The following is a 55,858-nucleotide window of genomic DNA, read 5'->3' on the forward strand; positions in this document are numbered from 1 at the left end:
CTCCTCAACCCCGTCCCTCCGCCCCATCACCTCAGCGGCCGCGCCTTCGCCGGCGTCAGCGCCCACCCCACCGCGCGCCGTGCTCCCGCCGTCTTTCGCCTCGCGCGCCGCACCACCACCGGCGCCCAGCACCTCGCCGCCGAGGTTGCCCGCCCTGCTCCGCGTCCCACCGCCCACGTCCTGTTCCGCACCGCTCGCGGCCTCCCCACCACGAGCCGCCGCGCCCGGCCCCCCGCCGGCCGGCCCTCCTCTTCCTAAGCTCCCGCCGTCGCCGGCAGCGGCCCCGGCTGCCTCAGGGGGCGCCTTGCCCGGTGGTGACTGACCGCGGTCGCCCGCACCGGCGGAGCCGGGCTCCCGCTCGGGAAGGGGCCATGCAGGGGGCGGGGCGGCGGGGCCGTGCTGGCAGGCGAGGGCGGCGGCAGAACCCGGGACGGGATGAGGGTGGGGGTCCGGGTCAGCTTCCAGGTCAGGATCCAGGGCGAGGTCCGGGCCGGCTTCTGGGTCAGCGTCCAGGGCGAGGTCCGGGTCGGGAAGGTCGAGTGGGGGGACGCGCCAGATCAGCTCGCTGGCGATGCGCAGCGGCTCCCGGCTGGTGGCGAGCACGCTCAGGCGCGGGCAGGCGGCCACCAGCCCCGCCGTCACCTCGGCGCAGGCGTCCACCAGGTGCTCGCAGTTGTCGAGCAGCAGCAGACACCGCAGATCGCGCAGCCGGGCCGTCACGGTGTCGAGCAGCGGCCGCCCGGTCTCGGCCCGCACACCCAGCACGCGGGCGATCTCGGGGACGACCAGCTCACCCCGCCCGAGCCGGGCCAGCTCGACCAGCCAGACGCCGTCCGGGTACGCGCCCGTCAACCCCGCCGCGACCCGCAGCGCCAGCCGCGTCTTGCCGATGCCCCCCACCCCGCACAGGGTGACGACCCGCGTCCGCCCGAACAGCCCGCGCAGGTCGTCGAGGTCACGCTCACGCCCGACGAACCGGTTGGGCTCTGCCGGCAGGTTGTGCCTGGGGGGCTCTGGCATGCGGTCACCCTGTGTCGCGGAAGGATCACACTCTCCCACAGCAGTGTCGCACTTTCACAGGCCGAGTGAGCTCACGATCGCGCGTTCGTCCACGACCCGCAGCAGCGGATCGCCGAGCAGCCGCCTGGCCATGTCGTACGGCGCCACGACCACCGTCGCCCGCCGTTCCTCGGCGAGCACGCGGCACCCGACGAAGCTGGGGTCGTGGGCGACCACGACGTGGGCCCCCGCCATCATGGCCAGATCGATGACCCGCAGGCCGCGGAAGGGCTCGCTGACCGCGCTGACGACGACGTCGTCCTTGTCGATGACGAGCCGGGTGGCGAGCCGCCGCAGATCGCCCGCGAGCTGCAGGTGGTCGAGCACCCGCCCTCCGTCGAACGCGATGGCCGGCCCCGCCAGCGGCCCGAACTCGACGGCCCCTGCGGTCAGCAGGTCGCCGAACGGCCGGGCGCCCGGCGCGCGCTGGAAGGAGAAGACCTGCTCGACCTGTACGGCGGACGGGTCGTGGAAGCCCTGGGTGATCATCATGCGGGCCTTGCCTGCGTTGCCGAGCACGGTGACGCCGCCGGCCCAGGCCACGGCGTGGACGGCGACCGGCAGCGTGGCACCGAGCGGCACGTCGACGAGCACGTGGTCGCCGGTCCGCAGGCCGTGGTGACGCAACCCGGCCGCGGCCCGCGTCACCCGCCGCACGAACCCCGCGTACGACAGCACCTCGCCGGTCCTGACGTCGCTCACCGCCGGATCGTCGCCCTTGATCGGCGCCGACGCCGTCACCAGCTCTGTCCACGTCATGCCCGCCAATTTAGGGAGCGGGCCCGCGCTTGCCATGCGTACAAATGTGCAGCCGGGTATGTAGGTGCGTCCCCGGAGGGACGGGCGACCGAACCTGCCCACAGAAGGGAATCAACTAGAATTGGTGGGTCGCGAGTTCGCGCGGCCGCCCCCACGACAAAGAGCGAGAAGTCATCATGCCTCTGAACAGCCGCGACGACCTGCGGAACATCGCGATCATCGCGCACGTCGACCACGGCAAGACCACACTGGTCGACGCGATGCTCTGGCAGTCCGGGGCCTTCCGCGCCAACCAGGACGTCGACGACCGCGTCATGGACTCCAACGACCTCGAGCGCGAGAAGGGCATCACCATTCTCGCGAAGAACACCGCCGTGCAGCACGGCGGCATGACCATCAACATCATCGACACCCCCGGCCACGCCGACTTCGGCGGCGAGGTCGAGCGCGGCCTGTCGATGGTGGACGGCGTGGTGCTGCTGGTCGACGCCTCCGAGGGGCCGCTGCCGCAGACCCGCTTCGTGCTGCGCAAGGCGCTGGGCGCGAAGATGCCGGTCATCCTCTGCATCAACAAGGTCGACCGTCCCGACGCCCGCATCAGGGAGGTCGTGGACGAGGTCTACGAGCTGTTCATGGACCTCGACGCCACCGAGGAGCAGATCGACTTCCCGATCGTCTACGCCTCGGCGAAGGCCGGCCGGGCCTCCATGAACCGTCCCGACGACGGCGGCATGCCCGACTCCGAAGACCTGGAGCCGTTGTTCGACATCATCAAGTCGACGATCCCGGCGCCCACCTACGACCCGAGCGCCCCGCTGCAGGCCCACGTCACCAACCTCGACGCCTCCTCCTACCTCGGCCGTATCGCGCTCTGCCGCGTCCACCAGGGCCAGATCCGCAAGGGCCAGCAGGTGGCCTGGTGCCGCACCGACGGCTCGATCCAGCGTGTCAAGATCACCGAGCTGATGATGACGGAGGCGCTGGAGCGTAAGCCGGCCGAGGAGGCGGGCCCCGGCGACATCATCGCCATCGCCGGCATCCCCGACATCATGATCGGTGAGACGCTGGCCGACCCCGAGGACCCGCGCCCGCTGCCGCTGATCACGGTCGACGAGCCGGCCATCTCGATGACGATCGGCACCAACACCTCGCCGCTGGTCGGCAAGGCCAAGGGCACGAAGGTCACCGCCCGCATGGTGAAGGACCGCCTGGAGAAGGAGCTCGTCGGCAACGTGTCGCTGCGCGTGCTGCCGACCGACCGGCCCGACGCCTGGGAGGTGCAGGGCCGCGGCGAGCTGGCGCTGGCCATCCTGGTCGAGCAGATGCGCCGCGAGGGCTACGAGCTGACCGTCGGCAAGCCGCAGGTGGTCACCAAGGAGATCGACGGCAAGGTGCACGAGCCGGTCGAGCGGCTGACGGTCGACTGCCCCGAGGAATACCTCGGCGCGATCACCCAGCTCCTGGCGGTGCGCAAGGGCCGCATGGAGCACATGACCAACCACGGCACCGGCTGGATCCGGATGGAGTTCGTGGTGCCGGCGCGTGGCCTGATCGGCTTCCGCACCGAGTTCCTCACCGAGACCCGCGGCACCGGCCTGGTGCACCACGTGTTCGACTCGTACGAGCCGTGGTTCGGCGAGCTGCGCACCCGCGCGAGCGGTTCGCTGGTGGCCGACCGCTCCGGCCCGGTGACGGCGTTCGCGATGCTCAACCTGCAGGAGCGCGGCGCGCTGTTCGTCTCCCCCGGCACCGACGTCTACGAAGGCATGATCGTCGGGGAGAACTCCCGCTCCGACGACATGGACGTCAACATCACCAAGGAGAAGAAGCTCACCAACATGCGCTCCTCCACCTCGGAGGAGACCGAGAAGGTGATCCCGCCGCGCGTGCTGTCGCTGGAGCAGGCGCTCGAGTTCATCCGCGAGGACGAGTGCGTGGAGATCACCCCCGACGCGGTGCGCATCCGCAAGGTCGTGCTCGACGCCTCCTCCCGCGCCCGCGCCGCGGCCCGCGCCAAGCGCGCCTGACACCCGCGCACAGCGGGCCTGAGCCGCACGTCAGCGGGCCTGTCGCTCGCGCGCAGCGCTCAGTGCCCGCGCGCAGGGCTGAGTGCCCGCACAACGGGCCCGACGCTCATCGGCGGGGCAGTTCGCTGCCCCGCATGTGGGCGCAGAGCCAGTCGACCAGCGGCGCGAAGTCGCGCCACGCCGCCGCCACCCGCTCCCGCGCCCCGGCCGTGGACACCCAGGGCTCGGGGTCGAAGCGGATGCCCGCGTACAGCGACTTGTGGCGCAGCAGCCCGATGCGGGGATGGTCGTCGTCGAAGCCACGCGGCCGGGTCTTCAGCCGCGCGCCCTCCACGGCGTAGCCGGCCGCCGTGAGGGCGTCGGCGAGGGCCGCGAGCGGCTTCCCCGACAGGTCCTCGTCCACGGCCGCCCGGTAGCGGGCGACCTGGTCGGACGCCTGCGTGTAGCAGCCGCCTGCGACGTACAGGCCCGCCGCGCTGATCTCCACGTAGAGCCCGATGCCGGGCAGGCGTTCGACGAACGCCCCTTGATGCGTCTTGTACGGCGACTTGTCCTTGGCGAACCGCACGTCCCGGTGCGGCCGGAACAGGTGGGCCGGCCCGAACTCGGCGGCCAGCTCGTCGGTGAGCGCGAGCATGGGCGCCCGCACGGCCTCCTCGTAACCGCGTCTGTGCTCGGCGAAGTAGGTCTTGGAGTTGTCGGCCTCAAGTCCCTCGTAGAACAGGAACGCCTCGTCGGGAAAACCGGTGAAACCCATGCCGCCAGAGTGCCACGTCGCACCGACAGGGCGGCAATCCGATCACCGGCGCTCGGTGTACTCCCTGCCGGGCACGGGCGGGCGGCCGTACAGCTCGGAGACCGTGACGAAGGTGAACCCCCTGCGGGCGAGCGTGTCCAGCAGGTGGGGCACGGCCCGGACGGTCGTGGGGTGGATGTCGTGCATGAGGACGATCGAGCCGGCCTTGGCCCGCCCCGCCCGCCGGGCCACGATCTCGGAGACGCGGTCGCGCCAGTCGAGGGTGTCGAGGTTCCACAGGATCTGCGCCAGGCCCTCGCGGCGGGCCTCCCTGGCCACGTGCGCGTCGGTGGCCCCGTACGGCGGCCGCATGAGCCGCATCCGCACCCCGGTGAGCCGCCGCACCAGCTCCCCGGTGCGCCGCAGCTCGCGCCGTACCCCATCGTCGGACAGCCCGGTCAGCGCCGGATGGCTCCAGGAGTGGTTGCCGATCTCGTGGCCCTCGCGCACGATGCGCCGGGCGAGATGCGGGCCGTGGTCGGCGGCCACCATCTGGCCGAGCACGAAGAAGGTGGCCAGGACGCCGCGCCGCCTGAGCATGTCCAGCAGCCGGCCGGTGTGCTCGCCCGGCCCGTCGTCGAAGGTGAGGGCCACGCACTTGATCCGCCCGCAGTCGTACGAGCGGGTGCGCGGCCAGCCGGGCTGGATGGCCGCCAGCCGCTTGGCGAGCCGCTCGGGATCGACGTGGGCCGCCCGCATCGGCACGATCGCGGGCGGCCTGGCCGCGCGCCGGTGCGCCGCCGACTGGGTGACGCAGGCCACCAGGGCGAGCAGGGCCAGCGGCAAGGCCCATACACGCATGATTCCCCCCGAGGCGCCACAGGCGGGGGGCTCACATCATGGATAGTCCCGGGCCGGCGTCCCCCGCAGCTCCCTGGCCAGGTCGTCCCACCAGAGTGGGATATCGGCCTGCAATTCCTGGTAGCGGCGCGCCACGCGTATGGCACATCCGACCGGATCCGTACCCAGATGCCGACGTTTCACCAGTCCTTCCTGCCATCGGTAAAAACCATCTCTATAGCGCACGACCAGTCCGATCCACACGGGGATGGTCTCGTCGTCGCCCAGTTCGTACGCGCTGACGACGCCCCGGCCATGAAGCTCGGCGTGCAGCTTCTCCGTCGCCGCTCGGGCCTCACTCATACGCCACCTCCTACCTGCGGCTGTCCAGGACACGGGGTAATCATGAAACTCCGGCGGGTGATCCGCAGGCCGTTCGACGTTATTGGTCATGCGTCTCGCGCGGCTCGGCGACGACCATGACGATCCGCAGCTCGGCGGTGCCCTGATTGGCGTAGCGGTGGGGGCGGTCGGCGGTGAACAGCACGGCGTCGTCCTTGCCGACGACGTGGCTCTTGCCGTACACGGTGAGGGTCAGCTCGCCCTCCAGGACGGTCACCATCTCGCGGGTGCCGGGCGGGTGGGCGTCGCCGTCGTGGTGGTCGCCGGGGGCGATGCGCCAGTCCCACAGCTCCAGGATCATCGGCGAGTCGGCGCCGACGAGCAGCCGGGCCTGCACCCCGTCCTGGGTGAAGGTGACCACGTCGGACTTGTCGACGATGCGCACCACGGGCGCGTCGCCGACCTCGACCAGCCGGGCCACGGTCACGCCGAGGGCGGAGGCGATCCTGGTGAGCGTGGACACGCTGGGGTTCGTCCGGCCCTGCTCGACCTGGACGAGCATGCCCCGGCTCACGCCTGACCGGGCGGCGAGCTGGTCCAGCGTGAGCCCCCGGTAGGAGCGCAGGTAGCGGACGTTGCTGGCGATGGCCTGGTTCATGAGCTCGGGGTCTTCCATGCAGTGCAGTGTAGTGATATTCAGGGACAACGCACTGCACTCAATGTGTTGTACTGGATGAGCAACACATTGGACTCCCGGAAGGAGCTGACGGATGACCGCGGTGATCCTCGCGACCGCCTGCGCGGTGGTGTACGGCACCGCCGACTTCTTCGGCGGCCTGGCCACCCGGCGCACCCAGGTCCTCGCGGTCGTCGTGCTCTCGCAGCTCGCCGGTCTGGCGCTGATCCTCGTCCTGCTGCCGGTGCTGCCCGGCACGCCCGGCGGGCCGGCGCTGCTGTGGGGCCTGGCCGCCGGGCTGTCGGGCGCGGCCGGGCTGGCGCTGTTCTACCGGGCGCTCGCCACGGGCGTGATGTCGGTGGTCGCGCCGACCACGGCGGTGACCTCGGCGGCGCTGCCGGTGCTGTTCGGGCTGGCGACCGGCGAGCGGCCGGAGTTCTGGGCGCTGGTGGGCGTGGCGCTGGCGCTCGGCTCAGTGCTGCTGGTCAGCCAGGACCGCTCGGCCGGCGGAGAGAAGAGCCCCTCCGGCGGGCTCGCGACCGCGCTGCTGGCCGGCGCCGGGTTCGGCGGGTTCTTCATCCTGCTCGCCATGGCCCCCTCGGACGCCGGGCTGTGGCCGCTGGTCGGGGCGCGCCTGTCGTCGGTGACGGCGGTGACGCTGGTGGCGCTCGCCACCGGGCGCGCGCTGCGGCCACAGGCGGGGGCGGGGGCGCTGCGCGTGATCGTGGCGGCGGGCGTCCTGGACATGGTCGCCAACGTCCTCTACCTGCTGGCGCAGCGGCAGGGGCTGCTCAGTCTCGTGGCCGTGCTCGTCTCGCTCTACCCGGCCAGCACGCTGCTGCTGGCGAGGCGGGTGCTCGGGGAGCGGCTGAACGGCATCCAGGTGACGGGCGTGGCATGCGCGCTCGGCGCGGTGGCCCTGATAGCCGTTGCGTAGCCCCGGCGCGCTTGTTACGTTTCGCCCGTGCGGCCCGACCGGGCACGGATCAATGGCGAGGGTCTGAGGCACGTCGGCGTGCCGTACGACTCCGAGGACGCCTATGTCCGGCTCGTGGTGCCGCGCGTGCGGACCGCCCTGACCGAGGGCCGGCGCGTCCTGGTGATCGCCTGCCCCGACAACCTGGACCGGCTGACCGACGCCCTGGGCCGCGACGCCGGGCACGTGGACCGGCGGGTGGCGGCCTCCTGGTACGCGCACCCCTACCGCACCGTGGCCGCCCTGCACGACTACGCCCGGGGCCGGCGCACGCTCGTCGTCGGCGAGCCGGTCTGGGAGGGCAGGAGCGAGCGCGAGGTCCGCGAGCTGATCCGCCACGAGTCGGTGCTCAACGCGGCGCTCGCCCCCTACGCGGCCCTGCTGTTCTGCATGTACGACCTGCGCCGGGCTCCCCCGGCCGCGCTGGAGTACCGCGAGGTCAACCATCCGCTGCTGCTCGACGCGGCGGGCGAGACGCCGAGCGCCGGTTTCGTCCCGCCGGGAGAGCTGGTGCTGAGCGGCGACCGCGGGCCGCTGCCCGACCCGGGGCCCGGCGCGGTGACGATCCGCTTCACCGCCCGCGAGCTGAGACGGCTGCGCCACAGCGTCGGCGAGTGGGCGCGGACCGCCGGGATGGCCGGCGATCTGGTGACGTCGCTGGTCATCAGCGTCTCGGAGATCGCCGCGAACAGCGTGGAGCACGGCGCCGGGTTCGGCACGATCACGATGTGGAACGCCGGCGGCGAGCTGATCTGTGAGATCGCCGACCCCGGCGGGGCTCTGGACGACCCCTTACCCGGCTACATACCACCCGAGCCCGAGTCCCCCAGGGGATACGGGCTCTGGATCAGCAGGCAGCTCTGCGACCTGGTGGAGCTGCGCGCGGAAGGCGGCGTGCTGCGCGTCCGCCTTCATCTGTCCCTGGGCGCGTGAGCGCTCAGGCGGCGCGCTGGCTGGGCACGCGCAGCGCGCCCTCCTCGCGGGCGTAGTCCTCCAGCATGCCGCGGAGCTGGCGACGGCCCCGGTGCAGGCGGGACATGACGGTGCCGATGGGCGTGCCCATCCGCTCGGCGATCTCCTTGTACGCGAACCCCTCCACGTCGGCCAGGTAGACGGCCACCCGGAAGTCCTCCGGCAGGGAACGGAGCGCGTTCATCACCACGCTGTCGGGCAGCCGGTCGAGCGCCTCGGTCTCGGCCGAGCGCAGACCCGTCGAGCTGTGCGACTCGGCGGCGTGGAGCTGCCAGTCCTCGATCTCCTCGGCCGCGGACAGCTTCGGCGAACGCTGCTTCTTGCGATAGTCGTTGATGAAGTTGTTCGTGAGGATGCGGTGCAGCCACGCCTTGAGGTTGGTGCCCTCACGGAACTGGTGGTAGGACGTGTACGCCTTGGCCACCGTCTCCTGGACGAGGTCCTCCGCGTCGGCGGCGTTCCGGGTCAAGCGCATGGCGGACGCGAAAAGCTGCGACGTCACGGGCACGACATCGCGCTCGAACCAGTCCTGGCGCTGCTCATCGGTCATGGTGATCAAAGTTTCATTCCCCCTTGCGCTGTCCCCCGTCTCGGCAAAGGCCGTCTGCCGACGTTCTCATCATGGCAAGTCCCTGCTAAGGGACGCGTTAGCGAGAGTCCGCCAAGGTCAGAAGGGGTTTCCGTCCATCTGCTCGCGGCGTGCATCATCACGTCCACGGCCGGACAAGTCTCGTTATCATAACACTACCCACCCAATTCCGCAGTAATAGTGGCCAGCATCACAGGGGATAGCGTAAGAGCATGATTTTCGTAGACCGTCACGACTCGCGTACGCGCCGCTGGGTGGCGGAGGCCATACTCAAGGTGGAGGCCGATGCCAACCGGAGTTGCGACACACACCTTCACGTCTTTCCGCTGCCCTCGCACTGGGGAGTAAACCTCTACTTGAAAGACGAGTCGGTGCACCCTACAGGTTCACTCAAACACCGACTCGCTCGCTCTCTGTTCCTCTACGGTCTGGCCAACGGCTGGATCGGGCCCACGACCACCGTCGTCGAGGCCTCCAGCGGCTCCACGGCGGTCAGCGAGGCCTACTTCGCCAGGCTGCTGGGCCTGCCCTTCATCGCGGTGATGCCCGCCACCACCTCGCCGGAGAAGATCCACCTCATCGAGTTCTACGGCGGCAAGTGTCATCTCGTACGCGACCCCGCCACGATCTATGACGAATCTCACCGCCTGGCCGCCGAGACCGGCGGCCATTTCATGGACCAGTTCACCTACGCCGAACGCGCCACGGACTGGCGCGGCAACAACAACATCGCCGAGTCCATCTACTCCCAGATGGCGATGGAGCCGCACCCCGAGCCGGCCTGGATCGTCGTCGGGGCGGGCACCGGCGGCACCTCCTCCACCATCGGCCGCTACATCCGCTACCGTCGCCACCCCACGCGCCTCGCCGTGGTGGACCCCGAGGGCTCGGCCTTCTACCCGAGCTGGACCACCGGCGACGCCACGCTCACCGCGCCCGGCTCGCGGATCGAGGGCATCGGCCGGCCGCGCGTCGAGCCGTCGTTCCAGCCGTCGGTCATCGACCGCATGATCGCGGTGCCCGACGCCCGCTCCATCGCCGCCATGCACTGGACCCGCGAGGTCACCGGGCTCGACGTCGGCGGCTCCACGGGCACCAACCTGGCCGCCTGCGTGCAGCTCGTCGACGAGATGCGCCAGGCGGGCGAGCGCGGCAGCGTCGTCACGCTCGTCTGCGACAGCGGCGACCGCTACAAGGGCACCTACGGCAACCCCGACTGGCTCGCCGCGCAGTCGCTCGACATCGAGCCGCACCTCGCCGAGCTGCGCGCCTGGCTGGACCAATAGCGCTGGCTGGACCAATAGCGCCTGGCTGGACCAGTAGCGCCGCTCAGCGGTCCGCGCCCAGCAGCTCCGCCAGCCGGGCGGCGTTGCGCTGGGAGTTGTCGCCGCAGCAGTTGTTGGTGAGCACGTGCGTCACGGCCGCCCGCTCCGACAGTCCGGCGATGCGCTGCGCCCAGTCGCGCAGCTCGTCCTCGTCGTACAGGTAGCCGAACCGCTCCTCGATGACCTTGCTCGTCCACCGCTCGGAGTGCCCGTGCAGGCGGACGACGGCGAGGTCCGAGGTGGCGGCGAGCACGGGCGGCACGGACGACGGGTGCCCCTGCGGCATGTCCACGCACACGTACGGCAGGTCGTGCGCGGCCAGGAAGTCGAGCGTGTCCTCCCGGTGCGCGTCGTCCATCCAGGCGGCGTTGCGGAACTCGACGCAGATCCGCATCGGCCGGCACCGGTCGCGGCAGCGCAGCAGATAGCGGCGGTTGCTCTCCCCCGGCGGGAACCACGGCGGGAACTGGAACAGTAAAGCGCCCAGCCGCCCCGCCTCGTGCAGCGGCGTGAGCGCGCTCAGGAACCGGTCCCACACCTCCTCCACGATCTCCGGCGGCAGGTCGCGCTGGTAGAGCGTGCGCTTGGGGCTGTCGCCGAGCGCCACGCGTAAGTCCTTGTGCAGCGCGTCCGGCCGGGTCGGGTGCTGGGTGAGCAGGGAGAACGCCTTGACGTTGAAGGTGAACCCGTCCGGCGTGCGCTCGCGCCACAGCTCGGCGGTGCGCCGCGCGGGCGGGTGGTAGTAGGTGGCGTCCACCTCGACGAGGGGGAAGCGGCTCGCGTAGTGGGCCAGCCTGGCCTCAGGGGTCCTGGCCTCCGGCGGATACCAGCCGGAGGCGAGCAGCGACTTGTCCGTCCACGACGCGGTGCCGACGAGGATCTTGCCCATCGCCGCCACGTACCCCGTGCGGACGCCGACTCACACCTCGGTCAGCGCGCGTCCCACGTCCTCGTCGCCCGGCGCCAGGTCGGCGGCGCGCAGCAGATCCCGGCGCGCCCGCTCGGGCAGGCCCGCCGCCCGCAGCACCACCGACCGGTTGAACAGCAGCTCCGCGCTCTCCTCCACGGCGAGCGCGCGGTCCAGGTCGGCCAGGGCGCCCTCGTGGTCGCCGCGCTCGTGGGCCAGCTCGGCGCGGCCGGCCCATGCTGCCACCAGGCGCGGGTCCAGCTCCAGCGCCCGGTCGTAGGCGGCCCGCGCCTGCTCGGGGTGGCCCTCGGCCTGCTCGACCTGGCCGAGCACGCACAACAGGTGCGGGTCGCGCGGCGCGGCCGCCAGCCCGGCCTGCGCGTCCTTCCTGGCCAGCGCGTACGCCCCGGTCGCCGCGTGGATCCCGGCCCGGTTGACGTAGGCGGGGGCGAAGGCCGGGTCCAACTCCAGCGTGTGGTCCAGGTCGGCGCGGGCGCCCGCCAGATCGTCCGCCGCGTAACGCAGCTCGGAACGGTTGTAGTACGCCTCGGGGAAGGGCGGGCTGAGCCGCATGACCGCCTCGTAGTCGGCCAGCGCCTCCGCCGGGCGGCCGAGCCTGTGCAGCAGGTTGCCCCGGTCGAGGTAGTAGTCGGGGTAGCCGGGATCGGCGGCGATCGCCCGCCCGTAGTCGGCCAGCGCCTCCTCATGCCGACCGGCCATGGCGTGGAGCTGGGCGCGGTTGGCGTACAGCACGAGCCGGTGGATCGGGTGCTCGCCGGCGAGGTCGGTCTCGGCCAGGTCGATCGCCCGCTCGACGAGCTCCATGGCGGCCTCCGCGCGGCCCCTGCGCACCTCGACGAGGGCCTTGCCGTTGAGGTCGAAGCCCAGGTGGAAGGCGCGCTCGCGCGGGTCGGGCAGCAGGGAGGTGATGGTGACGGCCTCGTTGACCCAGGCCAGCGCCTCCTCGGGGTCGCGCCGGGCCGGGTCGTGGTGTCGGACGAGGATCATGGCCGTGGCGTAGGCCATCGTGGCGCGGTGCCTCGGGTCGGTGACCCGGCGGCGGGCCTCGTCGTAGAGCGCGCGGGCCTCGTCCTCGCGCTCGACGGCCTCCAGCGCGCCGGCGACGCGTTGCAGCAGCCGCTCCCAGCCGCCGGGGTCGTCCTCGTACGCCGTCGCGCGCAGCCTCGCCAGCCCCGACTCCGCCATGGCGTGGTGGAAGCCCTCGTCGCGGTAGCGGTCGAAGTCCTCGGGCAGCGGCCCCGCCGACGGCGCGGACGGGCCCTCCTCGATCCGCAGCAACGCGGGGTCGAGCCGGCGGCGCAGCACCGCGACCAGCTCGGCGTCGGTGGGGTCGGCCTCGGCCAGGTTCGTGACGGTGACCGCGAGCGGGCCCGTCCTCACCAGGTGGTCGCGGACGAACTCGGCGAGCCCGTTGGCCAGCCGGAGCGTACGCCGCGCCCCGGGAACCAGCACCCGCTGGGACCGGGGCAGCGCGTCGGCCAGCGAGCGCCTGCGGGCCGGCACGAGGGGCCGCAGGGCGGGCGCCGCCGCCCTGATCTCGATGTCGTACGCGGCGGGCAGCCCGGACCCGCTCTCCAGCGCCTCGGGGACGAGGCGGCCGAGGAGCGCGGCGGCGAAGGTGTAGGGGCCTGCGACGCGGCGGTCCGCGTCGATGACGATCGTGTTCACGCGACCTCTTCCGGTGCGGCCGGCGCCTCTGTGCGGGGAGGCGCCGGCGCGGTCGGCTCAGGACATGTGCCTCGGCGCGGCCGCGGCCGTGACCTTCATGGTTCCTGGCCGGTGAACGACGATCTTCTTCATGGTGGCGCCCTTTCACGTGCTCATGACCAGAGGATCATTGATGACCGGTACATGTCAGCACACGCAAAACTCACCCATCAAGGCATCTTCTGGTAAGGGCCCTTACATGACCTGATAGGTCCTGACCGTAATCGATCACTCACCCAGAATCGCGTCCACGAAGACCTCCGCGTCGAACGGCGCCAGGTCGTCGGGGCCCTCGCCGAGCCCGACGAGCTTGACCGGGACGCCCAGCTCCCGCTGCACCGAGATCACGATGCCGCCCTTGGCGGTGCCGTCGAGCTTGGTCAGCGCGATGCCGGTGATGTTGACGACCTCGGCGAACACCTGGGCCTGGCGCATGCCGTTCTGCCCGGTGGTCGCGTCGAGGACGAGCAGCACCTCGTCGACCGTGGCCTTCTTCTCGATGACCCGCTTGACCTTGCCCAGCTCGTCCATCAGGCCGGTCTTGGTGTGCAGGCGGCCGGCCGTGTCGACGATGACCGTGTCGACGTGCTCCTCCATGCCCTTGGCGACCGCGTCGAAGGCCACCGAGGCCGGGTCGGCGCCCTCGGGGCCGCGCACGGTGTCGGCGCCCACGCGCTCGCCCCACGTCTGGAGCTGGTCGGCCGCGGCGGCGCGGAAGGTGTCGGCGGCGCCGAGCATGACCTTCTTGCCGTCGCCGACCAGCACCCGCGCGAGCTTGCCCGTGGTGGTGGTCTTGCCGGTGCCGTTGACGCCGACGACGAGCACCACGGCCGGCCGCTCGCCGTGCTTCTGCACGTGCAGGGTGCGGTCGAGATCGGGGTCGATCTGGGCGAGCAGCTGCTCACGCAGCAGCTCCCGCACCTCCGCGGGCGTGCGGGTGCCCAGCACCTTGACGCGAGTGCGCAGCTCCTCGACGATCACCTGCGTCGGCGCGATGCCGACGTCGGCGGTGATGAGACGCTCCTCGATCTCGTCCCACACCTCGTCGTCGAGCCGGTCGCGGGACAGCAGCTCCAGCAGGCCGCGCCCGAGCGCGCTCTGCGAACGGGCCAGCCGCGAGCGCAGCCGCACCATGCGGCCGGCGGACGGCGGCGGCACCTCGATCGCGGGGGCGACGACCATGGGCTCCGCGGGCGGGGCGGGCGGCGGCAGCGTGGTGGTCGCGCCACCCTCGCGCTCCTCGCCCGCCGCGGGCGGCTGCTCCTTCTCCTCCGGGATCGGGAGGGTCTCGGGCGGCTTGACCGGCGGGGCCTTACGGCTCGGCCGCAGCAGCAGGAAGAGACCGCCGGCCGCCAGCAGGGCGACGACGGCCACGATCACGATGACGCCGAGGTAACTCTCCACAACATGTCAGTTTTCCAGATCGACTGTCATGGTCACGCCCAGGGCCACACCGTTCAGGCCGACTCGCGCTCTCTGAGCCGCTGGCTGACGACCTGCGTCACCCCGTCGCCGCGCATCGACACGCCGTAGAGGGCGTCGGCGATCTCCATCGTGCGCTTGTTGTGCGTGATGACGATCAGCTGCGAGCTCTGCCGCAGCTCCTCGAAGAGCGTGAGCAGCCGCTGCGTGTTGGTGTCGTCGAGGGCCGCCTCGACCTCGTCCATCACGTAGAACGGCGACGGCCGCGCCTTGAAGATCGAGATCAGGAACGCCACCGCCGTGAGCGAGCGCTCGCCGCCGGACAGCAGCGACAGCCGCTTGACCTTCTTGCCCGGCGGGCGGGCCTCGACCTCGATGCCGGTGGTCAGCATGTCGTCCGGCTCGGTGAGGACCAGCCGGCCCTCGCCGCCGGGGAAGACCCGGGTGAAGATCTGCTCGAACTCGCGGGCGACGTCCTCGTAGGCGGAGGCGAACATCTGCTCCACCCGGTCGTCGACCTCCTTGACCACGGTCAGCAGGTCGCGCCGGGTCTTCTTCAGGTCCTCCAGCTGCGAGGTCAGGAACGCGTGCCGCTCCTCCAGCGCCGCGAACTCCTCCAGCGCGAGGGGGTTGACCTTGCCGAGCTGGTTCATCTGCCGCTCGGCGGCCCGCGCCCGCTTCTCCTGCTCCTCGCGTACGTAGGGGACGGGCGGGTCGCCGGGCACCGGGGCGTCGGGGCCGTACTCGGCGAGCAGCGACTCGACCTCGACGCCGAACTCCTCCAGCGCCCGCTGCTCCATCTGCTCCAGCCGCAGCCGCTGCTCGGTGCGCGCGACCTCGCTGCCGTGGACGCGGTTGACCAGCTTGTCGAGCTCCTGGCCGAGCTCGCGCACCCGCAGGCGCACCTGCTTGAGCTCGGCGTCGATCGCGACGCGGGCGAGGTCGGCCTCGTCGCGCTCCCTGGAGGCCAGCGCCACCGACTCGGCGAGGGCCGCCAGCACCCGCTGGGCGCCCTTGCTCACGGCCTCGGCCAGCGCCGCCTGACGCCGCCGCCTGGCCCGCTGTGCCGCGGCCTGGGCGCGCTCCTCGCGTTCGCGGCGGGCGGCCCGCAGCAGGCCGTCGGCGCGGCCCTCGACGCCCTTGACGCGCTCCTCGGCCGTGCGGACCTGGAGGCGGGTGTCCATCTCGCGTTGCCTGGCCGCCTCGCAGGCGGCGGCCAGCTCGTCGCGCAGGTCGGTGGTGGGCTCGGTCTCCAGCTCCTGGGCGTATTCGGCCTCGGCCAGGCGGATCTCCAGCTCGGCCAGCTCCTCCAGGCCCTCGGCGCGGGCCGCCTCGGCCTTGGTCACGCTCGCGGTCAGGCGCTCGGCCTCGGCGCGGGCCGCGCCCTCGGCGGCCTCCAGCTGGGCGAGCCGCCGGGCGGCGGCGGCCGTGCGCTGGTCGGCCTCCCGCTGGCGGCCCCTGACCTGGTCGAGCGCGCCCTGGGCGGCGCTCACGCCGGACTGGGCGGTGGTGACGGCGGTCTGGGCCTCGTTGACCCCGGCCTGGGCGGCCTCCAGCGCGGCCTGCGCGCGCTGCTCCCCGGCGATCGCCTCGTCCAGCGCCGCCGCGGTCTCCTCGGCCCGCGCCTCGGCCTCCTCCAGGTCTCTGACGGCCTCGTCGAACGCGGCGCGGACCTGGAGCACGGACTGCCCGCCCGCGGCCCCGCCGCTCGCCACCCGCGCGCCCACGACGTCTCCCGCCATGGTGACGGCCCTGAGCCGCGGGTGCAGCTCGACCAGCTCCCGCGCCGCCTCCAGGTCGGCGACCACGGCGACGCCGTCGAGCACGTGGTCGAGCGCCGGCCGCAGGTGATCGGGGACGGTGACCAGCTCGGCGGCCCACCGCGCTCCCGCGGGCGCGGCCCCGCGCGCGCTCCCGGCCCGCGCCCTGTCAGGCCCGCCGGGGCCGCCCGGCCCACCGGAGCCACCCGGATCGCCAGGGCCGTCCGGCCCACCGGAGCCACCTGGATCGCCAGGGCCGTCCGGCACGCCGGGGCCGCCCGGCGCGCCGTGGCCGCCCGGTCCGCCGTGGCCGCCGGGCCTGTCGGGGCGTGCGACCAGCAGGGTGGCCTGGCCGGAGTCGTGCTCGCGCAGCAGGGCGAGCGCCTCCACGGCGGTGTCGATGGTCTTGACGGCGATCGCCTCGGCGACCGGGCCGAGCACGGCGGCGACCGCCGCCTCGGCGCCCGGCGTGACCTGCAGGGCGACGGCCAGCGGCCCGAGCACCCCGGCGAGGTCGGCCTCCAGCAGCGCGGCCCCGCCGTCGCCCCTCGCCAGGCCCAGCTCCAGGGCGTCGCGGCGGGCGGCCAGCGCGGCCACCGACCGCTGTGCCTCCTGGTCGGCGGAGCGCGCGGTGGCGACCGCCGCACGGGCGGCCTGCAGCGCGGAACGCGGCCCGTCGAGCGCGGCCTTGGCCTCCTCGGCCGCCGCCCTGGCCGCGTCGGCGACCGCTCGGGCCTCCTCGACCAGGGCCTGCGCCGTGGCCAGCTCCTCGGCCAGCGCGGGATCGACCGCGGGCTCCTCCAGCCGCTGGGTCTCCAGGTCCTCGCCGGCCTGCCTGGCGCGCTCGGCGGCCTCGGCCACGGCCTGCTGGAGCCGGCCGATCTCCTCCTCGGCGGCGCGGGCCCTGCTGCGTACGGAGTCGACCTGACCGCGCAGCTTGGCCAGGCCCTCGCGGCGGTCGGCGGCGGCCCTGGCGGCCAGCGCGAGCCGCCGCTCCTCGGCGCTCAGCTCGGCCTCGTGCCCGGCCCGCGCCTCGACGGCCTCCTCCAGCAGCTCGCGTGCCTGCTCCAGCTCGGCCCGCAGCACGAGCTCGCGCTCACGCGCCTCGGCAGCCTCGCGTTCGAGGTCTTCCGGGTCGCGGCCGCGCCGCTCGATGGAGGCGGCGTCGAGCGCGTGGCGGTGCCGCTCGGCGGCGAGCTGCTCCAGGCCGGTGGTGCGCTCGCGGAGCGAGGACAGCCGGAAGTAGGTCTCCTGGGCGGCGGCCAGCCGGGGCTGGGCCTCGGCCTCGGCGGCCTCCAGCGCGGCCTCGCGCTGCTGGGCCTCGGACAGCTCGGCCTCGACCTGGGCCCGCCTGGCCATGATCGCGGCCTCGTCGGCGGCCTCGCGCTCCAGGGTGGCGCGCAGCGTGCAGACGTCGTCGGCGAGCAGCCGCAGCCGGGCGTCGCGCAGGTCGGCCTGGATGACGGCGGCCTTGCGGGCGATCTCGGCCTGCCTGCCGAGTGGCTTGAGCTGGCGGCGCAGCTCGGTCGCGAGGTCCTGGACGCGGGTCAGGTTGGCCTGCATGGCGTCCAGCTTGCGCAGCGCCTTCTCCTTGCGCTTGCGGTGCTTGAGCACGCCGGCGGCCTCTTCGATGAAGGCCCTGCGGTCCTCGGGACCCGCGTGCAGCACGGCGTCGAGCTGGCCCTGGCCGACGATGACGTGCATCTCGCGGCCGATGCCCGAGTCGGACAGCAGCTCCTGGATGTCGAGCAGGCGGCAGGTGTCGCCGTTGATCGCGTATTCGCTCTGCCCGGACCGGAACATCAGCCGGCTGATGGTGACCTCGGTGTAGTCGATCGGCAGCGCGCCGTCGGTGTTGTCGATGGTCAGCGTGACCTCGGCGCGGCCGAGCGGCGGCCGGGAGGAGGTGCCGGCGAAGATGACGTCCTCCATCTTGCCGCCGCGCAGCGACTTGGCGCTGTGCTCGCCCATGACCCAGGCGAGGGCGTCCACGACGTTGGACTTGCCCGAGCCGTTGGGGCCGACCACGCAGGTGATGCCCGGCTCGAAGCGCAGGGCGGTGGCGGAGGCGAAGGACTTGAATCCGCGCAGGGTGAGGGTCTTCAGGTACAAAAGCACGACCCCCTTCTCCCTGACCCGGACCTTCGGAAAAGCCTACTGGTCCTGGCCACCCGGCGCAGGCGGCACCGGGTGGGACAAGGGCAAATAGCAAGGGACGCCTCGTCGAGACGTCCCTGGGTCTTGCGCTCCGATCACTCTCAGGTGAGTGCCGGCTCGCGCTCTTGCATGCGGCTGAGCGCCTCGTCGCGGGTTTGCGCCGCAAGAGCGTCGTTCGTGGCCTGAAGTCGGATGAGTTCTGCCTCCAGGTCACGGATGCGCTGCTGCAGGCGGCGCATCTCCGAGACCATACGAGGGTCAGGACCGCCGACGTGGCCGAGTAGAGCCTTCGCCATGGTAAAGGGTCCTCCACGCTGAGTGACCAGACTGGTTCGCGCACTTCTTATTCCGCGGGAGGGGTGCGCGTGGTACCTAACAAGAGTCGCACCGGCAGTGTGGGCGGTCAAGTCGAACAAACCGCTGCGCCCTACTGATGGGCACTCCCGACATACAACTATACCCTATTTGGGCGGTTAGACAAAAGCGGCTACCTCTCTACAAAACCGCCCAAACTACCTCGGGGTTCGCTCCAACGTTCCACTACTCCATCGACCCTGCCCGGCGTGTCGCAACCTCTGAGCAGCTCCAGCAGCTTGACGCAGCTCGCGCGAGGGCCCTCCGCGACGACCTCGACCCGGCCGTCGTCGGTGTTGCGCGCCCATCCGGTGAGGCCCAGCTCCAGTGCTCTGGCACGGGTCCACCAACGGAAGCCGACACCCTGCACCCTCCCCCGGACCCAAGCCGTCAACCTGGCGTTTTCCTGATTTTCCGTCATCTTTCCCCTCCCCCTCAGGCCGTTCTCAGGCGGTCCGAGCGCCCTTCCCCGAGGGACGCCCAATCGTCAGCCGCCGTCACGAACGCCCTGACCGCGGCGCTCTCCGCCGTCCTCACCCAGGCCAGTCCTAAGATCGACGGCATCAGCCCGCTGACCGGGACGAAGCTTACGTCGGCCCGCTCGGCGACCTCCGCGGTGGGGGCGCACAAAAGCATTCCTCCCCGTCCCAGGGCCACCTGTGTCAAGCCCTCCTGAAGGGTGGCGACCGCGCCGGCCCGGGGTATCGGACGACCGGAAGGCGTCACGGAGGGTGCCGTCCGCTCGCTCCACCAGCGCGGCGCCGGCCCCGCCAGGCCGAGCAGCGGCACCCCGGCCAGCTCCTCCGCCGTGACGGCCGCCCGCGCCGCCAGCGGGTGGCCGGCGGGGAGCCCGAGCCGATAGGGGACCCTGTTGAGCGCCGGCCCCGTGGCGAGGTCGGGCTCGTCCACCGGCAGCAGGGTGAAGACGACGTCCACCTCGCCGGAGCGCAGCCGGGTGAAGGGGTCGGCGAGCGGGATCTCCACCAGCTCGGCCGCGCTGCCCGGATTGCGGCGCTCGAAAGCCCGTACGCTGCCCGTCACGACCTCCGTGGGCGTCGCGAGGAAGCCGACCCGCAACACTTCCGTCACCGCCCGCGCGGCGGCCCTGGCGCGGCCCACGGCGCCCGTCACGCCCTCGTAGGCGGGCCTCAGGTCGGCCAGGAAGCGCTCGCCGAGCGGCGTCAGGCGCACCCGCCGGCTCGTCCGCTCGACCAGCCGGCCTCCGATCCTGGTCTCCAGCGCGCGCAGGAGCTGGCTGACCCGGGCGGGTGACAGGTAGAGGCGTTCGGCCGTACGGGCGAAGTGCAACTCCTCGCTGAGCGCCAGGAAGCACTCCAGCTCCCTGAAATCCATGTCCGCCTCCCGTGGATCAACGAGCCTGACTGAACCAAGCCTCCGGACGTCGCCGTTGTTCCCGATCCGCCGGCCGGCTCGCTGATCAGGCCATCTCGTACGACCATCCGAAGGCGAGGTCCGAGGACACGGAGACCTCGTCGCCGGAGCGGGTGACCGTGAAGCGGGCCGGCAGGCCGGTCGCCTGGTCGGTGACGGTGATCGTCTTCTCGCCGTCCGGCCCCGGGTAGACGCGCAGCGTGAGCCCGTCCAGGTAGTCGTAGTCCGGCCGGTCGTCGCGCGCGCCGACCGGCAGCACGGCGCCCTCGCGCACGTAGATCGGCATCGAGGTGAAGCCGTGCCGCTCGGTGCGCCAGCGCCCGCCCTCGGCCCGCTCGCCCGTCAGGTAGTTCGTCCACGTGCCTTCTGGCAGGTAGAACTCCACCGTGCCGTCCGCCGTGAAGACCGGCGCGACCAGCAGGTCGGGGCCCAGCATGTACTGGGTGTCGAGGTGGGCGGCGTTGCGGTCGCCGGGGAACTCCATAGCCATCGGCCGCATCACCGGCGTCCCGCTCTCGTGCGCCCGCAGGCCCGCCTGGTACAGGTACGGCATCAGGCGCAGCTTGAGCTTGGTGAACAACCGCGTGACCGTCACGGCCTCCTCGTCGAACGCCCACGGCACCCGGTACGAGGACGAGCCGTGCAGCCGCGAGTGCGACGACATCAGCCCGAACGCCACCCACCGCTTGAACACGCCCGGGTCCGGGGTGCCCTCGAAGCCGCCGATGTCGTGGCTCCAGAAGGAGAACCCGGAGAACGCGAGCGACAGGCCGCCGCGCAGGGTCTCCGCCATCGACTCGTACGTCGAGCCCGTGTCGCCGCCCCAGTGCACCGGCATCCGCTGCCCACCGGCGGTCGCCGACCGGGCGAACACCACGGCCTCGCCCCGCCCGCGCCGCTCCTCCAGCACCTCGAACACGGCCTGGTTGTACAGATGCGTGTAGAGGTTGTGCAGGCGCTCGGGGTCGCCGCCGTCGAAGTAGGCGACGTCGAGCGGCACGCGCTCGCCGAAGTCGGTCTTGAACGCGTCCACGCCCTGGTCCAGCAGCGCGCGCAGCTTCGACTGGAACCACGCGGTGGCATCGGGGTTGGTGAAGTCGACCAGCCCCATGCCGGCCTGCCAGAGGTCCCACTGCCAGACCGTGCCGTCCGGCCGCCTGAGCAGGAAGCCGCGCGCGGCCGCCTCGGCGAACAGCGGCGAGCGCTGCGCGATGTAGGGGTTGATCCACACGCAGACGCGCAGGCCCTTCGCGCGCAGCCGGGCCAGCATGCCCTCCGGGTCGGGGAAGACGCGCGGGTCCCACTCGAAGTCGCACCAGTTGAACTCGCGCATCCAGAAGCAGTCGAAGTGGAACACCGACAGCGGCAGGTCGCGTTCGGCCATGCCGTCGATGAACGACGTCACGGTCCACTCGTCGTAGTCGGTGGTGAACGAGGTGGACAGCCACAGGCCGTAGGACCAGGCGGGCAGCCGTGCGGGACGGCCGGTCAGCGCCGTGTACCGTTCCAGGATCTGCTTCGGCTCGGGCCCGTAGATCACCAGGTACTCCAGGCTCTCGTCCTCGACCGAGAACTGCACCCGCTGCACGGCCTCCGACCCCACCTCGAACGAGACGTGCCCGGGATGGTTGACGAGCACCCCGTAGCCCCGGTTGGTCAGGTAGAACGGCACGTTCTTGTACGCCTGCTCGGAGGACGTGCCGCCGTCGGCGTTCCAGATCTCGACCGTCTGGCCGTTCTTGGCCAGCGGGCCGAAGCGCTCGCCCAGCCCGTAGACCACCTCGCCCACGCCGAGCGAGAGCTGCTGCGCGAGGTACGCGGCCGGGCCCGTCCTGGGCTTGCCGACCGGTCCGGGGTCGGTCTGCGCGTCGGCGGCGAGCCGGAAGTAGCCGACCGACTTGTGGCCGCTGGAGGTCAGCGTCCGGCCGCCGGCGTGGAAGCTCAGCTCCCACGGCGCTCCCGGCGCCATGGTCGCGGCGAGCGCGCCGCTGGTCAGCGTCGCGCCGCCGCCGGCCGCGGTCTTGACCACGCCGTGCCCGCCCCCGGCGCCGGGCAGGTCGAAGCCGCGCCCGCCGCGCGCGTGGTGCTCCACGCGGACGCGGATCACGTTCTCCAGGGGCGACGACAGCCGCAGCGTGAGGACCGGCCGGTTGAGCGTGTCGCCGCGGCGGCCGATCACGGTGGTGGGCGCGGTGACGGTCAGCTCGCCCTCGGCGGCGTCGAGGTCGTACGCCTCGGCCGCGTACAGCGCGGTCACGCCGGGCCGGAGCTGCCAGAGCCCGTCGGTGAACTTCACTGCGGAGTCATCCCTTCAGTCCGCCGGCCAGCAGGTCGGCACGCCAGAAACGCTGCAGCACCAGGACGAGCGCGATGAGCGGGATCACCGACACGGCCGAGCCCATGATGACCAGCGGGTAGAGGTCGCTGTCGCCCGCGCCCTTCGACAGGAACGTGTACAGGCCCAGGGTGATCGGATACTTCTCCTGGTCGGAGAGCATGATGAAGGGCAGCAGGAAGTTGTTCCAGATGCCGACGAACTGCAGCAGGAACACCGTGACCAGCCCCTGCACCATCATCGGCAGCACGATCGTGGCGAAGATGCGCAGCTCGCCCGCGCCGTCCAGGCGGGCCGCCTCCAGCGTGCTCTCCGGGATCGCGGCGGTGGCGAAGACCCGGCACAGGAAGATGCCGAACGGGTTGATGATCACCGGCAGCAGCACCGACCAGTGCGTCCCGGCCAGGCCGACGCTCGCCAGCAGCAGGTACTGCGGGACGGCCAGCACGATGCCGGGCACCAGCACGCCGGCCAGGATCACCGAGAACAGCGCCTCGCGCCCGCGGAAGCGGAACTTGGCCAGCGCGTACCCGGCCATGGCCGACACCAGCGTGGACAGCACCGCGCCGAGCCCGGCGTACAGCAGCGAGTTGAGCCCCCACCGCCAGAACTGGCCGTCGCCGTACGCGCTGAGGCTCGCCAGGTTGTCCAGCAGGCCGCTGCCCGGCGCGAAGGAGAAGGTGGTGAACAGCTCGCGCGGCGTCTTCGACGCGGCCAGCACCACCCACGCCACCGGCGTCAGGCAGTACAGCGCGCCGAGCAGCAGCACGACCAGCGGCAGCCGCGGCCGCCGCCCGGCGCGCGGCCGGCGGCGCACCTGGCGGAACTGGCGGTCGCCGGTGCGCGTGACGGCGGTCATGCGTTGTCCCCGAACGTGCGGCGCTGGAAGAAACGCAGCAGGAGCAGCGACAGGGCGAGGATGCCGACCGCCAGCACGACGGAGGCGGCGGCCGCCCCGCCCAGGTTGTCGTTCACGAATGCCTCTTGGTAGATCTTCATCAGCGGCACCCAGGTGAAGCTGATGGTGGTGGTCATCGGCCGCAGCGTGGCCGGCTCGCTGTAGAGCTGCAGGGTGCCGATCACGGAGAACAGCCCGGTCAGCACCAGCGCGGGCGCGACCAGCGGGATCTTGATGCGCCAGGCGATCTGCAGCTCGCTCGCGCCGTCGATGCGGGCGGCCTCGTACACGCTGGTCGGGATCGCGCGCAGCGACGTGAAGATGATGATCATGTTGAAGCCGACGCCCGACCACAGCGCGATGTTGGCCAGCGAGAAGTACAGCGCGGGGAAGGAGAAGAAGTCCAGCGGCCCCGCGTTCAGCTCGCGGGCCACGTAGCTGATCGGGCTGGTGCTCGGCAGGTACAGAAAGCCCCACAGCAGGCTGGCGATCACGCCGGGCACCGCGTACGGCAGGAAGATCGCGGTGCGGGAGAAGCCGCGCGCCCGCACCCGCGGGGTGTCGAGCAGCAGCGCGAACAGCAGCGCCAGGCCGAGCACGCTGGGGATGGCGATGACGCCGTAGAGCAGCACCCGGCCGAGCCCGGCGACGTACTCCGGGTCGGTCAGCGCGGCCGTGTAGTTGTCGAGGCCGACGAAGGTCTGCGTCCGCCGCCCGAACGCGCCGCCGCCCTCGATGCGGAAGCCGCGGAAGCTCAGGTAGACGGCGTAGCCGATCGGGATGATCAGGAACAGGGCGAAGAACACGATCGCGGGCGTGGCGAACAGCCACGGGGTGGCGGCGGCGCGCAGGCGCGGCCGCCGTCCTGCGGATGCAGCGGGCATGAGGACATCCAGAGCTGGGGTCGGAGCCGGGGGCCCGCGCGGGGCCCCCGGCGGCTACTTGGTGACGGTGTAGCCGGTCTTCTGCAGGTCGGCGACGACGGCCTGCTGCGTGGCCTGGTACACGGCGCGGAAGGAGGTCTGGTCGAGGGCGGCCTTGTTGAGCGCGTCACCGAAGGCGGTCTGCGCGACGTTCACGTTGGGCCCCCAGGTGACCGGGATCGTGGTGTTCCTGATCACCTGGTCGGTGACCTGGTAGAAGTCCTTCTGCTGCGGCATCAGCTTCGGCGGCTCGTGGCTCAGCGTCGCCTGGCGGCCGGCGTTCGCGCCGGGGAAGAGGTCGAGGCCGAGCAGCAGCTTCGAGCCCTCCTCCGACGCGCCCAGCCACGCGGCGAAGGCCGCCGCCTCCTTCGCGTGCTTCGACTTCTCCGGCACGAGGTACGCCGACCCGCCCAGGAACGGCACGGCCGCCTGGCCCGCCGTCCACTGCGGCAGCGGCGCCGACTCCCACTTGCCGGCCGTGTCCGGCGCCACCGAGTAGATCACGCTGGGCGCCCAGGCCGCGGCGGCCCAGCTCAGGATCTTGCCGTCGTTGACCTTCGCGTTCCACTCCGGGGTGAGCAGCGGCTCGACCTTCACCAGGTCGCGCTCCACGAGGTCCTGCCAGAAGTCGGCGGTCTTGAGCGAGGGCTCGCTGTCGATGCCGACCTTCCACGCGTTGCCGTCGGTGCTCCACCACTGCGCGCCGGCCTGTGCGGCCTGCGCGGCGAAGAACTCGAGCTGGTTGGCGGCGAAGCTGGCGATGTAGGCGTCCTTGTCCTTCTTGCGGATCTGCTCGGCGGCCTTCGCGTACTCGTCCCAGGTGGTCGGCACCTTGATGCCGAACTTGTCGAACAGGTCCTTGCGGTAGGTGAGCACCATCGGGCCGATGTCCTGCGGGACGCCGTACACCTGGTTGTTGAAGGTGGTCTGGGCCCAGATGTTGGGGTCGACGTTCGCCTTCACGCCGGCCAGGTCGGCGGTGATGTCCTTGACCGCGCCGGCCACCACCAGGGCGGGCAGGCCGCGGTACTCGATCTGCACCACGTCGGGGGTGCCGCCGGCCTGGTCGGCGGCCAGCAGCTTGGAGGCGGTCTCGGTGGTGCCGCCTACCTCCGACAGCTTGACGGTGACGTTCGGGTGCTCCTGGTGGTACTTGTCGACGATCGCCTTGGCCGCCGGGTCGCTGCCCTTGAGGCTCCAGGTCCAGAACTCCAGCGTGACGGGCCCGCTCTCGCCCGCGCTCTGCGAGGGGGAGGGCGCGTCGGCGGACGAGCAGGCGGCCAGCGAGCCCGTCAGGGCGAGCGCGAGCGCGGCGCCCAGCAGGACGCGGCGGCGTCCCCCTCGTCGGGGCTGGGGGAGGGTGGGTGAGGTCATGACGAGCTCCTCGGCAAGGTGATGCGTCCCGCGGCGGATACCGGGTCGTGCGTTGGGATCTAACCTGATGTTAACGTTGTCATGCTGTCAAGCCCCCCGCTCGTAACAGAGCCGCAAAACGTTTCGGAGCCCGTCCCCGTGCCCACCTTCCGCAACCCCGTCCTGCCCGGCTGCCATCCCGACCCATCCGTCTGCCGGGTCGGCGCGGACTTCTACCTGGTGACCTCCTCCTTCGCGTACTATCCGGGGCTTCCCCTCTTCCACAGCCGTGACCTGGTGCGATGGCGGCAGCTCACGCACGTGCTGAACCGGCCGGGACAGCTCCCGCTACACGGGCTCGACGTCTCCGACGGGGTGTGGGCGCCGACCATCCGCCACCACGAGGGCACCTTCTACGTCGTCTCCACACTGGCGGTGAACAGGCGGGGCAGCCGCACGTTCGTCGTCACCGCCACCGACCCGGCCGGGCCGTGGTCCGACCCCGTGCCGCTGGAGGCCGAGGGCATCGACCCGTCGCTGTTCTTCGACGACGACGGCCGCTGCTGGTTCACCGCCTGCCGCGACGCGCCGGGCGAGGGCGGCCCCGGCGAGCTGTGGATGCGCGAGCTGGACCTCGAACGGCTCAAGCTCGTCGGGCCCACCCACGTGCTCTGGAACGGCGCGGTGCGCGGCGCCTGGGTGGAGGCACCGCACCTGTACAAGCGCGACGGCGTCTACCACCTGATCGCCGCCGAGGGCGGCACCGAGCGCAACCACAGCGTCACCGCCGCCCGCGCCGCCCACGTCACCGGCCCGTACGTCACCGACCCGCGCAGCCCCCTGCTGACCCACCGGCACCGCGGCCCGGACGAGCCCGTCCACAACGTCGGCCACGTCGACCTGGTCGACACGCCCGGCGGCGAGACGTGGGCCGTGGCGCTCGGCGTGCGTCCCGTCGACGGCACCCACACGCTGGGCCGCGAGGTCTTCCTCGTGCCCGTCGCCTGGACCCCCGCCGGGCCCGTGTTCGCGCCCGAGACGGGCGGCGTCCGGCTGAGCGAGCGGCTGCCCGCGCTCCCCGCCGCGCCGCACGACCCGCCGGCGCCCGCCCTGACGTCCTTCGAGGGCGCCGGGCCCGGCCTGGAGTGGAGCAGCCTGCGCGGGCCCGTCGACCACCTCGTCCGCCCGGGCGCCGACGGCCTGGAGATCGAGGCGGCCCCCGAGCCGCTGAGCGGCACCGGCGTGCCGGCCTTCGTCGGGCGGCGGCAGCAGCACGTCCGCTTCCACGCCGCCGCGCGCGTCCGATTCGCGGCGTCCGGCCCGGACGAGGAGGCCGGGCTCGCCGTCTTCCAGAGCCAGGACCAGCACGCCGGCCTCGCCCTCACCGCGGACGCCGCCGGTGCGCCGCACGCCGTGCTGACCGTCCGCGAGGCCGGGGCCGGCACCCGCCTGGCGGCCGTCCCGCTGCCTCCAGGGGAGGAGGTGGTGCTCGCCGTCGAGGGCGACGAGCGCGCGTACGCCTTCCGCGTCCGGATCGGCGATCAGTGGACCCGGCTCGGCGACGTCGAACGGGCCCTGCTCAGCACCGAGCGGGCGGGCGGGTTCGTCGGCGTCCACCTCGGCCTCTACGCGCAAGGGCGGGGCGACGGCCGCCGCGCCCTGGTGCGCTGGTTCGACTACCGGCCGCTCCAGCACTAGGAGGTCGGTCTCGGCGGGGCGGTGCTGCGGCGGACGACCAGCTCCGGCGGGATCCGCTCCGAGGAGGCCGGCTCGCCGCGCATCATCCGCAGCACCTGCTCGATCGAGCGCTCCCCCAGCGTGAAGAAGTCCTGCCGAACGGTCGTCAGCGCGGGCACCAGGTAGGCCGCCCCCGCGATGTCGTCGAACCCGACCAGCGACACGTCACCAGGCACCTTGACGCCCAGCTCGGCGAAGGCCGCGAGCACGCCCATCGCCATCTGGTCGTTGCCCGCGAAGATCGCGGTCGGCCGCTCGCCGCCGGGCCTGGTGACCAGGTAGTGGGCCAGCCGGTAGCCGCTGTTGCCGGTGAAGTCGCCCTCCAGCAGCTCCCCCTGAGCCTCGGGCGCGTCCTTCAGCGCGGCCCGCCAGCCCTCCACGCGGGCCCGGGCGTCGAACGTCCGCAGCGAACCCGTCAGGTGCACGATGCGACGGTGCCCCAGCTCCAGCAGGTGCCGGACGGCCAGCCGCGCGCCCAGCTCCTGGTCCAGCTCGACGAAGCCGATGTCCGGGTTGGGGACGTTGCCGGACATGATCACCGAGATCGGGACGCCCGTGACGACGCCGGTCAGCGCGTCCATCACCATCGGCCGGTCGGCGATGACGGCGATCGCCTCGACCGCCTGGTCGGTGAGCCGCTGCAGCGTCTCGGCCAGGTCGGTGGTGGTGCCGCCCTGCCAGCTCGCCAGGTTGACCCAGTAGCCGGCGCGCTGCGCCGCCGTCTGCACGCCGCGCAGGATGCGGGGCAGCTCGTACAGCTCGGTGCCGGCCAGCACCACGCCGACCGTCGAGGAGCGGCGGCTCTTCAGTGCGCGGGCGACGCTGTTGCGGCGGTAGCCGAGCTTCTCGATCGCGGCCTCGACCCTGGCGCGCGTCTCGGGGCGCACGGACGGGTGGTTGTTGAGCACGCGGGACACGGTGACGTGCGACACGCCCGCCTCGCGTGCCACGTCGACCATGCCTGGCGCCCGGTTCATGTCCTCCGCTTCCCCCGCTGCGTCGCGATCATATCCGCCTGGTGGTGACGGCCTCGTCCACGATATTCGTCCGCGTACGGCAGGTTGGTCCGCCTCCTGTGGATCATTAAGCCTGGCTGAACGAAGCCTTCGGACTTCGCCGTTGTTCCCGACGCGGGGCCGGAAGAAGGCTGAGGGGCATGACGACAACCCTTGACGCGGGCCCCGTACGGGCCCGCCCGCTCGCCGTGGCCTCGGTCGCCCTCGGCACCTTCACCATCGTGACCAGCGAGATGCTTCCCGTCGGCCTGCTCACCTCGATCGCCGCGGACCTCGGGATCTCGCCGGGGACGGCGGGCCTCACCATGTCCGCGCCGGGGCTGGTGGCCGCCGTGGTCGCGCCTGCGCTGGCCTTGGCCGCCCGCCGGGCCGACCGCAGGACCCTGCTGATGGGGCTGATGGCGCTGCTGGCGGTGGCCAATCTCGCGGCGGCGCTCGCGCCCGGCTACGCGGTCATGCTGGCGGCCCGGGTGGCGACCGGGGTGAGCATCGGCGGGTTCTGGGCGTTCGCGGCCGGGCTCGGGGCGCGGCTGGTGCCCGAGCGGCAGGTCGGGCGGGCCACGTCGGTCATTCTGGGCGGGGTGTCCGTGGCGTCGGTGCTGGGGGTGCCCGCGGCGGCGCTGGTGTCCTCCTCGGCCGGGTGGCGGGCGGCCTTCGCCGCCCTCGGCGTCGTGGCCCTGGCCCTGCTCGCGCTGCTCGCCGCCACCCTCCCGGCCCTGCCCGGCGCCGCGCCGGAGGCCGGCGCGAAGGCGGGGTTCCGGATGTCGCGGGCGCTCGTCCTCGTGGTCGTGCTGACCGTGCTGATCATCAGCGGCCACTTCGCCGCCTACACCTACCTGCGGCCGTTCATGGAGCAGGTCGGGCAGGCCGGTCCCGGCCTGGTCAGCGCCGCCCTCCTGCTGTACGGCGCCGCCGGTGTGGCCGGCAACTTCGCGGCGGGGGCCCGCGCGGCCAGGAGCCCCAGGGCCGTCCTCGTCGTGCTGGCCGTCCTCATCGCCCTGGCCACGGCCGCCCTGGCGCTCACCGCCCCTCCCCTGGCCGCGGTCGTCGTGTGGGGGTTCGGCTACGGCGGCGTCGGCGTGACGCTGCAGCTGTGGATCATGCGCTCAGGCGGCGGCGAGCTGGGGACGGCGCTGTTCGTGAGCGCGTTCAACCTGTCGATCGCGCTCGGCGCCCTGGCCGGCGGCCGGGTGGTGGACGGGGTGTCGATCACCGCCGCGATGTGGCCGGCCGCCGCACTCAGCCTGCTGGCCGCTGCCGCCGCTGGCATCTGGGGCAGGAGTAGGACGAGCGGTTCATGAACGCCTCCCGCCGGATCGCCGCGCCGCACCGGGAGCAGGGCAGGTCGCGCCGCCCGTAGACCTCCAGCGAGCGCTCGAAGTAGCCGCTCTCGCCGTTGACGTTGACGTACAGGCTGTCGAAGGACGTGCCGCCCTGCCGCAGCGCGGCGGCCATCACGGTGCGGACCGCCGCCAGCAGCTCGGCGATCTTCGGCTTGCTCAGCGTCTGCGTCGGGCGGGCCCAGTGCAGCCGCGAGATCCAGAGGGCCTCGTCGGCGTAGATGTTGCCGACGCCGCTGATCAGCGACTGGTCCAGCAGGGCCCGCTTGACCTCGGTGCGCCTGGCCCGCAGCCGCCTGGCGAACTCCTCGTCGTCGAAGGCCGGCTCGAACGGGTCGGGCGCGATGTGCGCGATCGGCTCGGGCACCCCGTCCACCAGGGCGGTGAGCATGACGTGCCCGAACGTGCGCTGGTCGACGAAGCGCAGGTCGGGGCCGCCGTCCTCGAAGCGGAGACGCACCCGCAGGTGCTTCTCCGGCGGCGCCTGCGGATCGACGACCAGAAGCTGGCCGCTCATCCCCAGATGCGCCAGCAGCGCCTCCTGGGCGCCCGACAGCGGCAGCCACAGATATTTGCCGCGGCGCTCGGCCGACAGGACCGTGCGGCCCTTCAGCCGGGCCGCGAACTCGTCGGCGCCGGGCGCGTGCCGCCGGACGGCGCGCGGGTGCAGCACCTCGGCGTCGGCGATCTCACGGCCGACGACCCACTGGGCGAGGCCGCGCCTGACGACCTCGACCTCCGGCAACTCCGGCACAGGGGACTCCGCTCCTCGCGCGGGTCAGCCCGCGGCGGGCTGGCTCTCGCGCTGCTTCTCGCGCTCGTCGCGGCGGGCCCTGATGCGGGTCCACGCCGCCTCGGCGGCCTGCTGCTCGGCCTCCTTCTTGCTGCGGCCGGTGCCCGATCCGTAGGACTCGCCGCCGACCCGCACCATGGCGGTGAACGACTTGGCGTGGTCGGGCCCGCTCTCCTCGACGTGGTATTCGGGCACGCCGAGCGCCTCGGAGGCGGTGAGCTCCTGCAGCGAGGTCTTCCAGTCGAGCCCGGCGCCCAGCGACGCCGAGCGCACGATCAGCGGGTCGAACAGCAGGTGGACCACGCGGAACGCCTCGCCGAGCCCTTTGTCGACGTAGATCGCGCCGATCAGGGCCTCCAGCGTGTCGGCCAGGATCGAGGACTTGTCGCGCCCGCCGGTGCCCTCCTCGCCCCTGCCGAGCCGCAGGAAGCGGCCGAGGCCGAGGTTGCGGGCCACGTCGGCCAGCGCGCGCATGTTGACCACGGCCGCGCGCAGTTTGGCGAGCTGCCCTTCGGGCAGGTCAGGGTGGTTGCGGTAGAGGGTGTCGGTGACCACCAGGCCGAGCACCGAGTCGCCGAGGAACTCCAGGCGCTCGTTGGTCGGCAGGCCGCCGTTCTCGTACGCGTAGGAGCGGTGCGTCAGCGCCCGCTCAAGAATGTCGTGGTCGAGCCCGACCGACAGAACCCGCTCCAGCTCGTCCCTGGCTACTTCGACGGCCACGGGCTTAGGACCTGCGCCCACGTGCTTCCTCCTCGGACATCTTCCTATGGCGATGGCGCGCCGACTGGCGGGAAGATGCCCGAAAACGTGGTGGGCGTCGGGGTGATCGCGTTGGCCCCGGCGTCCACCACGGCCGCGGGCGAACCGCCGCCGCACGCATCTGAGACGGTAACGCCGACCGAGGCACAATGGCACTCGGTCGGCATCACGTCAACTGCTGACGAGAAACCTGCCGTGTGACTGCCGCCACGCTTTCAACCAAGCACGAAAGGCGGCGGCGGTCCATCCGGCAGAGGTCCGGTCGTGCCGGCGGATCAGGCGGACGGCTCGATGACCTGACGGCGGTTGTAGGTGCCGCAGGTGGGGCACGCGATGTGCGGCTGCTTCGGCGAACGGCACTGCGGGCAGCTCACCAGGGCGACGGCAGTCGTCTTCCACTGGGAGCGACGGGCGCGGGTGTTGCTCCGCGACATCTTTCGCTTCGGGACGGCCACGTCACTTCTCCTGATCGTTATCTTTGTCGGAAATCAGACCTTGCAACGACGCCCAGCGGGCATCGATCACCTCGTGCCGGTGGTCGTCGCCGGCCTCGGCCAGCTTGACCCCGCACTCCGCGCAGAGCCCTTCGCAGTCCTCGCGGCACACGGGGCTCAGCGGCAGTGCGAGCACCACCGCGTCGCGGAACGTCGGCTCGAGGTCGAGCAGCTCGCCGTCGAGCAGCGAGTCGTCCTCCGAGGCGTCCTCGTCGGAGTAGAAGAACAGCTCCTGCAGATCGACCTCGATGTCCGAGGACATCGGGTCGAGGCAGCGGGCGCACTCCCCGGCGAGCGGGGCGCGCGCCGTGCCGGACACGAGCACGCCTTCCATCACTGCTTCGAACCGGAGATCCAGCTCGACTTCGGCGTCCTTGGGGACACCGATCATGTCGACGCCGAGGTCTGCCGGTGCCGGGAGCGTCAGGGTCATCTGCCGCATCGTGCCCGGCCGCTTGCCCAGGTCATGAGTGGAGATCACCCACGGGGAGCGGGGGTCGAGGTGCTGAGTCATCCTGATCTCGCTAGGCATGGCGAAGATGCTCGCCGTCGTACAAGGCCGAAATGAAAGGATAGCAGGTCGCGTTCAGCCCCTGAGCCGCTCGACGAGGAGCTTGTGCACGAGGTCGGGCACCAGGCCCGACACGTCTCCACCATAGCGGGCGATCTCCTTGACCCTGCTGGAGGACAGGAACGAGTATTCGGGGTTGGTCGGCATGAACAGCGTCTCCACCCCCGACAGGCGGTAGTTGAGCTGGGCCATCTGCAGTTCGTAGTCGAAGTCGCTGACCACCCTGATGCCCTTGACGATGGCGGGGATGTCGTTCTGCTTGCAGAAGTCCACGAGCAGGCCGTGGAACTTCCTGACGGTGACGTTCGCGAAATCCTTCGTGACCGTCTGCAGGATCTCGATGCGTTCGTCGACGGTGAACAGGCTGCTCTTCTCGACGTTGATGAGGACCGCCACGGTCACCTCGTCGTACAGGCGGGCCGCACGTCCGATGATGTCGAGATGGCCATTGGTGATGGGGTCGAACGACCCCGGGCAGACTACGCGGCGCAAGACGCCTCCCAGGTCTACGGGTTCCCGGCGGCGCGACCGTACCAAACGGACGCTTCGCCATAACGACGGACCCTCTCCTCAACGTACCCGTCAGGCCACACAAGGGCTTTTCCCCTGCTTTCCCGCTCGAAAGCCACCAGCCCGTCGTCAACCAGCCAGCCGTGGTCCCGCAGCAGCTCAAGCACGGTCGTCACTTCCGCGTCCGGCACCGCGTAAGGGGGATCGGCGAAGACGACGTCGAACGGGCCGCCCTCGGGCGGCTTGGCGAGCAGCCGGGTGACCTTGTCCGCTACCACCCGCGCGCCTTCCAGGCCCAGCGTGCGGACGTTGTCCTTGATCGTCCGCACCGCCTTCGGGTCGGACTCGACCAGCACCGCCTCGGCGGCCCCGCGCGACAGCGCCTCCAGGCCGATCGCGCCGGAGCCCGCGTAGAGGTCGAGGAAACGGACCTCGTCGAGGCCGTACAGGGAGCCGAGCGTCAAGAAGATGCCTTCTCTGGCCCTGTCGCTGGTCGGCCTCGTGCCGCGCCCCGGCGGCACCGCCAGCCGCCTGCCACCTGCGCTCCCCGCGATGATCCGAGTCATGTGCCCCATTCTTTCGCATGTTCCCGCAGGTCAAGAGTGGACAAGTGTCGGCCTCGGCTGAGCAAGGGTCGTTGGCTTCGGCCGGGACGGCACGCATGATGAGTCTGCGGCCTTCAAGATGACCCACATGAAGGCCGACCGGCGTGATCGTGAGCCCTTCCGCACGCCGGTTCCCTCGGCACCTGACCCGAGGGTGGGCCCAGCCGGGGACGGCATTCGGGGGGAGGCCGTCCCCGCGGCTGGGTTTCTTCTTTCTTCCCCGCTGCTGCTTCCGTGCTGTTGCTTCCTCTGCTTCCGCGCTGTTACTCCCGCGCTCTCTCCCAGCGCTGTTGCTCCCGTGCTCTCTTCCAGCGCTCTTGCTCCGGCTCTCCTGCGCCGCCCGCTCAGGTCTTCTCCAGGTATTCGGCCCGTTCGTCCTGCAGCAGCCGGTCGATCTCGGCCCGCAGGGCCGGGTGGCCGGCGAGGTCGGCGTCCTCGGCGAGCAGCGCGGCGGCCTCCTCACGGGCCGCGGCGATCACGTCCTCGTCGCGCAGGAGCTGCAGCAGCTTCAGCGAGCTGCGCTTGCCCGACTGGGCGGCCCCCAGGACGTCGCCCTCGCGGCGCTGCTCCAGGTCGACCCGGGACAGCTCGAAACCGTCGAGCGTGGCGGCCACCGCGTCGAGCCTGGCGCGGGCGGGGGTGCCCGCGGGGAAGTCGGAGACCAGCAGGCACAGGCCGGGCAGGCCACCCCGGCCCACCCGGCCGCGGAGCTGGTGGAGCTGGGAGACGCCGAAGCGGTCGGCGTCCATGATGATCATCACCGAGGAGTTGGGGACGTCGACGCCGACCTCGATCACCGTGGTCGCGATCAGCACGTCGAGCTCGCCGCGCGAGAACGAGCGCATGATCGCGTCCTTCTCCTCCGGCGGCAGCTTGCCGTGCAGGACGCCCACCCGCAGGTCGTGGAAGGGCCCCTGGGTCAGCAGCTCGGCCACGTCGAGCACGGCCAGCGGCGGGCGCCGCTCGTCGTCGCCCGAGGCCGCCGCCACCTGCAGGTCGCCCTCGTCGCCCTCCAGATCGCCGATGCGCGGGCACACGATGTAGGCCTGCCGGCCCAGCGCCACCTCCTCCCGCACCCGCTCCCAGGTGCGCTCCAGGTAGTGGGGCTTCTCGGCGGCCGGGACGACGTGCGTGGTGATCGGCGCCCGCCCGGACGGGAGCTGCGACAGCGTGGAGACCTCCAGGTCGCCGAAGACCGTCATCGCGACCGTGCGCGGGATCGGCGTCGCTGTCATGACCAGCACGTGCGGCCGGGCGTCACCGGCCTTCTCGCGCAGCGCGTCACGCTGCTCCACCCCGAACCGGTGCTGCTCGTCCACCACCACCAGCCCGAGATCGGCGAACTGCACGTGCTCCTGGAGCAGCGCGTGCGTGCCGACCACGATCCCGGCGTTGCCCGAGGCGGCGTCGAGCAGGGCCGCGCGGCGGGCGGGCGCGCCCATCGAGCCGGTCAGCAGCGTGACCGCCGTGCCGCCGAACATGCCGCCCTGCGCGAGGTCGCCCAGCATGGCCGTGATCGAGCGGTGGTGCTGCTGGGCCAGCACCTCGGTGGGCGCCAGCAGCGCGGCCTGGCCGCCCGCGTCGACGACCTGGAGCATCGCGCGCAGCGCCACCACGGTCTTGCCCGCGCCCACCTCGCCCTGGAGCAGGCGGTGCATCGGGTGCTCGCGGGCGAGGTCGTCGGCGATCTCCTCGCCGACCGCGGCCTGCCCCTCCGTCAGCGCGAACGGCAGCCGCTCGTCGAACGAGGCCAGCAGGCCGTCTTCGCGCCGCGGCCGGGGCCGCGCGGGCCAGGCGGTGGCCGCCTGGCGGCGCTGGAGCAGCACCGACTGGAGCACGAACGCCTCGTCGAACTTCAGCCGCTGCCGTGCCCGCCCCATCTCGGCGAAGTCCTTCGGCCGGTGGATGCCCGCCAGCGCCTCGGCCAGCGGCTGCAGCTTGTGACGGGCCCGCAGCTCGGCGGGCAGCGGATCGTCGAGCGGGCCGAGGGTGTCGAGCACGACGCCGATCGCCCGCCGGATGGCCCACGGCGTGAGGTCCTTGCCCGCCGGGTAGATCGGCACCGGCGCGGCCGCGAACTCCGCCGCGCCGCCCTCGTCCTCCTCCTCGAACAGCTCGAACTCCGGATGCGCGAGCTGCCAGCGCGGCCGGCCGCGCGCCCCGAACAGCCCCACCTTGCCGGCGAACATGCCGCGCCGCCCCGGCTTGAGCCGCGACTCGGCCGCATGGGAGCCCTTGCCGAAGAACGACAGGTAGATCTTGTCGCCGCTGCCGTCGGCGACCTCGACCTCCAGCCAGGTGCCGCCCCGGTTGCGCATCGGCTTGCGCATCAGCCGGGTGACCTCGCCCACCACCGTGACGTGCTCGTCCACCTCCAGGTCGGCGAGCGAGGTCAGCTCGCCGCGCTCGGCGTAGCGGCGTGGATAGTGGCGCAGCAGGTCGCCGACCGTCTCCAGGCCGAGCACGCTGTGCAGCAGCTTGGCGGTCTTCGGGTCGAGCGCCTTCGTCAGAGGCTCGTCGAAACGGCTCACGGCATTAAGTTCTACCGCCTGCGGCCGACAGGAATCCCGCCATCGCCCGGCGCGTCACTCGACGCCGATCAGCAGGGGGTAGCCGCCCTGGCCGCCCGCGTACACGGCGAGGTCGACGTCCGGGCGGGTGAGCCGCAGGTGCTCCTCCACGCCCTCGGCGAGGCCCGGCGGGGCGCCGGCGCCCGTGATCAGGGTGACCAGCTCGCCGCCGGCCGCCACCAGGCGGTCCACGACCAGGGCCGCCACCTGGTCGAGCGCGCCGCCGATCACCGCCACGTCGCCCTCGATGAGGCCGAGCACGTCGCCGGGGCGGCACACCCCGGCGCTGGTGAACGCCTCCTCGCCGGCCACCGTCACATGGCCGCAGCGGGTCTGGCCGGCCGCGTCCGCCATCGCCACCACGTCGTCGGCGAAGCGGCGCAGCGGATCGTGCACGGCGAGCGCGGCGAGGCCCTGCACGGTCGCCCGCGTGGGCAGCACACTGACCGCCTGCCCGTCCTGACGGGCGATCTCGGCCGCCGCGGCGGCCACGTCGCCGACGCCCTCGTCGTTGGGCAGGACCACGACCTCGCTGCCCGCCTGGCGGATCGCCGCCAGCAGGGCGGGCAGCGGCGGCCGCGAGCCGGGCTCGCGGCGCACCACGACGGCTCCGCACTCCTCGAACAGCGCGGCGATGCCGTCGCCCGCGGCCACGGCCACCACGCCCCGGCCCGCCTCGGCGTGGCGGGCGCGCTCGGCCAGGTAGGTGATCCGGATCCGGTGCGGCCGCCCCGCCCGCATCCCCGCCTCCACGGCGGGGCCGGCCTCCGGCACGTGGACGTGCACGTTCCAGAGGCCGTCGCCGCCGACCACGACCAGCGAGTCGCCCATCGCGTCCAGCTCCGCGCGCAGCGCCGCCACGGCGTCGTCGTCGGCGTCCAGCAGGTACATCACCTCGTAGCCTCCCCCGGCCTCGGTCATCGGCTTGAGCCGGGCTGCCGGGGCGGGCACGTCGTAGTGGCCGTCGTAGGAGCCGGTGACGACCGCGGCCAGGGTCTCCAGGACGATCGCCGCACCGGCGCCGCCCGCGTCCACGACGCCGCTGCGGGCCAGCACGTCGAGCTGGCGCGGAGTGCGCCCGAGCGCCGCCCTGGCTTCGCCCGCCGCCCGCCGCGCCACCTCGGCCAGGTCGCCGTCCAGCTCCTGTACGGCCAGCGCGGCCGACTCCAGCACGCTCAGCACCGTGCCCTCCACGGGCCTGGCCACGGCCTCCCTGGCCAGCGCGGCGGCCCGGTGCAGCGCGGCCCGCAGGTCGTGGCCGTCCTTCAGCACCTCGGCCAGGCCGCGCAGGGCCTGGCTGACGATCACTCCGGAGTTGCCCCGCGCGCCCACCAGGGCGCCGTACGACAGCGTCTGCCACACCACGGCCACGTCCACGTCGTCGGGCAGGGACTCGACGGCCTCGGCCGCGGACAGCAGGGTCAGGTGCAGGTTGGTGCCGGTGTCGCCGTCGGCCACCGGGAACACGTTGAGCGCGTCGATGTCCGTCCTGGCCCGGCCGAGCGCGTCGGCCGCCAGCCGCGCCCAGCGGCGCACCGCGGGCGGGTCGAGGATCTCCATCCGGCGCCTCCGTGCTCCCGCGTGCGCTACCGTTGTCGATGGAGAATATCTCCGTGCCGGGGCTGATCAGGTCTCCCGGCCAGTGCTCCAGTTCGCGCCCAGCGGTATGGATCGGATATTCTCGTCTGGCTGGCCGGTTGTCCCGGCATGCCCTCCGCCCGGAAAGCATCAGCGGACAGGGCTACATCGACTGTTTTAAGGAGCGATACCGTGGCTTCCGTCTGCGATGTCTGCCGCAAGGGGCCGACCTTCGGTAACAACGTGTCCCACTCCCACCGCCGCACCCGCCGTCGTTGGAACCCCAACATCCAGACGGTGCGCGCGGTCGTCGGCGGCACGCCGAAGAAGCTGAACGTGTGCACCTCGTGCATCAAGGCGGGCAAGGTCACCCGCTAAGTTCTTTCACCGCGCGAAGGCCCGCCGCCCTTTCGGGAGCAGCGGGCCTTTGTCATGCCCACGGGCCGTTGGTCGGGCCCGACGTCCGGACCCACGCCGCCAGACCCGCCGTCAGGCACGCGCGCAGGCGTCCCCGTCGTTGTGCCCGTCGTTAGGCCCGTCGTCCGGGCCCGCGCGGCCAGACCCGCCGTCAGGCACGCGCGCAGGCGTCCCCGTCGTTGGGCCCGTCGTTGGGCCCGCGCCCGCGTTGCGGCGGCGGGTCAGCGCCAGCGCCAGGCGTGGTCCACGGGGCCGATGCCCTCGCCCAGAGGGAAGCCGTGGGCGATGGCGCCGGTCACGTACTCCTTGGCCGCCCGCACCGCCTCCGGCACGTCGTCGCCCAGCGCGAGGCGGGAGGCGATGGCCGAGGCCAGCGTGCAGCCGGTGCCATGAGTGTGGCGGTTGTCATGGCGCTCGGCGGCGAAGCGGTGCTCCTCGGCGCCGTCGGTCAGCAGGTCCACCGGCGCGCCCGGCAGGTGGCCGCCCTTGATCAGCGCCCACTTGGGGCCCAGCGCGAGGACGGCGTCGGCCGCGCGGCGCAGGCCATTCTCGTCCTCGACCTTGACCGAGGTGAGCTGCTCGACCTCCCACAGGTTCGGCGTCGCCACCGTGGCCACCGGGAGCAGCCGGGTGCGCATCGTCTCCACGGCCTCCTCCGCGAGCAGCGAATCGCCGTGCTTGGACACCCCGACGGGATCGACGACGACCGGCGCGCCGTACCGGCCGAGGACTTCGGCGACCACCTCGACCAGGACGGGCGAGGCCAGCATGCCGGTCTTGACCGCCTGCGTGCCGATGTCGCCGAGCACGGAGTCGAGCTGCGCCCGTACGGCCTCGGGCGGCAGCTCCCAGTAGCCCTGGACGCCGAGCGAGTTCTGCGCGGTTACCGCCGCGATGACGCTCATGCCGTGGACGCCCATGGCCATCATGGTCTTCAGGTCGGCCTGGATGCCCGCGCCTCCCCCGGAGTCGGAGCCGGCGACGGTGAGCACGCGTGGAGGGGTCGAAACCGTCATGTCCCCCATCCAACCATTTGACCCGGTCAGGTGACGGCGCACTCCCCGCTGACCATGCCGCAGGTCTCCGCCTGCTCGCCCTTGCCCGTCGCGGTGAACGTGACCTCCGCCGAGTCACCGGCCGCCAGGGTGCTCGGCACGTCCAGGATCAGCAGGTCTCCGTCCTGCGTCCAGGTCGCGCCGCGCACGCTCAGCACCTTGCCCTCGACCGGCACCGAGACCGTGGGGGCGGCCAGCGCCCGCGTCGAGGTGTTCGCGACCTTGAGGCTCGCCGAGTAGGAGCCGACGCGCTGCTTGATCGTCTGCTGGACGTTGATCGAGCCGCCGGCGGCGCCGCCCTGCCCGAACGGGCCGGGGCGGTCGGTGTCGACGGGAGTCGGCTGCGAAGGGGCCTCGGTCGCGCCGCCGTCCGAGGAGGGCTCGGGGTTCGGGTTGGGGGTGAGCGTGTCGCTCTCCTCCGCGCCCGTCGGCTCCTCCGTCACCCGCTTGGTCGGCTGCGCGGACGCCTTCACCCTGGTCCTGGTGGGCTTCGGCGTGGGCGAGGTGGTGCGGCGGGGGGCGCGGGCGACGTACGAGGCGGTGGGCGTCGGACGGCCGGACGGCGTGGTCTTCTCCTCGTCCGCCGTCGGCTCCTCCTCGGGCTCGCTCTCCTCTTCCTCCGCCGCCGGGTCGGCGACGGAGGGGCCGGGGGCGGCCGGGGTCTTCTGTACGGCCGCGCAGGTCGCGCCCTCGCACTTGGCCGGGTCGCCGGAGCTCATCAGCTTCACGCCCGCCACCGTGCCGCCGAGCACCACGGCCACGGCGGCGACGGACAGCAACGCCATGCGGCCCTTGCCGCCGCCGGACGACGACGGGGCGGCCAGGTCGTCGCCCCTGCCCCTGCCGCCGCGGCCACCGCCCCGGCCGCTGTCGCTGTCGCGGTCCTTGTCGCCGTCGCGGTCCTTGCGGCGGCCGCGGCGGCCCTTGGGCTCGTCCTGGTCGTCGAGGTCGTCGAGGCCCGAGTCGGCGGACCAGCCGGAGGTGAGGAAGCCGGTCTCGGCCTCCGCCCACGCCGGGGTCCTGACCGCCGCCGTGGGCTCGCCGGCCACCTTGATGTCGCCGGGCATGGGCGGGCCCGCAGGGGGCGCGTCGAACCTGGCGGTACGGTCGGCCGGGCCGTCGAACGCGCCTCCGGCCTGCCCTTCCTGATCGTCGAAGAACCCTTCACCGCGCATCGGCCGCGCGAAGGGGTCACTCCCGGGCCCGGTCGCGCCGGGCTGGTCAAAGGGACCGGTCCCACTCGGCCGGCCGAAAGGACCAGTCCCGGTGGGCGGGTCGAACGGGCCGGTGCCGCCGGATCGGTCGGCAGAGCCAGGACCGCCGACCTGGTCGAAGGGGCCGTTTCCGCCAGGCCGACCGGAGCCGGGGCCGCCGACCTGGTCGAGGGGGCCAGTGCCGCCAGGCCGGTCGAATGGGCCGGTGCCGCCGGGGCCGGTGGGGGCGCCGAACGAGCCGGGGCCGAAGGGGCCGCCGCTCTGGGCGTCCTGCGGGCCGGACGGGCCGGGGAATGCGGCGGTGCGCTCGGCGGGGGCGTCGAAGAAGCCGCCACCAGGCCGGGGGCCGTCGCCACGTCCCGGAGCCCTGTCGACCGGCCCTGGCACGTCGAAGTCACCTGTGGCGGGCCCGCCGAACGAGGCGACTCCGCCCGGAGTCCGCGGACCGCCGGCGGGATCGCCAGGCAAGCCGGCCCCAGGGCCGCGGGAGCCGGCGGGATCGCCGGGGAAGCCGGAGCCGGCGGGCCGAGGGCCGGAAGCGGGGTCGCCGGGGAAGCCGGAACCAGGGGCTCCAGGCCCGAAGGCGGGGTCGCCGGGGAAGCCGGAACCAGGGGCTCCAGGCCCGAAGGCGGGGTCGCCGGGGCGGCCGGAACCGGGGGTTCCAGGGCCGGAGGTCGGGTTGCCGGGGAAGCCGGAGCCGGAGGCAGGGTCGCCAAGGAAAGCGGGGGTGCCGGGGCCGCTGGAGGTGCCGGGGCCCGTGGGGGTGCCGGGAGAGGGGGCGTCCCAATCTGCGGGGCGGGCGAAGGCGCCCGTCACCTCGAAGGGGCCGGCCTGGTCGCCAGGGGGCGGCGGGAAGGCACTCGCGGGTCCGCCGGCGGAGTCGGTGGGCAGCGCGAAAGCTCCGGTGACCTCGAACGGCTCGGCCCCCGGCCCGCGCGGCGGCTCGCCCTCGCGGCGCCGCATCGGGGCCCACTGCCCCGTGACCTCGGGCCGGTCCGGCAGGGACGGCCAGCCCGGCGGCTCGGCCTCCTCGTCAGGACCCCAGAATGCGCTACTGCTCCCCCGTTCATCCCCGTCGTCGGATCCACCTGTGCCGTGGCGGCCCATGGCTGCCCTTTCTGCCGGTTACAGTTGGCCGCCAATCTTCATAACACCTTTGCTACGCCGTTGTCACAGCAATCCCACTAGTCGTACCCCAAACCGGGAAAATATCCCAAAAATCGGGACAGATCACTACCGAAAGTGATCCCAGCCGCCACGTCCCATTTCTCGCCCGTACACGAGAATCCCTTCACCCTCGACCACCCGCCCCACGACCTGCCACTCCGCGGGCAACCGCACCCCGGCGGGAAAGACCGCCGCGAGCGCGTGATCCTCGCCACCCGTGAGCACCCATTCCAAGGGATCGGCCCCCAGCTCCTTGGCCGCCGCCAGCACCGGCTCGCCCACCGTGAACGCCTGCGGATCCAGCTCGATCCGCACCCCGCTCGCCGTGGCCACGTGCCCGAGGTCCTGCAGCAGCCCGTCGCTGACGTCCAGCATCGCGCTCGCGCCCAGCTCGGCGGCGCGCGGCCCCTCCTCGTACGGCGGACAGGGCCGCCGGTGCGCCGCCACCGCCCGTTCCAGCGCCTCGGTACGGGCCGGCACCCCGGCGTCGAGCAGCGCGAGCCCGGCCGCCGCGTGCCCGAGCCGCCCCGCCACCGCCACGACCTGCCCCGGCCGTGCGCCGTCCCGCCGGACGGGGGCCCGCCCGCCCAGGTCGCCCAGCGCGGTGACCCCGAGGACCACCAGGTCGCACCGGGTCACGTCGCCCCCGGCCACGCTCGCGCCGACGACCGCGCACTCGTCGCGAAAGCCGTCGGTCAGCCCGTCCAGCCAGGCCACGGCCAGGTCGGCGGGGATGCCGAGGCCGATCACCAGCGCTGTGGGAACAGCGCCCATGGCGGCGACGTCGGCGAGGTTCTGGGCGGCGGCCTTGCGGCCCACGTCGTACGGGCTGGACCAGTCGCGCCGGAAGTGCCTGCCCTCCAGCAGCAGATCGGTGGAGACCACGACCCGCCCGTCGGGGGCGGCGACGAGCGCCGCGTCGTCCCCCGGACCCAGCATTACTGCCGCTCCCTGGGGAAGACGGCCGGTAATACGATTTACCACGCCGAATTCGCCGAGATCCCCGACTGTGATGACGCACCTCCTGACGCACACAGGGTACGGTGGCCCTTCGGCGTGATCCAATCGCCCGGGAGGACGTGATGGTGCAGGCCTACATCCTTATTCAGACCGAGGTCGGCAAGGCCGCCGCAGTGGCCGGGGAGATCTCCGGGATCCCCGGTGTGACGCAGGCGGAGGACGTGACCGGTCCCTACGACGTGATCGTCCGCGCGGAGGCCCGTAACGTGGACGAGCTGGGCAAGCTGGTGGTGGCCCAGATTCAGGCGGTGGAAGGGATCACGCGTACGCTGACGTGTCCGATCGTCCACATCTGAGCCGTCCCGTTCCGAAGGTAGTCGTCGCATGCGTGCCGCCGCCGTCCTGCTCGTTCTCCTAGCGCTCGCCGGTTGCGGCGGCACCGTCCAGGTGGAGCCGCCGGTGCCCGCGGGCCCGGCGGTCGCCGCCTGCGACAAGCTGGCCACGCGGCTGCCCGCGTCCCTCGACGGTGCCGAGCGCGGCACGTCGGAGCCGCCTTCGCCGTACGTCGCCGTCTGGGGGGACGGCGCGATCGCGCTGCGCTGCGGCGTGCCCCGCCCGGTGCGGATGGCGCCGACGGACCAGCTCCAGGAGATCAACGGCGTCGGCTGGTTCGCCGACCCCGAGCGGCCCGCGTTGTACACCGCCGTGACGGACACCGCGTACGTGGAGGTCACGATCGGCGGCGGCCACACGCCCGGCGACGTGCTCGCCGAGCTGTCCGGCCCGGTGGGCCGGATGGCGGGATAGCGCTCATCGCAGCCCGGCCGGCCGGTTGAGCGCGAGCTGGATGAGCCGGTCCACGAGCTCCGCGTACGGCACCCCGGTGGCGGCCCAGAGCTGCGGCGCCACCGACAGCGAGGTGAAGCCCGGCATGGTGTTGATCTCGTTGAGTATCAGCCGCCCGTCGGGCGTGTAGAAGAAGTCGACCCGCGAGAGCCCTTCGCAGTCGAGCGCCTCGAACGCCCGCACCGCGAGGGCCCGCAGCTCCTCGGCCGTCTCGGCGGGGATGTCGGCGGGGACGGTGAGCGACATCTGGTCGGGGTAGTACTTGGCCTCGAAGTCGAAGAACTCCTGCCCGCCCTCGACCTTGACCTCGCCGGGCACGGACGCGGCGGCCGGCTCGTCGCCGGGCGACTCCAGCACCGCGCACTCGATCTCGCGGCCCTCGATGGCGGCCTCGATGAGCACCTTGGGGTCGTGCTGCCGGGCGAACTCCACGGCCTGTTCGAGCTGGGCCCGGTCGGCGGCCTTGGAGATGCCCTGGGAGGAGCCGGCCCGCGCGGGCTTGACGAAGACCGGGTAGCCGAGCCGCTCCTCGGCCTCCTTGAGCACCAGCTCGCGGTTGAGCCGCCAGTCGCGGTCGCGTACGGCGACGAACTCGCCGGTGGGCAGCCCGGCCGCGGCGAGGACGGTCTTCATGTACGCCTTGTCCATGCCGACGGCGCTGGCCAGCACGCCGGAGCCGACATAGCGGACGCCGGCCATCTCCAGGAGGCCCTGGATGGTGCCGTCCTCGGCGAACGGGCCGTGCATCACGGGGAACACCACGTCGACCGTCCCGAGCTCGACGGGGATGGCACCGGGGTCGTAGGCCACGAGGGAGCTGCCGCCGGAGGGCAGCGCGAGCGCCGCCCCCGAGGTGTCGACGACCGGCAGCTCGCCTTCCTCGATGGCGAACCGCTGGTCGGACGCGGCCAGCACCCACCTGCCGTCCTGGGCGATCCCGATCGGGATCACCTCGTACTTGCTCCTGTCGATCACATCCAGCACGCTGCCCGCGCCCATCAGGGACACGGCATGCTCGGAATTGCGACCTCCGAAAACGACGGCGACGCGTGGCTTGCTCATGGTGTCCGAATCTACCGGGGTGTCCCCTGTACAGCGAGTCAGCCCCGGCGCACGGCGCGCCCGGTCAGACGCCGTACCGTTCCGGTTTGGGCGAGCGCGACATGAGCAGCATGCCGGCCTCGGCCGGCGACATGCCGTCGTGCACCACCCCGACCACGACCTCGGTGATCGGCATCTCGACGTCGTGCTTGCGGGCGAGCGCCAGCACCGACTCGCAGGACTTGACGCCCTCGGCGGTCTGCCTGGTGGCGGCGACCACCTCGGCGAGGGTCATGCCGCGCCCGAGGTTCTCGCCGAAGGTGCGGTTGCGCGACAGCGGCGAGTTGCAGGTGGCGACGAGGTCGCCCATGCCGGCGAGCCCGGCGAAGGTGTGCGGGTCGGCGCCCAGGGCCGCGCCGAGCCGCTGCATCTCGGCCAGCCCGCGGGTGATGAGCATGGCGCTGACGTTGTCGCCCATGCCCATGCCGGCCGAGACGCCGACGGCGAGCGCGATGACGTTCTTGACCGCGCCGCCCAGCTCGACGCCGACGACGTCGGGGTTGGTGTACGGGCGGAACCACGGCGGCAGGTGGCAGATCGCCTGAAGTTTCTCCGCGACGGACTCGTCGGCGCAGGCCACGACGGTGGCGGCGGGCTGGCGCTGGGCGATCTCCTTGGCCAGGTTGGGTCCGGAGACGACGGCCACCCGCTCCTCCGGCACCTCGGCCACCTCGCGGATCACCTCGCTCATCCGCTTGGTGGTGCCGAGCTCGATGCCCTTCATGAGGCTGACCAGGACCGCTCCGCGCGGGATGTGCTCGCGCCAGGCGGCCAGATTGGCCCGCAGGGTCTGCGAAGGCACGCACAACACCACGAAGTCGGCGCCGTCGAGGGCCCGCTCGGGGTCGGTGGTGGCGCGCAGCGTGGGCGGCAGGGGGATGCCGGGGAGGTAGTCGGCGTTCTCGTGGGTGCGCTCGATGGCCTCCATCTGCTCGGGCCTGCGCCCCCACAGCGTGACCTCGTTGCCCGCCTCCGCGAGGATCATCGCGAACGTGGTGCCCCACGAGCCGGGGCCGAACACGGCGACTCTCGTCATGCGGTCACCGCCTCGCGGGGTCGTAGGGGGCCTCGGGGGCCTTCTCGCCGCGCAGCTCGGCGAGCTGCGCGGTGATCGCCGCCATGATGTCGGCCGTGGCCTCGCGCAGGACGTCGCCCTGCGGCGGCCGGCCGGCGTATGCGGACAGGTCGACCGGCGGGCCCACCGACACGCGGAAGGTCTTGCGGGGGAAGAGCCGCGGCTTCTTCTCGCCGTACGGCAGCAGCTCGTGCGCGCCCCAGTGGGCGATCGGGATGACCGGGACGCCGCTCTCCAGCGCCAGCCGGGCCGCGCCGGTCTTGCCCACCATCGGCCAGAGGGCCGGGTCACGGGTGCAGGTGCCCTCGGGATAGAACAGGATCGCGCAGCCGTCCCGGAGCCGTTCGGAGGAGATCCGCAGCGAGCGCGCGGCCTCGGCGCTGCCGCGTTCGACGGGGATGGCCAGCAGCCCGATCAGGGCCTGGCGGAGCAGAGGGACGCGGAACAGCGCGGACTTGGCGAGGACGACCGGCCAGCGTCCGTTGTTGAAGAGGAAGTGCGCGAGCAGGACGGGGTCCGTCCAGGAGAGGTGGTTGGCCGCGATGATGATGCCGCCGGTGCGCGGGAGACGCTCGCCGTGCCGCCAGTCCCGCTTGACCAGGAGCCGGGAGAGTGGTTTCACGACGACGACTGCCAGGGTCTCCCAGAAACACGACGGTCGCGTGCGGCGGCTCATGGACTCCTCCTCGGGTATGCGCCCCAAGTCTCCCGGTTGCCCGCCGAGGATGTCGAGGCGCGATGCTTAAGGGTATGAGCTCTCGGTGGTCCCTGGTCATTCCGGTCAAGACGCTGGTCGCCGCGAAGACCCGGCTGGCCGACGCGACGGGACCGCACCGCACGAGGTTCGCCGTGGCGGTGGCGAGCGACACCGTGGCGGCCGCGTTGTCCTGCCCGGCGGTGGCGCGGGTGATCGTGGTGACCGCCGATCCCGCGGCGGCGGGCCCGCTCGCGGCGCTGGGCGCGGAGGTGGTGCACGACCCCGACCGCGGGCTGAACACCGCGCTCCGCACGGGCGCCGCGCACGCCGTGGCCGTCGCGCCGGGCGAGGCGGTGGGGGCGCTGCAGGCCGACCTGCCGGCGCTGCGCCCGGCCGAGCTGGCGACGGCGCTGGAGGCGGCGGCCGAGTTCGACCAGGCGTTCGTGCCCGACGCGCTCGACGTCGGCACCACGTTCTACGGGGTACGGCCGGGGGTGCCGTTCACGCCGCGCTTCGGCGGGGAGTCGCGGGCCAGACATCTGGCGGGCGGCGCGAAGGAGCTGTGCGTGCCGGGCATCGACTCGGTCCGGCGCGACGTGGACACCCCCGCCGACCTGGCCGCGGCGATCGCGCTGGGGCTGGGGCCGCACACGGCGGCGCTGGTCGCCGAGCTGTGGCCGGGCTCCGGGGCCTGACCGCTCGCCGCGCCCCCGGCGCACGGATTACGCTGGTGGCGTGCAGGGCACGGTACGCAGCTTCGACGAGGCCACCAGGTCGGGCACGGTCTTCCTTGACGACGGGACCGTGCTGGAGTTCGACGCCCCCGCCTTCGACGCAGGCCCGCTGCGGCTGCTGCGCACCGGGCAGCGGGTCAACCTGGCGCTGACCGGGGAGCGGGTCACGTACATCACGCTGTCCACGTTCCCGCTGCCCTAGGAGGCCGCACAACGCGCGACGCCCGGGCGAGGAGCCCGGGCGTGACGGTCCGCTGACGATCTGCTGCGGCTACTTCTTCTTGCCGCTCTTCTTGCCGCCCTCGTTCACGAGGTCCTTGAACTCCGAACCGGGGCGGAACTTGGGAGCCCAGCTCTCCGCGACGTTGATCTCGGCACCCGTGGACGGGTTCCTGGCCGTGCGCGCCGGCTTGTTCACCATCTCGAACGCGCCGAAGCCCGTGATCGAGACCTTGTCGCCGCTCGCCACGGCCTTCTGGATGGTGTCGATGACCGCGTTCACGGCCTCGGTGGCCGTCCTCTTGTCGCCCACCCGGTCCGAAATGGCCTCGACGAGTTCTCGCTTGTTCATGAAAGTCCTGCTCCCCCAGTTATGGTCAGGGTTCCAGCACACGAGTTCGACGTAGAAACCCCTTACGCGAGTCGAAAGTAGGCGGGATCGCGGGGGAACTCAATCACCGACGGTGTTTTCGTCATTACGTGGCGTGTCGAGCGCGGACAGGAACGCCTCCAGCCGGGCCGCCGCCCGCTCGGGATCACGCTTGGCGAGGTCGCAGATGGCGAGATAGCGGCGGGCCAGCCGCGCCTTGTCCACGGCGGGATCGGCGGCGGGCAGCAGGCGGACGCGGCGGTGCGCCTCGCGCAACCGCCGCGCCAGTTCGTCGTCCTCTAGACGGTCGTCGGCAGCCATGGCTGCCGACCATTCTCGTACGCCGTGATGTCCTCGGCGTGACGCAGGGTCAGTCCGATGTCGTCCAGGCCCTCCATCAGCCGCCAGCGGGTGTAGTCGTCGATCTCGAACGCGACGACCTCGTCCGCCCAGCGGACCTGGCGTTCGGCCAGGTCAACGGTGATCTCCAGCTTGGGGTCCGCCTCGACGGCGGCCTGCAGGGCCTCGACCTTGTCGCCGGGCAGGACGACCGGCAGCAGGCCCATCTTGGTGGAGTTGTTGCGGAAGATGTCACCGAAGCGGGCGGCGATCACGGCGCGGAACCCGTACTGCTGCAGGGCCCACACCGCGTGCTCGCGGGAGGAGCCGGTGCCGAAGTCGGGACCGGAGACGAGGATCGAACCGCCCTCGTAGGCGGGGTCGTTCAGCACGAACGTGGGGTCCTCGCGCCAGGCGGCGAACAGGCCCTTCTCGAAACCGGTGCGGCTGACCTGCTTGAGCCAGACGGCCGGGATGATCTGGTCGGTGTCGACGTTGCTGCGGCGCAGCGGCACCGCCGTACCGGTGTGGGTGGTGAAGGCTTCCATCGGTCGTGACTCCTTACAGGTCGGCGGGGGCGGTCAGGCGGCCGGTGACCGCGGTCGCGGCGGCGACCTGCGGCGACACCAGGTGGGTGCGGCCACCCTTGCCCTGGCGGCCCTCGAAGTTGCGGTTGGAGGTCGAGGCGCTGCGCTCGCCCGGCTGGAGCGTGTCGGGGTTCATGCCGAGGCACATCGAGCAGCCGGCCTCGCGCCACTCGGCGCCCGCGGCCTTGAACACCTCGTGCAGGCCCTCCTGCTCGGCCTGGAGCTTGACCAGCATCGAGCCGGGCACGATGAGCGTGCGGGTCTTGACCTGGCGGCCCTTCAGGATCTCGGCGGCCGAGCGCAGGTCCTCGATGCGGCCGTTGGTGCACGAGCCGACGAAGACGGTGTCGACCTCGATCTCACGCAGCGGCGTGCCGGCCGACAGGCCCATGTACTCCAGCGCCCGCTCGGCGGCGGCCCGCGCGACCGGGTCGGCGAAGGACTCGGGGCTCGGGACGGACTCGCCCAGCGGCAGGCCCTGGCCGGGGTTGGTGCCCCACGTGACGTACGGGGTCAGCGTCGTCGCGTCGATCTCCACGACCTGGTCGAAGACGGCGTCGTCGTCGGTGCGCAGCGACTTCCAGTACGCGACGGCCTGGTCCCACGCCTCGCCCTCGGGCGCGTGCGGGCGGCCCTTGAGGTAGGCGAACGTGGTCTCGTCGGGGGCGATCATGCCCGCCCGCGCGCCGGCCTCGATCGACATGTTGCAGACGGTCATGCGGCCCTCCATGGAGAGCTTGCGCACGGCCTCGCCGCGGTACTCGATGATGTGGCCCTGGCCGCCGCCGGTGCCGATCTTGGCGATGATGGCCAGGATCAGGTCCTTGGCGGTGACGCCGGCGGGCAGCTCGCCGCTGACCTCGACGGCCATCGTCTTCGGCCGGTAGGCGGGCAGCGTCTGGGTGGCGAGCACGTGCTCGACCTCGGAGGTGCCGATGCCGAAGGCGATGCCGCCGAACGCGCCGTGCGTGGAGGTGTGCGAGTCGCCGCAGACGATCGTCATGCCCGGCTGGGTCAGGCCGAACTGCGGGCCGATGATGTGCACCACGCCCTGCCCGGCGTCGCCCATCGGGTGCAGCCGGATGCCGAACTCGGCGGCGTTCTTGCGCAGCGTCTCGACCTGCGTCTTGGACACGGGGTCGGAGATCGGGCCGAGCACGGTCGGCACGTTGTGGTCCTCGGTGGCGATGGTGAGGTCGGGGCGGCGCACCTTGCGGCCGGCGAGGCGGAGCCCGTCGAACGCCTGCGGACTGGTCACCTCGTGAATGAGGTGCAGGTCGATGTAGAGCAGGTCAGGTTCGCCCTCGGCACGCCTCACGACGTGCTGCTCCCAGACCTTCTCGGCCAGTGTGCGGCCCATGATCTCCTCCTGTGTCTTCGCGATGCGCCGTCGCATCGCCCGCTCAAGGCCCGCCCCCGTCTGCCGCTCCGGGTCCCGGTGCATCTTTGCGGGAGTTTGCCTCCGACTTGCCTTCTCATATGTCGAGACTGCAGTATCGGTACATGGACAACTCTAGCGGAGTCGGAGTACTCGACAAGGCCGTTCTTGTACTCAATGCCCTAGAAGCGGGACCCGCTTCACTGGCGCAGCTCGTCCAGGCCACCGGTCTGGCCCGCCCCACGGCCCACCGTCTGGCCGTCGCACTGGAGCATCACCGCATCGTCAGCCGGGACACACAGGGCCGCTTCGTGCTGGGGCCGCGGCTGTCGGAGTTGTCCACCGCCGCCGGCGAGGACCGGCTGCTCGCCGTGGCCTCCCCCGTCCTCATGCAGCTCAGGGACCTGACCGGGGAGAGTGCGCAACTTTACCGCCGGCAGGGCGATGAGCGGGTCTGCGTGGCCGCGGCCGAGCGGGCCAGCGGCCTGCGCGACACCGTCCCGGTGGGCTCGGCGCTGCCCATGACGGCCGGCTCGGCGGCCCAGATCCTGCTCGCCTGGGAGGAGCCCGACCGGCTGCACCGCGGCCTGCGCGGCGCCAAGTTCACCGCCGCGACCCTGGCCTCCGTACGGCGGCGCGGCTGGGCCCACAGCGTCGGCGAGCGCGAGCAGGGTGTGGCGAGCGTCTCGGCGCCCATAAGGGGCAGCGGCGGCAAGGTGATCGCGGCCGTGTCGGTCTCCGGCCCCATCGAACGGCTGACCCGGGCCCCCGGCCGGCTGCACGCGGTGCCGGTCATGGCCGCCGCCGAACGCATCACCGAGGCCATGCGGCGCACGTCATGATCAGCAAAAGGATGTATTTCGGGAGCCGTCAACGTCGGGAGCGCACTAGCCTGAGTGCGTGACAGATCGCATCGAGGTAGCCGCCACTGAGCTGCGACCCCTGCTCGAAGAGTTCATCATGTGGGCGCGCGTCAACGCGCCCGACAGCGACCCCGAGCTCGTGGGGCCCGCCGCCCTGTGGCACCGTCTCGCCTTCTCGCCGGACCCCGGCACCTGGAAGCGCGCCGACCTGCGCAACCTGCTGCTCGACCGCATGCCGGAGGTGGTGGAGGATCCCGACGCCGCCGCCGACGGGATGCTCCCGGCCGTGGACGCCTACCTCACGTTCCTCTCGCAGACCGGCAGGCTGACCAAGCGCTCCGACTCCCTCGCCGATCTGCAGGCCGAGCTCGACGACGTCGAGGACGAGTTCGTCGAGCTGATGGACGAGCTCGTCGAGGACGGCGACGACGCCGACGAGGCGGACGGCGAGGAGGAGACCGGCGACCTCGGCGACTTCGAGCCGTTCGCCGACGAGCTCGCCGACCTCGACACGATCCGGCTGCGGCCCGACTCCGAGCTGGCCGCGGCCGCCCGGCAGGCCCCGCTCATCGCCAAGGCCCGCGACCTGGCCCTCTGGGTCGGCTCCGGCCGCCGCGTGGGCGAGGACACCCTGCTCAGCGACGCCGAGGTGGAGGAGGCGCTGGCCGCCGTCGGGCTGCCCAGGCCCGAGGTCGAGGGCCCGATCGCCGAGGCCGTGCCCTACCTGTGGAACATCTGGAACCTCGCCGTGGACCTCGAGTTCCTGGAGCCGGGCGAGGGCAACACGGTCGCGGTCCAGGACGACACGGCCGAGTGGCCGTTCGACGACGACGAGGACGTCCTCGACGCCTGGATGCTCGGGCTCCACTCGGTCGACTACGGCGACCCCGAGCTGTCCGACGACGACCTGACCATGGCGCTGGCCGGCCTGACCCGCGGCGTGCTGGTCAGGCTGCTGCTGGCCGGCGGCTCGCGCGACCTCGACGAGCTGGCGCGCGAGCTGTCCGTGGCCGCCGCCGAGCTGGACGAGGAGCTCGGCGCCGACGCCTGGGAGGCCGCAGGCGACCCGCTCGCCCCCGCCGTCGACTGGCTGGTCGGCTACGGCATGGTGGAGGTCGAGGGCCGCACGCTCAAGCTCACGCCGCTCGGCACCGAGGGCGTCGTCCACCTGGTGGACGACGCCGACATCGAGGTGGACGCCCGGCCCGCCATCGAGTCGATGAGCGCCCACGAGCTGCTGGCGCTCAGCGCCGAGCTGCCCGAGGAGGAGGCCGACGCCGAGTTCGCCGCCTGGATGCGGCTGCGCGAGCCGGCCAAGGCCGCCGAGGAGCTGCTGGAGGCCGCGGCCGAGGACGAGAGCGACGCGCTCATCCGGGTGCAGGCGGCCAGCGTCGTCGGCACGCTGGGCGAGGCCGCGCTCCCCGCCTGGCAGGAGGCGCTCAAGCAGCCGTCGCTGCGGCCCTACGCGGCCACGCACCTCAGCCAGCTCAAGGTGGAGGGCGCTCCCGAGCCGACGCAGGACGACACCCACTGGCTCATTCTCGACATGTGGACGATCTCGGCCGGGCTCGGCCGGTCGGAGTTCGTGAGCAGCCTCCAGGACATCGGCCCCGAGATGGTCACCGAGCTGCTCGAAGTGATTTGGAAGATCCCGCACGCGCACGTCGAGGAGCTGCTGGACCTCATCTCCCAGGTCCACCCGGACAAGCAGATCGCGAAGGCGGCCCGGCGGGCGCTGTTCAAGGCCCGCTCGGTGTGACGACGCGGAAAGCCCTCGCCGTTCGCGGCGGGGGCTTTTCTCGCGGTACGGCCCCGTGGAACGCGAAAACGCCCCGGGCCAGAGGCGCCGGAGCGTTGATGGAGCAGACGTAGTCCCGACCGGATTCGAACCGGCGCTACCGCCTTGAGAGGGCGGCGTCCTGGGCCACTAGACGACGGGACCTTCGCGAGCTTGTGACAAGTGGTAGTCCCGACCGGATTCGAACCGGCGCTACCGCCTTGAGAGGGCGGCGTCCTGGGCCACTAGACGACGGGACCCTGTCCACAAGCTTTCGTCGCCGGATCTCCCCGGCGACGCAGGTAACTCTACCGCACCCCGCAGACCACAACCAAACCGCTTAACAGCGCTCCGTACGCCCTTACCGGCGGTCAGGCGGTGAGCAGGCCGCGCCGGTAGCCCTCGCTCACGGCGGCGGCCCGGTCGCGGACGTCGAGCTTGGCGTACACGTGCAGCAGGTGCGTCTTGACGCTGGCCTCGCTGATGAACAGCGCGGCCGCCGCCTCCTTGTTGGTCGCTCCCCCGGCCACCAGCCGCAGCACCTCCAGCTCGCGCCTGCTCAGGGCGCCTCTGGACGGTCTGCGTACCTGCTCGGCCAGCCGGCCGGCGACGGCGGGCGCGATCACGGTCTCGCCCCGGTGGACGGCCAGCACCGCGCGGACCAGCTCGCCGGACGGGGCGTCCTTGAGCAGGTAGCCGTGGGCGCCCGCCTCCAGCGCGGGCAGCACGTCGGTGTCGAACGTGGTCAGCACCAGCACCCGGGGGCCGGTGCCGGCGATGCGCCTGATGGCGGCGACGCCGTCCAGGCCGGGCATGCGCAGGTCCATCAGCACGACGTCGGGACGCAGCTCGGCGGCCAGGCGCACGGCCTGCTCCCCGTCGGCCGCCTCGCCCGCGAGCTCCACGCCGGAGCCGGGGCCGAGGGCGGCGCGCAGGCCGTCGCGCACGATGGGGTGGTCGTCGGCGACCAGCACCCGCACGGGTGGCGTCATGAGTCCTCCCCTCCGCCCGCCATCGTCTCATCGGCTGGAGAGGGGGGAACGGCAGTAGGCAGGGGCGGGACGGGGCGGGCAGTAGGCAGGGCTGGGACGGCGGCCGCGATCGCGGTGCCCGCGCCCGGCTGTGACTCGATCTCCAGGGTGCCGCCGGCGGCCCGGACCCGCTGCCGCATGCCGTCGAGCCCGAAGCCGTCAGTGGCCGCCTGCGGATCGAACCCGGCTCCGTCATCCCGGATGTCCAGGAGCACGAGATCGTCCGTGTACGACAGGGTGAGAGCCGCCCTGGTGGCTTCCGCGTGCCTGGCGACGTTCGCGAGGGCCTCCTGGGCGACGCGGAACAGGGTGGCCTCCAGGTCGGCGGACAGCGCGACCGGCCATCCGGTGACCTCGCAGGCCAGCGGCACCCTCGACATCCGCGACCAGGACGCGGCCATGCGCTCCAGCGCCTCCGGCAGGCTCGACCGCTCCAGCGGGCCGGGACGCAGCGCGTTCACCGACCGGCGGGCCTCGGCCAGCCCGCGCCGGGCCAGCGTGGCGGCCTGGCCGAGGTGGCGGCCGGCCTCCTCGCCGGTGGCGCCGGCGGCGGCGTCGAGCTGGCGGATCAGCGCGACGAGGTCCTGGGTCAGGGTGTCGTGCAGCTCGCCGGCCACCCGGTGCCGCTCGTCGCGTACGCCCGCGTGCCTGGCCTGGTCGAGCAGCCTGGCGTGCAGGGAGGCGTTCTCGTCCATGGCGGCGCGCAGGCGTACGACGAGGCGGCGGCGCTTGTCGTGCTCGGCGGCGACGTACCAGCCGGCGACGGCCAGGGGCAGGGCGACGCCGGCGATCACGGTGAGCAGCGCGGCGCGGTCGCCGGGGGCCGCCTGGGCGGCCACGACGACGACGGCGGTGACCGTCACCCCGGCCATCACCAGCCGGGACGGGAGCAGCGCGAGGGCGAGCGGATAACCGATCGCGGCGAACACCGCGAAGGCGGCGTGCGCGGCCGTCAGCGCTCCGGCGAGGGCCACGAGGACGAGGTAGTGGCCGACGACGAGCACGCGACGCCGGTCGCGGCGCGGGTGCAGCCAGGCGAGCGGCGCGACCCACACGGCGGCGGCCACGGCGAGCACGGGCCACACCGCGCCGCCGGACGACCCCGAGAACGACCACGGGAGCGGCCACGACGACGGCTCCGCGTCGCCGCCGTTCGTGCCCGTGAGGGCGGCGGCGGTCGCGGAGGTCGCGAGCAGCGCGTACGCGAGCCCCAGGAAGACCCACCGTTCGCGCCCGTCGAGCCGGCTCATGCCCTCCAGCCTGGCACGGCATCCACCGATCGGTGGATACGCGGCCTCCACCGATCGCGGAGCCGGCCGGGCGAAGCGGCGCCGGGTCCGCGCGGGCGACGATCGGGGACATGAGCGATCCCACACGAAGGAAGACGATCCAGCTGGCCACGGCCGCGGGCGCGCTCGGCGTCCAGGCGGCCGCCATGACGGGCGGGCCGCCCCGGCGGGGCAGGGAGGTGACCACGTTCGTCTTCGTGACGGGCTCGAACGGCGTGGCCTCCGCCGACGCCGAGCTCACCCTGCGCGGGCACCGCTCGGTGGGCGTGAGCCTGCCGGGGCACGGCCCCGCCGAGCAGTTCCACGTCGCCTACCAGGCGCCCCAGGACCTTGCGGCGCTGGCGGCGCTGCCCTCGCCGGTGGCGCGGGTGACGCTGGACGACTACGTGGCGGCCACGGTGGACACCGTACGCCGGGCCGCGCGGCACGGCAGGGTGGTGCTGGTGGGCGGCAGCCTCGGCGGCTCCACCGTGACGAAAGCCGCCGACGCCGTGCCCGACCTGGTCGACCTGCTGGTCTACGACGCCGCCTTCTGCTGCACGGAGCTGCGTTCCCCGGCGGAGTACATGGAGACGCCGGAGAACGCGGGCAGCCTGGCGGGCAGCGTGCTCGGCGCGATCGTCGGCGACCCCCGCGAGCTGGGCGCGATCCGGGTGAACTGGCGGACGAACGACCCCGCGTTCCTGGCGGCCGCCAAGGCCGCGTACATGGCCGGCGGGACCGACGGCGAGCTGCTGGCCATGCTGAACACGCTGCTGCCCGACGAGAGCCTGCTGGTGTCCGGCGCGGACTCCCGTGGCCGCCCGGACGCCTGGGGGCGGGTGCCGCGCGTCTACATCCGGCACTCCCGTGACCGGGTGATCCCGCTCGCGCTCCAGGACCGCATGATCAGGGAGGCGGACGCCGCCACGCCGGGCAACCGGTTCGAGGTCTTCACCGTGGACACCTCCCACGCCCCGACCCCGGAGGACTACCGCCAGATCACCGACATCCTGGACAAGCTGGCACGCTGACCCGCGGTCGGACAACAAAAAAGCGGGGGTCTCGATGAGACTCCCGCCGCAGATGGCGCCTTGCTGGGGTACCAGGACTCGAACCTAGACTAACTGAACCAGAATCAGTCGTGCTGCCAATTACACCATACCCCACCGCTGTCACGAGCTCCGTGGAGCGCGCTTGGCGACGTCCGAAAGAATAGCCCAGCTCCGGGGGTAAGACCAAAACGATTGCCGGACG

Annotated in this window: 53 protein-coding genes and 3 tRNA genes; 14 read left to right on the forward strand and 42 right to left on the reverse strand. The window is 72.5% G+C overall.

Features of this window, described 5'->3' with window-relative positions; translation table 11 throughout:
- Together ACBR40_RS35325 and ACBR40_RS35330 are read right to left on the reverse strand one after the other, a co-directional pair.
- Positions 1–1,020: AAA family ATPase (locus ACBR40_RS35325; RefSeq protein ID WP_371251557.1), on the reverse strand; the 1,020-nt coding region annotated here is incomplete at its 3' end.
- A gap of 54 nt (positions 1,021–1,074) precedes the next feature.
- Positions 1,075–1,818: an AMP-binding protein gene (locus ACBR40_RS35330; protein ID WP_371251558.1), complete on the reverse strand. Its 744-nt coding sequence runs from the start codon at positions 1,816–1,818 to the stop codon at positions 1,075–1,077.
- Positions 1,819–1,994: 176 nt separating this feature from the next.
- Between ACBR40_RS35330 and typA the strand changes: the two genes are divergently transcribed.
- Positions 1,995–3,845 (forward strand): translational GTPase TypA, encoded by a 1,851-nt coding sequence (typA, locus tag ACBR40_RS35335; protein ID WP_344206515.1) that lies wholly within the window; start codon positions 1,995–1,997, stop codon positions 3,843–3,845.
- 106 nt (positions 3,846–3,951) lie between these two features.
- Here typA and ACBR40_RS35340 read toward each other — a convergent pair whose 3' ends face one another.
- From ACBR40_RS35340 to ACBR40_RS35355, 4 genes are all read right to left on the reverse strand, one after another.
- Complete coding sequence (locus ACBR40_RS35340) at positions 3,952–4,602, reverse strand: DUF2461 domain-containing protein (RefSeq protein ID WP_371251559.1); 651 nt, start codon at positions 4,600–4,602, stop codon at positions 3,952–3,954.
- Between the two features lie 42 nt (positions 4,603–4,644).
- On the reverse strand, positions 4,645–5,442 hold the full coding sequence (locus ACBR40_RS35345; RefSeq protein WP_344206513.1) for a polysaccharide deacetylase family protein: 798 nt from the start codon (positions 5,440–5,442) through the stop codon (positions 4,645–4,647).
- Positions 5,443–5,478: 36 nt separating this feature from the next.
- Positions 5,479–5,784, reverse strand: coding sequence for a hypothetical protein (locus ACBR40_RS35350; protein ID WP_344206512.1), 306 nt, complete (start codon positions 5,782–5,784; stop codon positions 5,479–5,481).
- A gap of 79 nt (positions 5,785–5,863) precedes the next feature.
- Complete coding sequence (locus ACBR40_RS35355) at positions 5,864–6,439, reverse strand: XRE family transcriptional regulator (RefSeq protein WP_344206511.1); 576 nt, start codon at positions 6,437–6,439, stop codon at positions 5,864–5,866.
- A 94-nt stretch (positions 6,440–6,533) separates the two neighbouring features.
- Here ACBR40_RS35355 and ACBR40_RS35360 point away from each other — a divergent pair, with 94 nt between their 5' ends.
- Both ACBR40_RS35360 and ACBR40_RS35365 read left to right on the forward strand, forming a co-directional pair.
- The gene (locus tag ACBR40_RS35360) at positions 6,534–7,376 is read left to right on the forward strand and encodes an EamA family transporter (protein WP_371251560.1); all 843 of its coding nucleotides are present in this window, start codon (positions 6,534–6,536) and stop codon (positions 7,374–7,376) included.
- A 27-nt stretch (positions 7,377–7,403) separates the two neighbouring features.
- Complete coding sequence (locus tag ACBR40_RS35365; RefSeq protein WP_371251561.1) at positions 7,404–8,348, forward strand: anti-sigma factor RsbA family regulatory protein; 945 nt, start codon at positions 7,404–7,406, stop codon at positions 8,346–8,348.
- A 4-nt stretch (positions 8,349–8,352) separates the two neighbouring features.
- Here the strand turns inward: ACBR40_RS35365 and ACBR40_RS35370 are convergent, their stop codons facing one another.
- Entirely contained in the window at positions 8,353–8,937 is a 585-nt protein-coding gene (locus ACBR40_RS35370) for a sigma-70 family RNA polymerase sigma factor (protein ID WP_371251562.1), read from the reverse strand.
- A 251-nt stretch (positions 8,938–9,188) separates the two neighbouring features.
- Between ACBR40_RS35370 and ACBR40_RS35375 the strand changes: the two genes are divergently transcribed.
- Positions 9,189–10,262 carry a PLP-dependent cysteine synthase family protein gene (locus ACBR40_RS35375; RefSeq protein WP_344206507.1) on the forward strand — a complete coding sequence of 358 codons (1,074 nt, stop codon included), beginning with the start codon at positions 9,189–9,191 and terminating at the stop codon, positions 10,260–10,262.
- 43 nt (positions 10,263–10,305) lie between these two features.
- Here the strand turns inward: ACBR40_RS35375 and ACBR40_RS35380 are convergent, their stop codons facing one another.
- The 11 genes from ACBR40_RS35380 to ACBR40_RS35430 form a co-directional block, all read right to left on the reverse strand.
- A complete protein-coding gene (locus ACBR40_RS35380) occupies positions 10,306–11,190 on the reverse strand; it encodes a DUF72 domain-containing protein (protein WP_371251563.1) in 885 nt (294 codons plus the stop codon).
- 30 nt (positions 11,191–11,220) lie between these two features.
- The gene (locus tag ACBR40_RS35385) at positions 11,221–12,897 is read right to left on the reverse strand and encodes a tetratricopeptide repeat protein (protein WP_371251564.1); all 1,677 of its coding nucleotides are present in this window, start codon (positions 12,895–12,897) and stop codon (positions 11,221–11,223) included.
- A gap of 267 nt (positions 12,898–13,164) precedes the next feature.
- Positions 13,165–14,340 (reverse strand): signal recognition particle-docking protein FtsY, encoded by a 1,176-nt coding sequence (gene ftsY / locus ACBR40_RS35390; protein WP_344206504.1) that lies wholly within the window; start codon positions 14,338–14,340, stop codon positions 13,165–13,167.
- Positions 14,341–14,393: 53 nt separating this feature from the next.
- Entirely contained in the window at positions 14,394–18,230 is a 3,837-nt protein-coding gene (locus tag ACBR40_RS35395) for an AAA family ATPase (RefSeq protein WP_371251671.1), read from the reverse strand.
- A 146-nt stretch (positions 18,231–18,376) separates the two neighbouring features.
- On the reverse strand, positions 18,377–18,571 hold the full coding sequence (locus tag ACBR40_RS35400) for a hypothetical protein (protein WP_090938435.1): 195 nt from the start codon (positions 18,569–18,571) through the stop codon (positions 18,377–18,379).
- A 191-nt stretch (positions 18,572–18,762) separates the two neighbouring features.
- Positions 18,763–19,050, reverse strand: a complete 288-nt coding sequence (locus tag ACBR40_RS35405) for an acylphosphatase (protein WP_329590605.1) — start codon at positions 19,048–19,050, stop codon at positions 18,763–18,765.
- Between the two features lie 14 nt (positions 19,051–19,064).
- Positions 19,065–19,982 carry a LysR family transcriptional regulator gene (locus ACBR40_RS35410; protein ID WP_371251565.1) on the reverse strand — a complete coding sequence of 306 codons (918 nt, stop codon included), beginning with the start codon at positions 19,980–19,982 and terminating at the stop codon, positions 19,065–19,067.
- A gap of 85 nt (positions 19,983–20,067) precedes the next feature.
- Entirely contained in the window at positions 20,068–22,317 is a 2,250-nt protein-coding gene (yicI, locus tag ACBR40_RS35415; RefSeq protein WP_371251566.1) for an alpha-xylosidase, read from the reverse strand.
- A gap of 7 nt (positions 22,318–22,324) precedes the next feature.
- Positions 22,325–23,215: a carbohydrate ABC transporter permease gene (locus ACBR40_RS35420; RefSeq protein WP_371251567.1), complete on the reverse strand. Its 891-nt coding sequence runs from the start codon at positions 23,213–23,215 to the stop codon at positions 22,325–22,327.
- Entirely contained in the window at positions 23,212–24,138 is a 927-nt protein-coding gene (locus ACBR40_RS35425; RefSeq protein WP_344206500.1) for a sugar ABC transporter permease, read from the reverse strand. The genes ACBR40_RS35420 and ACBR40_RS35425 overlap by 4 nt, the downstream gene beginning before the upstream one ends.
- A 54-nt stretch (positions 24,139–24,192) precedes the next feature.
- A complete protein-coding gene (locus ACBR40_RS35430) occupies positions 24,193–25,551 on the reverse strand; it encodes an ABC transporter substrate-binding protein (RefSeq protein WP_371251568.1) in 1,359 nt (452 codons plus the stop codon).
- 138 nt (positions 25,552–25,689) lie between these two features.
- Between ACBR40_RS35430 and ACBR40_RS35435 the strand changes: the two genes are divergently transcribed.
- Positions 25,690–27,228, forward strand: a complete 1,539-nt coding sequence (locus tag ACBR40_RS35435; RefSeq protein WP_344206498.1) for a glycoside hydrolase family 43 protein — start codon at positions 25,690–25,692, stop codon at positions 27,226–27,228.
- On the opposite strand, the gene ACBR40_RS35440 is transcribed toward ACBR40_RS35435, so the two are convergent.
- A complete protein-coding gene (locus tag ACBR40_RS35440) occupies positions 27,225–28,244 on the reverse strand; it encodes a LacI family DNA-binding transcriptional regulator (protein WP_344206497.1) in 1,020 nt (339 codons plus the stop codon). The two genes, ACBR40_RS35435 and ACBR40_RS35440, sit on opposite strands and share 4 nt — an antisense overlap.
- Before the next feature lie 179 nt (positions 28,245–28,423).
- On the opposite strand from ACBR40_RS35440, the gene ACBR40_RS35445 reads away from it, so the two are divergent.
- Positions 28,424–29,584 carry an MFS transporter gene (locus ACBR40_RS35445; RefSeq protein ID WP_371251569.1) on the forward strand — a complete coding sequence of 387 codons (1,161 nt, stop codon included), beginning with the start codon at positions 28,424–28,426 and terminating at the stop codon, positions 29,582–29,584.
- Here ACBR40_RS35445 and mutM read toward each other — a convergent pair.
- The 8 genes from mutM to ACBR40_RS35485 form a co-directional block, all read right to left on the reverse strand.
- Complete coding sequence (gene mutM / locus ACBR40_RS35450) at positions 29,523–30,377, reverse strand: bifunctional DNA-formamidopyrimidine glycosylase/DNA-(apurinic or apyrimidinic site) lyase (protein ID WP_344206495.1); 855 nt, start codon at positions 30,375–30,377, stop codon at positions 29,523–29,525. The two genes, ACBR40_RS35445 and mutM, sit on opposite strands and share 62 nt — an antisense overlap.
- 24 nt (positions 30,378–30,401) lie before the next feature.
- A complete protein-coding gene (gene rnc, locus ACBR40_RS35455; protein ID WP_020543958.1) occupies positions 30,402–31,136 on the reverse strand; it encodes a ribonuclease III in 735 nt (244 codons plus the stop codon).
- Between the two features lie 314 nt (positions 31,137–31,450).
- Positions 31,451–31,630 carry a 50S ribosomal protein L32 gene (gene rpmF, locus ACBR40_RS35460; RefSeq protein WP_033409409.1) on the reverse strand — a complete coding sequence of 60 codons (180 nt, stop codon included), beginning with the start codon at positions 31,628–31,630 and terminating at the stop codon, positions 31,451–31,453.
- Position 31,631: 1 nt separating this feature from the next.
- Positions 31,632–32,201, reverse strand: coding sequence for a DUF177 domain-containing protein (locus ACBR40_RS35465; protein ID WP_371251570.1), 570 nt, complete (start codon positions 32,199–32,201; stop codon positions 31,632–31,634).
- A gap of 54 nt (positions 32,202–32,255) precedes the next feature.
- Positions 32,256–32,732 carry a pantetheine-phosphate adenylyltransferase gene (gene coaD / locus ACBR40_RS35470; protein ID WP_344206494.1) on the reverse strand — a complete coding sequence of 159 codons (477 nt, stop codon included), beginning with the start codon at positions 32,730–32,732 and terminating at the stop codon, positions 32,256–32,258.
- A gap of 14 nt (positions 32,733–32,746) precedes the next feature.
- A complete protein-coding gene (gene rsmD / locus ACBR40_RS35475) occupies positions 32,747–33,316 on the reverse strand; it encodes a 16S rRNA (guanine(966)-N(2))-methyltransferase RsmD (RefSeq protein ID WP_344206493.1) in 570 nt (189 codons plus the stop codon).
- Between the two features lie 383 nt (positions 33,317–33,699).
- A complete protein-coding gene (gene recG, locus ACBR40_RS35480; RefSeq protein ID WP_344206492.1) occupies positions 33,700–35,886 on the reverse strand; it encodes an ATP-dependent DNA helicase RecG in 2,187 nt (728 codons plus the stop codon).
- Positions 35,887–35,940: 54 nt separating this feature from the next.
- Complete coding sequence (locus ACBR40_RS35485) at positions 35,941–37,485, reverse strand: DAK2 domain-containing protein (protein WP_371251571.1); 1,545 nt, start codon at positions 37,483–37,485, stop codon at positions 35,941–35,943.
- A 210-nt stretch (positions 37,486–37,695) separates the two neighbouring features.
- On the opposite strand from ACBR40_RS35485, the gene rpmB reads away from it, so the two are divergent.
- The gene (gene rpmB, locus ACBR40_RS35490) at positions 37,696–37,881 is read left to right on the forward strand and encodes a 50S ribosomal protein L28 (RefSeq protein WP_043618345.1); all 186 of its coding nucleotides are present in this window, start codon (positions 37,696–37,698) and stop codon (positions 37,879–37,881) included.
- A gap of 260 nt (positions 37,882–38,141) precedes the next feature.
- Here the strand turns inward: rpmB and thiD are convergent, their stop codons facing one another.
- The 3 genes from thiD to ACBR40_RS35505 form a co-directional block, all read right to left on the reverse strand.
- Entirely contained in the window at positions 38,142–38,945 is an 804-nt protein-coding gene (gene thiD, locus ACBR40_RS35495) for a bifunctional hydroxymethylpyrimidine kinase/phosphomethylpyrimidine kinase (protein WP_344206490.1), read from the reverse strand.
- A 17-nt stretch (positions 38,946–38,962) separates the two neighbouring features.
- Complete coding sequence (locus ACBR40_RS35500; protein WP_371251572.1) at positions 38,963–41,152, reverse strand: hypothetical protein; 2,190 nt, start codon at positions 41,150–41,152, stop codon at positions 38,963–38,965.
- A gap of 270 nt (positions 41,153–41,422) precedes the next feature.
- Positions 41,423–42,391: a thiamine-phosphate kinase gene (locus ACBR40_RS35505; RefSeq protein WP_371251573.1), complete on the reverse strand. Its 969-nt coding sequence runs from the start codon at positions 42,389–42,391 to the stop codon at positions 41,423–41,425.
- Positions 42,392–42,438: 47 nt separating this feature from the next.
- On the opposite strand from ACBR40_RS35505, the gene ACBR40_RS35510 reads away from it, so the two are divergent.
- Both ACBR40_RS35510 and ACBR40_RS35515 read left to right on the forward strand, forming a co-directional pair.
- The gene (locus ACBR40_RS35510) at positions 42,439–42,672 is read left to right on the forward strand and encodes an Lrp/AsnC family transcriptional regulator (protein WP_242379215.1); all 234 of its coding nucleotides are present in this window, start codon (positions 42,439–42,441) and stop codon (positions 42,670–42,672) included.
- 28 nt (positions 42,673–42,700) lie between these two features.
- A complete protein-coding gene (locus ACBR40_RS35515; protein WP_371251574.1) occupies positions 42,701–43,123 on the forward strand; it encodes a DUF3515 domain-containing protein in 423 nt (140 codons plus the stop codon).
- 3 nt (positions 43,124–43,126) lie between these two features.
- Here the strand turns inward: ACBR40_RS35515 and ACBR40_RS35520 are convergent, their stop codons facing one another.
- The 3 genes from ACBR40_RS35520 to ACBR40_RS35530 all read right to left on the reverse strand — a co-directional run bounded on the left by ACBR40_RS35520 (position 43,127) and on the right by ACBR40_RS35530 (position 46,014).
- Positions 43,127–44,224 (reverse strand): D-alanine--D-alanine ligase family protein, encoded by a 1,098-nt coding sequence (locus tag ACBR40_RS35520; protein ID WP_371251575.1) that lies wholly within the window; start codon positions 44,222–44,224, stop codon positions 43,127–43,129.
- Between the two features lie 64 nt (positions 44,225–44,288).
- Positions 44,289–45,299 carry an NAD(P)H-dependent glycerol-3-phosphate dehydrogenase gene (locus ACBR40_RS35525; protein WP_344206484.1) on the reverse strand — a complete coding sequence of 337 codons (1,011 nt, stop codon included), beginning with the start codon at positions 45,297–45,299 and terminating at the stop codon, positions 44,289–44,291.
- A 4-nt stretch (positions 45,300–45,303) separates the two neighbouring features.
- Positions 45,304–46,014 carry a lysophospholipid acyltransferase family protein gene (locus tag ACBR40_RS35530; protein WP_371251576.1) on the reverse strand — a complete coding sequence of 237 codons (711 nt, stop codon included), beginning with the start codon at positions 46,012–46,014 and terminating at the stop codon, positions 45,304–45,306.
- Positions 46,015–46,088: 74 nt separating this feature from the next.
- Between ACBR40_RS35530 and cofC the strand changes: the two genes are divergently transcribed.
- Positions 46,089–46,730 (forward strand): 2-phospho-L-lactate guanylyltransferase, encoded by a 642-nt coding sequence (gene cofC, locus ACBR40_RS35535; protein ID WP_371251577.1) that lies wholly within the window; start codon positions 46,089–46,091, stop codon positions 46,728–46,730.
- A gap of 40 nt (positions 46,731–46,770) precedes the next feature.
- Positions 46,771–46,971, forward strand: a complete 201-nt coding sequence (locus ACBR40_RS35540) for a hypothetical protein (protein WP_344206481.1) — start codon at positions 46,771–46,773, stop codon at positions 46,969–46,971.
- Positions 46,972–47,040: 69 nt separating this feature from the next.
- On the opposite strand, the gene ACBR40_RS35545 is transcribed toward ACBR40_RS35540, so the two are convergent.
- The 4 genes from ACBR40_RS35545 to leuC form a co-directional block, all read right to left on the reverse strand.
- Positions 47,041–47,340 (reverse strand): HU family DNA-binding protein, encoded by a 300-nt coding sequence (locus ACBR40_RS35545; RefSeq protein WP_020543974.1) that lies wholly within the window; start codon positions 47,338–47,340, stop codon positions 47,041–47,043.
- A 99-nt stretch (positions 47,341–47,439) separates the two neighbouring features.
- Entirely contained in the window at positions 47,440–47,679 is a 240-nt protein-coding gene (locus ACBR40_RS35550) for a hypothetical protein (RefSeq protein ID WP_329590566.1), read from the reverse strand.
- A complete protein-coding gene (gene leuD / locus ACBR40_RS35555) occupies positions 47,658–48,245 on the reverse strand; it encodes a 3-isopropylmalate dehydratase small subunit (RefSeq protein WP_344206480.1) in 588 nt (195 codons plus the stop codon). Before leuD ends, ACBR40_RS35550 begins: the two co-directional genes overlap by 22 nt.
- 13 nt (positions 48,246–48,258) lie before the next feature.
- Positions 48,259–49,644, reverse strand: a complete 1,386-nt coding sequence (gene leuC / locus ACBR40_RS35560) for a 3-isopropylmalate dehydratase large subunit (RefSeq protein WP_344206479.1) — start codon at positions 49,642–49,644, stop codon at positions 48,259–48,261.
- Between the two features lie 143 nt (positions 49,645–49,787).
- Between leuC and ACBR40_RS35565 the strand changes: the two genes are divergently transcribed.
- A complete protein-coding gene (locus tag ACBR40_RS35565) occupies positions 49,788–50,504 on the forward strand; it encodes an IclR family transcriptional regulator (RefSeq protein ID WP_020543978.1) in 717 nt (238 codons plus the stop codon).
- 58 nt (positions 50,505–50,562) lie between these two features.
- Positions 50,563–52,284 (forward strand): hypothetical protein, encoded by a 1,722-nt coding sequence (locus tag ACBR40_RS35570; protein ID WP_371251578.1) that lies wholly within the window; start codon positions 50,563–50,565, stop codon positions 52,282–52,284.
- A gap of 110 nt (positions 52,285–52,394) precedes the next feature.
- Here ACBR40_RS35570 and ACBR40_RS35575 read toward each other — a convergent pair.
- The 4 genes from ACBR40_RS35575 to ACBR40_RS35590 form a co-directional block, all read right to left on the reverse strand.
- A tRNA-Glu gene (locus ACBR40_RS35575) sits at positions 52,395–52,467 on the reverse strand.
- A gap of 19 nt (positions 52,468–52,486) precedes the next feature.
- Positions 52,487–52,562, reverse strand: a tRNA-Glu gene (locus tag ACBR40_RS35580).
- Between the two features lie 111 nt (positions 52,563–52,673).
- Positions 52,674–53,294, reverse strand: coding sequence for a response regulator transcription factor (locus tag ACBR40_RS35585; protein ID WP_364454004.1), 621 nt, complete (start codon positions 53,292–53,294; stop codon positions 52,674–52,676).
- The gene (locus ACBR40_RS35590) at positions 53,291–54,583 is read right to left on the reverse strand and encodes a sensor histidine kinase (RefSeq protein ID WP_371251579.1); all 1,293 of its coding nucleotides are present in this window, start codon (positions 54,581–54,583) and stop codon (positions 53,291–53,293) included. Before ACBR40_RS35590 ends, ACBR40_RS35585 begins: the two co-directional genes overlap by 4 nt.
- 110 nt (positions 54,584–54,693) lie before the next feature.
- Between ACBR40_RS35590 and ACBR40_RS35595 the strand changes: the two genes are divergently transcribed.
- Entirely contained in the window at positions 54,694–55,635 is a 942-nt protein-coding gene (locus ACBR40_RS35595) for an alpha/beta fold hydrolase (RefSeq protein ID WP_371251580.1), read from the forward strand.
- A gap of 63 nt (positions 55,636–55,698) precedes the next feature.
- Here the strand turns inward: ACBR40_RS35595 and ACBR40_RS35600 are convergent.
- Positions 55,699–55,770, reverse strand: a tRNA-Gln gene (locus tag ACBR40_RS35600).
- Positions 55,771–55,858 lie beyond the last annotated feature (88 nt).

The sequence above is a fragment of the Nonomuraea sp. AD125B genome (assembly GCF_041402765.1).
GTDB classification, from domain to species: Bacteria; Actinomycetota; Actinomycetes; order Streptosporangiales; family Streptosporangiaceae; genus Nonomuraea; species Nonomuraea bangladeshensis.

Coding starts and splice junctions, on each gene's coding strand:
- ACBR40_RS35400 (WP_090938435.1), bottom strand. CDS start 18,571: ATGGCGAAGGCTCTACTCGGCCACGTCGGCGGTCCTGACCCTCGTATG.
- cofC (WP_371251577.1), top strand. CDS start 46,089: ATGAGCTCTCGGTGGTCCCTGGTCATTCCGGTCAAGACGCTGGTCGCC.
- ACBR40_RS35465 (WP_371251570.1), bottom strand. CDS start 32,201: ATGCCTAGCGAGATCAGGATGACTCAGCACCTCGACCCCCGCTCCCCG.
- ACBR40_RS35420 (WP_371251567.1), bottom strand. CDS start 23,215: ATGACCGCCGTCACGCGCACCGGCGACCGCCAGTTCCGCCAGGTGCGC.
- ACBR40_RS35445 (WP_371251569.1), top strand. CDS start 28,424: ATGACGACAACCCTTGACGCGGGCCCCGTACGGGCCCGCCCGCTCGCC.
- thiD (WP_344206490.1), bottom strand. CDS start 38,945: ATGGGGGACATGACGGTTTCGACCCCTCCACGCGTGCTCACCGTCGCC.
- ACBR40_RS35510 (WP_242379215.1), top strand. CDS start 42,439: ATGGTGCAGGCCTACATCCTTATTCAGACCGAGGTCGGCAAGGCCGCC.
- ACBR40_RS35425 (WP_344206500.1), bottom strand. CDS start 24,138: ATGCCCGCTGCATCCGCAGGACGGCGGCCGCGCCTGCGCGCCGCCGCC.
- leuD (WP_344206480.1), bottom strand. CDS start 48,245: ATGGAAGCCTTCACCACCCACACCGGTACGGCGGTGCCGCTGCGCCGC.
- ACBR40_RS35440 (WP_344206497.1), bottom strand. CDS start 28,244: ATGAACCGGGCGCCAGGCATGGTCGACGTGGCACGCGAGGCGGGCGTG.
- leuC (WP_344206479.1), bottom strand. CDS start 49,644: ATGGGCCGCACACTGGCCGAGAAGGTCTGGGAGCAGCACGTCGTGAGG.
- ACBR40_RS35520 (WP_371251575.1), bottom strand. CDS start 44,224: ATGAGCAAGCCACGCGTCGCCGTCGTTTTCGGAGGTCGCAATTCCGAG.
- ACBR40_RS35350 (WP_344206512.1), bottom strand. CDS start 5,784: ATGAGTGAGGCCCGAGCGGCGACGGAGAAGCTGCACGCCGAGCTTCAT.
- ACBR40_RS35360 (WP_371251560.1), top strand. CDS start 6,534: ATGACCGCGGTGATCCTCGCGACCGCCTGCGCGGTGGTGTACGGCACC.
- ACBR40_RS35565 (WP_020543978.1), top strand. CDS start 49,788: ATGGACAACTCTAGCGGAGTCGGAGTACTCGACAAGGCCGTTCTTGTA.
- ACBR40_RS35340 (WP_371251559.1), bottom strand. CDS start 4,602: ATGGGTTTCACCGGTTTTCCCGACGAGGCGTTCCTGTTCTACGAGGGA.
- typA (WP_344206515.1), top strand. CDS start 1,995: ATGCCTCTGAACAGCCGCGACGACCTGCGGAACATCGCGATCATCGCG.
- ACBR40_RS35525 (WP_344206484.1), bottom strand. CDS start 45,299: ATGACGAGAGTCGCCGTGTTCGGCCCCGGCTCGTGGGGCACCACGTTC.
- ACBR40_RS35345 (WP_344206513.1), bottom strand. CDS start 5,442: ATGCGTGTATGGGCCTTGCCGCTGGCCCTGCTCGCCCTGGTGGCCTGC.
- ACBR40_RS35500 (WP_371251572.1), bottom strand. CDS start 41,152: ATGCGGCGCCGCGAGGGCGAGCCGCCGCGCGGGCCGGGGGCCGAGCCG.
- ACBR40_RS35545 (WP_020543974.1), bottom strand. CDS start 47,340: ATGAACAAGCGAGAACTCGTCGAGGCCATTTCGGACCGGGTGGGCGAC.
- ACBR40_RS35375 (WP_344206507.1), top strand. CDS start 9,189: ATGATTTTCGTAGACCGTCACGACTCGCGTACGCGCCGCTGGGTGGCG.
- ACBR40_RS35355 (WP_344206511.1), bottom strand. CDS start 6,439: ATGGAAGACCCCGAGCTCATGAACCAGGCCATCGCCAGCAACGTCCGC.
- ACBR40_RS35370 (WP_371251562.1), bottom strand. CDS start 8,937: ATGACCGATGAGCAGCGCCAGGACTGGTTCGAGCGCGATGTCGTGCCC.
- ACBR40_RS35410 (WP_371251565.1), bottom strand. CDS start 19,982: ATGGATTTCAGGGAGCTGGAGTGCTTCCTGGCGCTCAGCGAGGAGTTG.
- ACBR40_RS35330 (WP_371251558.1), bottom strand. CDS start 1,818: ATGACGTGGACAGAGCTGGTGACGGCGTCGGCGCCGATCAAGGGCGAC.
- ACBR40_RS35430 (WP_371251568.1), bottom strand. CDS start 25,551: ATGACCTCACCCACCCTCCCCCAGCCCCGACGAGGGGGACGCCGCCGC.
- ACBR40_RS35515 (WP_371251574.1), top strand. CDS start 42,701: ATGCGTGCCGCCGCCGTCCTGCTCGTTCTCCTAGCGCTCGCCGGTTGC.
- ACBR40_RS35590 (WP_371251579.1), bottom strand. CDS start 54,583: ATGAGCCGGCTCGACGGGCGCGAACGGTGGGTCTTCCTGGGGCTCGCG.
- rsmD (WP_344206493.1), bottom strand. CDS start 33,316: ATGACTCGGATCATCGCGGGGAGCGCAGGTGGCAGGCGGCTGGCGGTG.
- ACBR40_RS35405 (WP_329590605.1), bottom strand. CDS start 19,050: ATGACGGAAAATCAGGAAAACGCCAGGTTGACGGCTTGGGTCCGGGGG.
- ACBR40_RS35380 (WP_371251563.1), bottom strand. CDS start 11,190: ATGGGCAAGATCCTCGTCGGCACCGCGTCGTGGACGGACAAGTCGCTG.
- ACBR40_RS35550 (WP_329590566.1), bottom strand. CDS start 47,679: ATGGCTGCCGACGACCGTCTAGAGGACGACGAACTGGCGCGGCGGTTG.
- ACBR40_RS35595 (WP_371251580.1), top strand. CDS start 54,694: ATGAGCGATCCCACACGAAGGAAGACGATCCAGCTGGCCACGGCCGCG.
- ACBR40_RS35485 (WP_371251571.1), bottom strand. CDS start 37,485: ATGGAGATCCTCGACCCGCCCGCGGTGCGCCGCTGGGCGCGGCTGGCG.
- ACBR40_RS35585 (WP_364454004.1), bottom strand. CDS start 53,294: ATGACGCCACCCGTGCGGGTGCTGGTCGCCGACGACCACCCCATCGTG.
- ACBR40_RS35530 (WP_371251576.1), bottom strand. CDS start 46,014: ATGAGCCGCCGCACGCGACCGTCGTGTTTCTGGGAGACCCTGGCAGTC.